64 protein-coding genes, 3 tRNA genes, 4 pseudogenes and 1 riboswitch (1 of these 72 only partly in view) are annotated in these 56,496 nt (G+C 42.0%); of the genes and pseudogenes, 41 read left to right on the plus strand and 30 right to left on the minus strand.

Annotation, left to right across the window (positions count from 1 at the left end):
• Positions 1-35: 35 nt before the first annotated feature.
• The 4 genes and pseudogenes from K6984_RS18730 to K6984_RS18740 form a co-directional block, all read right to left on the minus strand.
• On the minus strand, positions 36-368 hold the full coding sequence (locus K6984_RS18730; RefSeq protein WP_221895387.1) for a hypothetical protein: 333 nt from the start codon (positions 366-368) through the stop codon (positions 36-38).
• A 316-nt stretch (positions 369-684) separates the two neighbouring features.
• Positions 685-813 carry a hypothetical protein gene (locus tag K6984_RS34185; RefSeq protein WP_263458628.1) on the minus strand — a complete coding sequence of 43 codons (129 nt, stop codon included), beginning with the start codon at positions 811-813 and terminating at the stop codon, positions 685-687.
• 182 nt (positions 814-995) lie between these two features.
• A pseudogene (locus K6984_RS18735) lies at positions 996-1,133 on the minus strand (trypsin-like peptidase domain-containing protein); the annotation flags it as partial.
• Positions 1,096-1,266, minus strand: coding sequence for a hypothetical protein (locus K6984_RS18740; RefSeq protein ID WP_221895386.1), 171 nt, complete (start codon positions 1,264-1,266; stop codon positions 1,096-1,098). The pseudogene K6984_RS18735 and the gene K6984_RS18740, both read right to left, overlap by 38 nt.
• Positions 1,267-1,278: 12 nt before the next feature.
• Between K6984_RS18740 and K6984_RS31370 the strand changes: the two genes are divergently transcribed.
• The gene (locus K6984_RS31370) at positions 1,279-1,416 is read left to right on the plus strand and encodes a hypothetical protein (protein WP_230988003.1); all 138 of its coding nucleotides are present in this window, start codon (positions 1,279-1,281) and stop codon (positions 1,414-1,416) included.
• Between the two features lie 34 nt (positions 1,417-1,450).
• Here the strand turns inward: K6984_RS31370 and K6984_RS31375 are convergent.
• The 5 genes and pseudogenes from K6984_RS31375 to K6984_RS18760 all read right to left on the minus strand — a co-directional run.
• Positions 1,451-1,654 (minus strand): annotated as a pseudogene (locus K6984_RS31375) (S1C family serine protease); the annotation flags it as partial.
• Positions 1,655-1,691: 37 nt separating this feature from the next.
• Entirely contained in the window at positions 1,692-1,907 is a 216-nt protein-coding gene (locus K6984_RS31380; protein WP_230988002.1) for a hypothetical protein, read from the minus strand.
• A 137-nt stretch (positions 1,908-2,044) separates the two neighbouring features.
• Positions 2,045-2,329: a hypothetical protein gene (locus K6984_RS18750; RefSeq protein ID WP_221896902.1), complete on the minus strand. Its 285-nt coding sequence runs from the start codon at positions 2,327-2,329 to the stop codon at positions 2,045-2,047.
• On the minus strand, positions 2,310-2,672 hold the full coding sequence (locus tag K6984_RS18755) for a hypothetical protein (protein ID WP_221896973.1): 363 nt from the start codon (positions 2,670-2,672) through the stop codon (positions 2,310-2,312). The genes K6984_RS18750 and K6984_RS18755 overlap by 20 nt, the downstream gene beginning before the upstream one ends.
• A 25-nt stretch (positions 2,673-2,697) precedes the next feature.
• The gene (locus K6984_RS18760) at positions 2,698-3,363 is read right to left on the minus strand and encodes a transposase (protein WP_221896903.1); all 666 of its coding nucleotides are present in this window, start codon (positions 3,361-3,363) and stop codon (positions 2,698-2,700) included.
• A 647-nt stretch (positions 3,364-4,010) separates the two neighbouring features.
• Here K6984_RS18760 and K6984_RS18765 point away from each other — a divergent pair.
• The 4 genes from K6984_RS18765 to K6984_RS18780 all read left to right on the plus strand — a co-directional run bounded on the left by K6984_RS18765 (position 4,011) and on the right by K6984_RS18780 (position 7,069).
• Entirely contained in the window at positions 4,011-4,169 is a 159-nt protein-coding gene (locus tag K6984_RS18765; protein WP_221893723.1) for a hypothetical protein, read from the plus strand.
• A 39-nt stretch (positions 4,170-4,208) separates the two neighbouring features.
• Positions 4,209-5,300 carry a transposase gene (locus tag K6984_RS18770; protein WP_221896904.1) on the plus strand — a complete coding sequence of 364 codons (1,092 nt, stop codon included), beginning with the start codon at positions 4,209-4,211 and terminating at the stop codon, positions 5,298-5,300.
• 469 nt (positions 5,301-5,769) lie between these two features.
• A complete protein-coding gene (locus K6984_RS18775) occupies positions 5,770-6,330 on the plus strand; it encodes a hypothetical protein (protein ID WP_221896905.1) in 561 nt (186 codons plus the stop codon).
• A complete protein-coding gene (locus K6984_RS18780; RefSeq protein ID WP_221896906.1) occupies positions 6,212-7,069 on the plus strand; it encodes a transposase in 858 nt (285 codons plus the stop codon). Before K6984_RS18775 ends, K6984_RS18780 begins: the two co-directional genes overlap by 119 nt.
• Before the next feature lie 226 nt (positions 7,070-7,295).
• Here the strand turns inward: K6984_RS18780 and K6984_RS18785 are convergent, their stop codons facing one another.
• Positions 7,296-7,634, minus strand: coding sequence for a hypothetical protein (locus K6984_RS18785; RefSeq protein WP_221896907.1), 339 nt, complete (start codon positions 7,632-7,634; stop codon positions 7,296-7,298).
• On the opposite strand from K6984_RS18785, the gene K6984_RS18790 reads away from it, so the two are divergent.
• The 5 genes from K6984_RS18790 (at position 7,591) to clpX (ending at position 11,856) form a co-directional block, all read left to right on the plus strand.
• Positions 7,591-7,797, plus strand: coding sequence for a hypothetical protein (locus K6984_RS18790; protein ID WP_221896908.1), 207 nt, complete (start codon positions 7,591-7,593; stop codon positions 7,795-7,797). The two genes, K6984_RS18785 and K6984_RS18790, sit on opposite strands and share 44 nt — an antisense overlap.
• 577 nt (positions 7,798-8,374) lie before the next feature.
• Positions 8,375-8,459: transfer RNA gene (locus K6984_RS18795), tRNA-Leu, on the plus strand.
• Positions 8,460-8,572: 113 nt separating this feature from the next.
• A complete protein-coding gene (gene tig, locus K6984_RS18800; protein ID WP_221896909.1) occupies positions 8,573-9,871 on the plus strand; it encodes a trigger factor in 1,299 nt (432 codons plus the stop codon).
• 16 nt (positions 9,872-9,887) lie between these two features.
• Complete coding sequence (gene clpP, locus K6984_RS18805; RefSeq protein ID WP_221896910.1) at positions 9,888-10,532, plus strand: ATP-dependent Clp endopeptidase proteolytic subunit ClpP; 645 nt, start codon at positions 9,888-9,890, stop codon at positions 10,530-10,532.
• A 40-nt stretch (positions 10,533-10,572) separates the two neighbouring features.
• Positions 10,573-11,856: an ATP-dependent Clp protease ATP-binding subunit ClpX gene (gene clpX / locus K6984_RS18810; RefSeq protein WP_221896911.1), complete on the plus strand. Its 1,284-nt coding sequence runs from the start codon at positions 10,573-10,575 to the stop codon at positions 11,854-11,856.
• A gap of 320 nt (positions 11,857-12,176) precedes the next feature.
• Here clpX and K6984_RS18815 read toward each other — a convergent pair whose 3' ends face one another.
• The 3 genes from K6984_RS18815 to K6984_RS18825 are packed head-to-tail and all read right to left on the minus strand — an operon-like array spanning position 12,177 to position 13,370.
• Positions 12,177-13,010: a transposase gene (locus tag K6984_RS18815; RefSeq protein ID WP_221896912.1), complete on the minus strand. Its 834-nt coding sequence runs from the start codon at positions 13,008-13,010 to the stop codon at positions 12,177-12,179.
• Positions 13,007-13,219 (minus strand): hypothetical protein, encoded by a 213-nt coding sequence (locus tag K6984_RS18820; protein WP_221896913.1) that lies wholly within the window; start codon positions 13,217-13,219, stop codon positions 13,007-13,009. The genes K6984_RS18815 and K6984_RS18820 overlap by 4 nt, the downstream gene beginning before the upstream one ends.
• Before the next feature lie 10 nt (positions 13,220-13,229).
• Positions 13,230-13,370 (minus strand): hypothetical protein, encoded by a 141-nt coding sequence (locus tag K6984_RS18825; protein WP_221896726.1) that lies wholly within the window; start codon positions 13,368-13,370, stop codon positions 13,230-13,232.
• Between the two features lie 12 nt (positions 13,371-13,382).
• On the opposite strand from K6984_RS18825, the gene K6984_RS34190 reads away from it, so the two are divergent.
• Entirely contained in the window at positions 13,383-13,511 is a 129-nt protein-coding gene (locus K6984_RS34190; protein WP_263458805.1) for a hypothetical protein, read from the plus strand.
• Here the strand turns inward: K6984_RS34190 and K6984_RS18830 are convergent.
• Positions 13,450-13,746 (minus strand): hypothetical protein, encoded by a 297-nt coding sequence (locus K6984_RS18830; RefSeq protein ID WP_221896914.1) that lies wholly within the window; start codon positions 13,744-13,746, stop codon positions 13,450-13,452. The genes K6984_RS34190 and K6984_RS18830 overlap by 62 nt on opposite strands.
• Positions 13,747-14,081: 335 nt before the next feature.
• Here K6984_RS18830 and lon point away from each other — a divergent pair, with 335 nt between their 5' ends.
• The 5 genes from lon to K6984_RS18855 all read left to right on the plus strand — a co-directional run bounded on the left by lon (position 14,082) and on the right by K6984_RS18855 (position 19,413).
• Positions 14,082-16,502: an endopeptidase La gene (lon, locus tag K6984_RS18835; RefSeq protein WP_221896915.1), complete on the plus strand. Its 2,421-nt coding sequence runs from the start codon at positions 14,082-14,084 to the stop codon at positions 16,500-16,502.
• Between the two features lie 158 nt (positions 16,503-16,660).
• The gene (locus K6984_RS18840; protein WP_221896916.1) at positions 16,661-16,936 is read left to right on the plus strand and encodes an HU family DNA-binding protein; all 276 of its coding nucleotides are present in this window, start codon (positions 16,661-16,663) and stop codon (positions 16,934-16,936) included.
• 68 nt (positions 16,937-17,004) lie between these two features.
• Positions 17,005-17,080 (plus strand) — tRNA-Val (locus K6984_RS18845).
• 8 nt (positions 17,081-17,088) lie between these two features.
• A tRNA-Asp gene (locus K6984_RS18850) sits at positions 17,089-17,165 on the plus strand.
• 391 nt (positions 17,166-17,556) lie between these two features.
• A complete protein-coding gene (locus K6984_RS18855) occupies positions 17,557-19,413 on the plus strand; it encodes a SurA N-terminal domain-containing protein (RefSeq protein ID WP_221896917.1) in 1,857 nt (618 codons plus the stop codon).
• A 30-nt stretch (positions 19,414-19,443) separates the two neighbouring features.
• On the opposite strand, the gene K6984_RS18860 is transcribed toward K6984_RS18855, so the two are convergent.
• Genes K6984_RS18860 through htpX form a run of 3 tightly spaced genes read right to left on the minus strand, consistent with a single transcriptional unit; the run spans position 19,444 to position 20,761 of the window.
• Positions 19,444-19,722 carry a hypothetical protein gene (locus K6984_RS18860; protein ID WP_221896918.1) on the minus strand — a complete coding sequence of 93 codons (279 nt, stop codon included), beginning with the start codon at positions 19,720-19,722 and terminating at the stop codon, positions 19,444-19,446.
• A complete protein-coding gene (locus K6984_RS18865) occupies positions 19,685-19,846 on the minus strand; it encodes a hypothetical protein (protein ID WP_221896919.1) in 162 nt (53 codons plus the stop codon). Before K6984_RS18865 ends, K6984_RS18860 begins: the two co-directional genes overlap by 38 nt.
• A 39-nt stretch (positions 19,847-19,885) precedes the next feature.
• A complete protein-coding gene (htpX, locus tag K6984_RS18870) occupies positions 19,886-20,761 on the minus strand; it encodes a protease HtpX (protein ID WP_221896920.1) in 876 nt (291 codons plus the stop codon).
• 87 nt (positions 20,762-20,848) lie between these two features.
• Here htpX and K6984_RS18875 point away from each other — a divergent pair, with 87 nt between their 5' ends.
• The 5 genes from K6984_RS18875 to K6984_RS18895 all read left to right on the plus strand — a co-directional run bounded on the left by K6984_RS18875 (position 20,849) and on the right by K6984_RS18895 (position 24,650).
• A complete protein-coding gene (locus tag K6984_RS18875) occupies positions 20,849-21,445 on the plus strand; it encodes an NUDIX domain-containing protein (protein WP_221896921.1) in 597 nt (198 codons plus the stop codon).
• A 106-nt stretch (positions 21,446-21,551) separates the two neighbouring features.
• A complete protein-coding gene (locus tag K6984_RS18880; protein WP_221896974.1) occupies positions 21,552-22,913 on the plus strand; it encodes an MFS transporter in 1,362 nt (453 codons plus the stop codon).
• A gap of 246 nt (positions 22,914-23,159) precedes the next feature.
• Entirely contained in the window at positions 23,160-23,432 is a 273-nt protein-coding gene (locus tag K6984_RS18885) for a hypothetical protein (protein ID WP_221896922.1), read from the plus strand.
• A gap of 229 nt (positions 23,433-23,661) precedes the next feature.
• A complete protein-coding gene (locus tag K6984_RS18890; protein ID WP_221896923.1) occupies positions 23,662-23,847 on the plus strand; it encodes a peptidoglycan bridge formation glycyltransferase FemA/FemB family protein in 186 nt (61 codons plus the stop codon).
• A 344-nt stretch (positions 23,848-24,191) separates the two neighbouring features.
• Positions 24,192-24,650 (plus strand): formyltransferase family protein, encoded by a 459-nt coding sequence (locus K6984_RS18895; protein WP_221896975.1) that lies wholly within the window; start codon positions 24,192-24,194, stop codon positions 24,648-24,650.
• A gap of 113 nt (positions 24,651-24,763) precedes the next feature.
• Here the strand turns inward: K6984_RS18895 and K6984_RS18900 are convergent, their stop codons facing one another.
• Together K6984_RS18900 and K6984_RS18905 are read right to left on the minus strand one after the other, a co-directional pair.
• Complete coding sequence (locus K6984_RS18900) at positions 24,764-26,980, minus strand: primosomal protein N' (protein WP_221896924.1); 2,217 nt, start codon at positions 26,978-26,980, stop codon at positions 24,764-24,766.
• A 592-nt stretch (positions 26,981-27,572) separates the two neighbouring features.
• Positions 27,573-29,141, minus strand: coding sequence for an inorganic phosphate transporter (locus K6984_RS18905; RefSeq protein ID WP_221896925.1), 1,569 nt, complete (start codon positions 29,139-29,141; stop codon positions 27,573-27,575).
• Between the two features lie 315 nt (positions 29,142-29,456).
• A riboswitch (TPP riboswitch) is annotated at positions 29,457-29,555 on the plus strand.
• A gap of 55 nt (positions 29,556-29,610) precedes the next feature.
• On the opposite strand from K6984_RS18905, the gene thiC reads away from it, so the two are divergent.
• The 3 genes from thiC (at position 29,611) to mutS (ending at position 35,997) form a co-directional block, all read left to right on the plus strand.
• Positions 29,611-31,479, plus strand: a complete 1,869-nt coding sequence (gene thiC, locus K6984_RS18910) for a phosphomethylpyrimidine synthase ThiC (RefSeq protein WP_221896926.1) — start codon at positions 29,611-29,613, stop codon at positions 31,477-31,479.
• A gap of 260 nt (positions 31,480-31,739) precedes the next feature.
• Positions 31,740-32,912 (plus strand): hypothetical protein, encoded by a 1,173-nt coding sequence (locus K6984_RS18915; RefSeq protein WP_221896927.1) that lies wholly within the window; start codon positions 31,740-31,742, stop codon positions 32,910-32,912.
• Between the two features lie 508 nt (positions 32,913-33,420).
• Positions 33,421-35,997: a DNA mismatch repair protein MutS gene (gene mutS / locus K6984_RS18920; protein ID WP_230988178.1), complete on the plus strand. Its 2,577-nt coding sequence runs from the start codon at positions 33,421-33,423 to the stop codon at positions 35,995-35,997.
• Between the two features lie 76 nt (positions 35,998-36,073).
• Here mutS and K6984_RS18925 read toward each other — a convergent pair whose 3' ends face one another.
• From K6984_RS18925 to K6984_RS18935, 3 genes are all read right to left on the minus strand, one after another.
• Positions 36,074-36,904, minus strand: a complete 831-nt coding sequence (locus tag K6984_RS18925) for a CvfB family protein (RefSeq protein ID WP_221896928.1) — start codon at positions 36,902-36,904, stop codon at positions 36,074-36,076.
• A gap of 93 nt (positions 36,905-36,997) precedes the next feature.
• Positions 36,998-37,306, minus strand: coding sequence for a hypothetical protein (locus K6984_RS18930; RefSeq protein WP_221896929.1), 309 nt, complete (start codon positions 37,304-37,306; stop codon positions 36,998-37,000).
• A 79-nt stretch (positions 37,307-37,385) separates the two neighbouring features.
• Positions 37,386-37,601: a hypothetical protein gene (locus K6984_RS18935; protein ID WP_221896930.1), complete on the minus strand. Its 216-nt coding sequence runs from the start codon at positions 37,599-37,601 to the stop codon at positions 37,386-37,388.
• Between K6984_RS18935 and K6984_RS18940 the strand changes: the two genes are divergently transcribed.
• From K6984_RS18940 to K6984_RS31385, 4 genes and pseudogenes are all read left to right on the plus strand, one after another.
• Entirely contained in the window at positions 37,558-37,704 is a 147-nt protein-coding gene (locus tag K6984_RS18940) for a hypothetical protein (protein WP_221896931.1), read from the plus strand. The genes K6984_RS18935 and K6984_RS18940 overlap by 44 nt on opposite strands.
• Positions 37,705-38,715: 1,011 nt before the next feature.
• Complete coding sequence (locus K6984_RS36380) at positions 38,716-38,853, plus strand: IS3 family transposase (RefSeq protein ID WP_420831690.1); 138 nt, start codon at positions 38,716-38,718, stop codon at positions 38,851-38,853.
• 379 nt (positions 38,854-39,232) lie between these two features.
• On the plus strand, positions 39,233-39,478 hold the full coding sequence (locus K6984_RS18950) for a hypothetical protein (protein ID WP_221896933.1): 246 nt from the start codon (positions 39,233-39,235) through the stop codon (positions 39,476-39,478).
• Positions 39,445-40,020: pseudogene (locus tag K6984_RS31385) on the plus strand (IS3 family transposase); the annotation flags it as partial. The gene K6984_RS18950 and the pseudogene K6984_RS31385, both read left to right, overlap by 34 nt.
• A gap of 363 nt (positions 40,021-40,383) precedes the next feature.
• Here the strand turns inward: K6984_RS31385 and parE are convergent.
• Positions 40,384-42,273, minus strand: a complete 1,890-nt coding sequence (gene parE / locus K6984_RS18965) for a DNA topoisomerase IV subunit B (RefSeq protein ID WP_221896936.1) — start codon at positions 42,271-42,273, stop codon at positions 40,384-40,386.
• A 79-nt stretch (positions 42,274-42,352) separates the two neighbouring features.
• Between parE and K6984_RS18970 the strand changes: the two genes are divergently transcribed.
• From K6984_RS18970 to K6984_RS18995, 6 genes are all read left to right on the plus strand, one after another.
• On the plus strand, positions 42,353-42,586 hold the full coding sequence (locus K6984_RS18970; RefSeq protein ID WP_221896937.1) for an exodeoxyribonuclease VII small subunit: 234 nt from the start codon (positions 42,353-42,355) through the stop codon (positions 42,584-42,586).
• Positions 42,579-43,475 (plus strand): (2E,6E)-farnesyl diphosphate synthase, encoded by an 897-nt coding sequence (ispA, locus tag K6984_RS18975; RefSeq protein ID WP_221896938.1) that lies wholly within the window; start codon positions 42,579-42,581, stop codon positions 43,473-43,475. The genes K6984_RS18970 and ispA overlap by 8 nt, the downstream gene beginning before the upstream one ends.
• A 145-nt stretch (positions 43,476-43,620) precedes the next feature.
• Complete coding sequence (locus K6984_RS18980) at positions 43,621-43,836, plus strand: DUF1289 domain-containing protein (RefSeq protein ID WP_221896939.1); 216 nt, start codon at positions 43,621-43,623, stop codon at positions 43,834-43,836.
• A gap of 346 nt (positions 43,837-44,182) precedes the next feature.
• Positions 44,183-44,815: a dihydroxyacetone kinase subunit DhaL gene (gene dhaL / locus K6984_RS18985; RefSeq protein ID WP_221896940.1), complete on the plus strand. Its 633-nt coding sequence runs from the start codon at positions 44,183-44,185 to the stop codon at positions 44,813-44,815.
• Positions 44,816-45,702: 887 nt separating this feature from the next.
• A complete protein-coding gene (locus tag K6984_RS18990) occupies positions 45,703-46,386 on the plus strand; it encodes an IS6 family transposase (protein ID WP_221896941.1) in 684 nt (227 codons plus the stop codon).
• Positions 46,387-46,467: 81 nt separating this feature from the next.
• Complete coding sequence (locus K6984_RS18995; protein WP_221896942.1) at positions 46,468-49,356, plus strand: hypothetical protein; 2,889 nt, start codon at positions 46,468-46,470, stop codon at positions 49,354-49,356.
• On the opposite strand, the gene K6984_RS19000 is transcribed toward K6984_RS18995, so the two are convergent.
• Positions 49,353-49,595, minus strand: coding sequence for a hypothetical protein (locus K6984_RS19000; protein ID WP_221896943.1), 243 nt, complete (start codon positions 49,593-49,595; stop codon positions 49,353-49,355). The genes K6984_RS18995 and K6984_RS19000 overlap by 4 nt on opposite strands.
• Between K6984_RS19000 and K6984_RS19005 the strand changes: the two genes are divergently transcribed.
• The 3 genes from K6984_RS19005 (at position 49,552) to K6984_RS19015 (ending at position 51,023) form a co-directional block, all read left to right on the plus strand.
• Positions 49,552-49,707 (plus strand): hypothetical protein, encoded by a 156-nt coding sequence (locus K6984_RS19005; RefSeq protein WP_221896944.1) that lies wholly within the window; start codon positions 49,552-49,554, stop codon positions 49,705-49,707. The genes K6984_RS19000 and K6984_RS19005 overlap by 44 nt on opposite strands.
• A 104-nt stretch (positions 49,708-49,811) precedes the next feature.
• Positions 49,812-50,717: a DNA/RNA non-specific endonuclease gene (locus tag K6984_RS19010; RefSeq protein WP_221896945.1), complete on the plus strand. Its 906-nt coding sequence runs from the start codon at positions 49,812-49,814 to the stop codon at positions 50,715-50,717.
• Between the two features lie 72 nt (positions 50,718-50,789).
• Positions 50,790-51,023 (plus strand): hypothetical protein, encoded by a 234-nt coding sequence (locus tag K6984_RS19015; RefSeq protein WP_221896946.1) that lies wholly within the window; start codon positions 50,790-50,792, stop codon positions 51,021-51,023.
• A gap of 45 nt (positions 51,024-51,068) precedes the next feature.
• On the opposite strand, the gene K6984_RS19020 is transcribed toward K6984_RS19015, so the two are convergent.
• Complete coding sequence (locus K6984_RS19020) at positions 51,069-51,212, minus strand: hypothetical protein (protein WP_221896947.1); 144 nt, start codon at positions 51,210-51,212, stop codon at positions 51,069-51,071.
• A 12-nt stretch (positions 51,213-51,224) separates the two neighbouring features.
• Between K6984_RS19020 and K6984_RS19025 the strand changes: the two genes are divergently transcribed.
• Together K6984_RS19025 and K6984_RS19030 are read left to right on the plus strand one after the other, a co-directional pair.
• On the plus strand, positions 51,225-51,395 hold the full coding sequence (locus K6984_RS19025; RefSeq protein WP_221896948.1) for a hypothetical protein: 171 nt from the start codon (positions 51,225-51,227) through the stop codon (positions 51,393-51,395).
• 157 nt (positions 51,396-51,552) lie between these two features.
• Positions 51,553-51,807: a hypothetical protein gene (locus K6984_RS19030; RefSeq protein ID WP_221896949.1), complete on the plus strand. Its 255-nt coding sequence runs from the start codon at positions 51,553-51,555 to the stop codon at positions 51,805-51,807.
• 58 nt (positions 51,808-51,865) lie between these two features.
• On the opposite strand, the pseudogene K6984_RS19035 reads toward K6984_RS19030, so the two are convergent.
• The 5 genes and pseudogenes from K6984_RS19035 to dhaK form a co-directional block, all read right to left on the minus strand.
• A pseudogene (locus tag K6984_RS19035) lies at positions 51,866-52,600 on the minus strand (IS30 family transposase); the annotation flags it as partial.
• Positions 52,596-52,814 (minus strand): hypothetical protein, encoded by a 219-nt coding sequence (locus K6984_RS19040; RefSeq protein ID WP_221896950.1) that lies wholly within the window; start codon positions 52,812-52,814, stop codon positions 52,596-52,598. The gene K6984_RS19040 and the pseudogene K6984_RS19035, both read right to left, overlap by 5 nt.
• A gap of 20 nt (positions 52,815-52,834) precedes the next feature.
• The gene (locus tag K6984_RS19045) at positions 52,835-53,173 is read right to left on the minus strand and encodes a hypothetical protein (protein ID WP_221896951.1); all 339 of its coding nucleotides are present in this window, start codon (positions 53,171-53,173) and stop codon (positions 52,835-52,837) included.
• An 85-nt stretch (positions 53,174-53,258) separates the two neighbouring features.
• Positions 53,259-54,119, minus strand: coding sequence for a hypothetical protein (locus tag K6984_RS19050; protein WP_221896952.1), 861 nt, complete (start codon positions 54,117-54,119; stop codon positions 53,259-53,261).
• Positions 54,120-54,402: 283 nt separating this feature from the next.
• Positions 54,403-55,392, minus strand: coding sequence for a dihydroxyacetone kinase subunit DhaK (dhaK, locus tag K6984_RS19055; protein WP_221896953.1), 990 nt, complete (start codon positions 55,390-55,392; stop codon positions 54,403-54,405).
• Between the two features lie 210 nt (positions 55,393-55,602).
• Between dhaK and K6984_RS19060 the strand changes: the two genes are divergently transcribed.
• Both K6984_RS19060 and K6984_RS19065 read left to right on the plus strand, forming a co-directional pair.
• Complete coding sequence (locus K6984_RS19060; protein WP_221896954.1) at positions 55,603-56,124, plus strand: TRAP transporter small permease subunit; 522 nt, start codon at positions 55,603-55,605, stop codon at positions 56,122-56,124.
• Between the two features lie 3 nt (positions 56,125-56,127).
• A protein-coding gene (locus tag K6984_RS19065; RefSeq protein WP_221896955.1) for a TRAP transporter large permease crosses the window boundary here: on the plus strand, positions 56,128-56,496 show its beginning. The gene runs 1,008 nt beyond the window's last position; only the first 369 of its 1,377 coding nucleotides appear in the window; the start codon lies at positions 56,128-56,130; its stop codon lies off the right edge, out of view.

The raw sequence follows: 56,496 nt of genomic DNA on the forward strand, positions 1-56,496 counted from the left end.
CGTTCCTGCATAAATTCCCACGGAGACCGTGGGAACTATAAGATGGCTTTTTCAGTCAGGCAGGCATGATCAATAAAATGTCCATCCGCCGCTTCTATGGTGTATTCGTCAAGTTCTGGGAATGCTTTAAGATAATCAATGCCTTGCGATAGCAGTGTTTCAGCGTGAAGATGATAGCTCTGCTGTTCAAATGCCTCAAGCATACTTGTTCGTCTATGCGACTTCAGTGATTTAAAATACGTTGAGTGGGGAAGCAGCTGGCCATAAATCTGTTCACTGGTTTGGAGGAAATGGCGACCACTATCACTACACTGATACAGCGTAATAACCCAAGGCGAATAAAGTCGATATCCTTCAACTCTGGGCATGAACGAGCCCACAAAGGATGATGCTCTGCTAACAGGGCACGTTCCATACTTTCATTGCAGTGTTGGTGAATATGTTCAGAGAGTGGTAGGTCTTTAAGCATGGGTGATATCCGTTTATGAGGTGATTAAAACGGAAATTTTTAGAAAATTTTTTCGGCAATTGCAAGCGCTGAAAATCAGGGAAACGGAGCCTAAGCGAAGTGATGATTTTTAGTCCGCGATAGCCGTAGGGCCGTTATTTTGTCGGAGTCTGAGCGTTAGCGAAGGTGGAGACAAAATAAAAGGCCATCCGACACGGCGTCAAGTCATTTGGAGCCTATGTTCCGACCCCTTGTTGGGTCGGAACGAGGTGACGAGGACGAATCGGGGCCGCCGGAGGCATAAGTGGTCGCGTTAAGTTTTTGCTGCTTGCTTGGGCTGGGATGCCAAAAACAAGCTTTCGCAAAAATAGCGACTCCCCGACTTTATTTGAAATTATTTGTTGTTTTTTTACGGTGCCTACAGAGTGTCTATTTGCTGTTATAAGTGATTAAAATCAAAAATATGGAAATATTCGAGTGGTGCTACCTTCAGGTAGGTTATAGGCTGCTTTGTTTAGGTACTTCTTCTTTCAATGGGAACACTGATGGAATTAATACCAATTAAGCGACCACGTAGATCAATTAAAGCACCGCCTGAATTACCTGGGTTAATTGAAACATCCGTCTGAATGAAATTTTCATAGCCTTCAATGCCCAGGTCGGTACGACCCAGCGCGCTGACCATACGCTGTCAGCCCCGGACGGGCTGATAGTCTCCAGAAGGCGCAGGGAAATTTGCCAATCCGAAGTGCGCGATAGCGCGCGAGGGAGGCTAAAATTTTATCCCGAATAGCCGTAGAGCCATTTGTGGTAGCCATGACTGAGCTGCTTTGTGCTCAGTCTGTGGCGGACGCAGGGCGGCTGGAGCATCTCCTATTCGCTGCGTAGGTGAACGAATTACGGCGACAGGAGTCCCGGAATTTCGTGAGGTAGCATGGCGCGCCTGCCAGAAGTCACTGTATGGCTAAGCCCAAATGGATTGCCAATAGCGACGGCAAAATCACCTACCTGTAAATTATCTGAATCACCCAGGGGAATGCTGGTGAGGTCTTTTGCAGCGACCTGTAATACGGCAATATCCGTTTCAGCATCTGTGCCGATTAATGTCGCCTTTAATTTTTTCTTGTTGTGTAGCGTTACAAAAATAGTATCTGCGTGAGCAATCACATGATTATTGGTAATGATATACCCGTTTTCTGCATCCACAATAACGCCCGAACCTATGCCCTGAGTTTGTCGTTCTTTAGGCGCGCGGCGCAAAACGGCGAAAATAAGGGTTATTCATTTGTGGGTGTTGTTGTATGGCCACTATACCCTGAGTTGAAATATTCACCACACTGGGTAAGACATTTTTTAGCATGGGCGCCAGCGTTGGAACAGCCTGGCTGGGCGAAATCGGGGAGTCGCTATTTTTGCGAAAGCTTGCTTGGGCTGGGATGCCCAAAACAAGCTTTCGCAAAAATAGCGACTCCCCGCTCTATTGAACGGTCTAAGTGAAAGTGGAGTAAGAATACAGAACTATAGGTTGGTTTGAGCTTGTTACAATCTAAGCAGTAAACTGGGTTGTTGGACAAGCTTACAGGTTATAAATCTATCTTATACTCGCTTTATTAATTCACCTAACTCTTTCAGCTTATCACCAGGATCTGGAAACTTTAGCAATGACGTGATGAACTCAAGCAGTACATCCATTTGAGACTTGCGCTGTAAGCTTCCTACGGTATACGCAGGTAGTTTGCTTTCAATGCGGGCTATTTGCTCTGGGTGAAGGAGAAGGCAATGGTCAAACAAAAGACTCAGAATCAGGCCACGGCTTGATCCCTCTTCATCTAATTGTTTGGCCTCACGCCCCCATCCTTCATTAAAGCTTCCAGTCCTCAAAGAAAACCTCAATCAGCCATCTCAACGTATAGGCTTGAATAATATCTTGTGTGCGCCAAGTCAGGTCTGTCGCCACTAAATAGCGATAGTCGTTTTCACCGTCATATTTTAAGGCAATGACAAAGCGTTTTTTACTGTGAGAACTCACCTTTAATCGTGCACTGCTGACAGTCACTTTAATCTCTTTTCCGCCACGTACACGTATTATCTGATCAATGCCTTTGTTAATCGAATTAAAGTAGCTCTCGACTGACCTTATTCTACCTCTATATTCAATATTTTGGTTTTTACGTAATTGGCTAATCACCTGCGAGCCTCCAGATTCTTTAGCGGCTTCGTCCATAAAGGCTTTTTCACCATACAGCGCATCAAGCCAGTACGCCTTTAATTTTAATCAGGCTATGCGCAACTTTAAACTCTTTTAATAAGCCTAATGCAATCTCTGTTTTGGTCGGGTAGGCACTGTCACGTTCAGGCTTAATAGGCCGATCTTTTTTTGCTATACCGCTCTTTTTCAACCGTTTATCTTCTTTATCCCACTGCTTTAAGGCTGGATCCGGCATATAAAAGAAAAAACCGACAGGCACTGTAATGGATGAGGTAACTAGCAGCAATAATACTATCGTTTGTCCATTAACATACCCGACGGAGCCTTTGTGTTTCTGCTTGTAAACCTTATAAATACGTTTTGTAGACTTAGGTCGTGCTCGGTCTGATTCATCAAAGGCCAACACACCTTCAGTAATGCCATAACGTTTTAAAATTAAGACCACACTCACCCGTAGCAACCAGTCCCAGGGTATACTTGCTTTACGAAACACCCAGGATAATGCGGCTACTTTGCAATCTCCAAGGCTTGCTCGCTCAAACTTAGCCCAGCAAACAGAGTTCATTAGCAGTATGCACGTTAAACAAGTGCCCAACCAAGCGGCTTGAATCCGTGTCAAAGCGGCTCCGGGTTTTAGCTGATTGAGCGCATCATTTAAATCGTCAATATAGCTTTGGATAAAGGTGGCTGGGGCATTCATTAACATGGGATTACACCGATAAAATTACAACAACCTCAGAATACCTGATTTTACCTTCTCAATATCAAAAACTTGAACATCGAGTTATAGACAAATTATAAAAATACAAGGGTAGGCGAAGGCTCTATTGGTTTTTATTTTAAAGTACGCAAGTGTTTGAATTATAATAATTTGTTATGGAAAGTAGTAATTACTGACTAAAACACTCTGAAAATAGTTTGACAGGTTTTATTATTATAATATAATTAAGTTCTAATATGTATTGTATCAATACTATTATCAATTTGAGCATAGTGTACGAGGTACACAATCTCACCTCAATAAGGATATAACTCGATGTTCAAGTTTTTTAACTGATTGATTTTATTGATAATTCTACTGACAAAGAAAGCATCAACATCATTGTAAATCAATCACTTATAAAACAAAGCCGGAAAAATTTACTTTTCTTAGCCCAGTTATAGCTGAAAACTTGAACATCGAGTATAAGGAATACATCAGATATTTTAAATCTGAGTAGCGCTGCTTTGTTAAGCCGGGATGGTGTGTGCATAGCTATAGACTTTCAGAAAATTAATTTCCGAACAAACAAAAACGACAGAGGGGAAACTGGCTTATAATTTTCGTCCCAACACTAACGGAAACAGTCAAAAATGGTATCCCTCACTTTTTCAAAGTCAATTGTAGACCGACTAAAAAAAAATATGGCGACAGCTCTCAAGCTAAGTAATATTTGTTTATATCGATTAACTCAAGCTCTACTCTGGTTCAGTGAATGCATGGGAATCAAAGAAATAGCACGCCTAATGTGAGTCTGTGAAAAAACCATTATAAATTGGCTGAAAACATTCATGCATAAAGGTGTCGGTTGGTTAATAGGGCAACACTATCAAGGACGTGGTCGGAAGTCAAAGTTAACTAAAGACCAGAAAAATAAATTGGTTGAGTTGATAAAGAAAGGCCCAGAAGACAATGGATTTCATTGTGGAATATGGAATACTGCGATGATTGCCGAGCTTATTTGGTTAAAATTTGAAGTTCGTTATAACTTGAACTATTTATCAAGCCTAATGAAAAAACTGGGCTTCAGTTATCAAAAAGCTCGTTGTGTGACTGATCGCCAAGAAGAAGAAAAGTACGAGCTTGAAAGAAAAACGTGGCTGGAAGAAACATTGCCTGCCATTATGGAAAAGGCGGTAGAAGAAAAGAGTGTCGTTTTATTCGGTGATGAGGTGTCATTTGCTATGTGGGGTTCATTGGCACGAACCTGGGCTCCAATAGGAGAGCAACCCACAGTGAAAACATCAGGGATTCGAAAAGGGTTGAAAATGTTTGGTACGATCGAACTCGAAGGAGGGAGTTTTCAATACCGAGAATCATTGGCTTATGAGATAAAACCAAAGTCACTTAGACTTTTAAAAGAAGCTGGGCTGCCTCAAGAATTTTTAGCTATTCTTAAAAGCTTAAAAAATGAGAAATATCCAACACAGAAGCTTTTTATGGAAGCGATATATTCTATTGCCGACAACGTCTTAATCGAGAGTTATAAGCCAATGATATTACAACACGCTGAAACATCTGGGCGTTTTAATGGTGAAAGCTATGTTGAGTTTTTAACACAATTGCTGGCTTATTATAAAGGCAAGATTATTCTAATTGAAGATGGTGCCCCGTATCATGGAAGCGGTGTTATTAAGGAATTTAAGTTAGCTAATGTAGATCGTTTGACAGTAGAATGTCTCCCTGCGTTCTCGCCGGATTTTAATCCGATTGAGAAATTATGGAAAAATACGAAACGCGATTCGACTCATATGAAGTATTTTAAAACTTTTGAAGATCTTCATGATTCAGTTGTGCAAACTTTTAACACTTATATGCATGATGCCAGTAAAGTGATTTGTGTTATGCAAAAATTGCGGGAAGATTTCGTTGTTACCGCCTAAGTTTAAGCGCTCCAAATTTGGAAATTATTTATCTGAGAAACTATAGCGTAATAAAAAATTACTTGTTATAAACTGAGGAAGAAGATGATGAGACTAAAATTACTTATCTGAAGTTTCCCAATAATTATTTATGGTAAAATTGAAACTATGCTACAACTATATGAAAAAAATAGTCTTTTCATTCGTTTCAAATGTTATTGCCTAAGGGGAATTAAGTAGGGGTTTGCTATAAACATCATCAGTGTTCCCATTGAAAGAAGAAGTACCTAAACAAAGCAGCCTATAACCTACCTGAATGTAGCACCACTCGAATATTTCCATCTTTTTGATTTTAATCACTTATAACAGCAAATAGACACTCTGTAGGCACCGTAAAAAAACAACAAATAATTTCAAATAAAGCTTGCATTTGCCGAAAAAATTTTTCTAAAAATTTCCGTTTTAATCACCTCATAAACGGATATCACCCATGCTTAAAGACCTACCACTCTCTGAACATATTCACCAACACTGCAATGAAAGTATGGAACGTGCCCTGTTAGCAGAGCGTCATCCTTTGTGGGTTCGTTCATGCCCAGAGTTGAAGGATATCGACTTTATTCGCCTTGGGTTATTACGCTGTATCAGTGTAGTCGATAGTGGTCGCCATTTCCTCCAAACCAATGAACAGATTTATGGCCAGCTGCTTCCCCACTCAACGTATTTTAAATCACTGAAGTCGCATAGACGAACAAGTATGCTTGAGGCATTTGAACAGCAGAGCTATCATCTTCACGCTGAAACACTGCTATCGCAAGGCATTGATTATCTTAAAGCATTCCCGGAACTTGACGAATACACCATAGAAGCAGCGGATGGACATTTTATTGATCATGCCTGCCATACTGAAAAAAACAGCAAGGGGAAAGTTTATGCGGCCGGGGGGGATTTACGCGTTGAATCTCAGAAGTGGGTTGCTCAGATTTCTTTGTCTGGTAACAAACGGAACTCAGAGACATCAAGAAATACCTGTGTTACGAGATCATATTGAAAAGCAAAACAAGGGAAATATCAGCTCTCAGAAACATCTCTATGTCTACGATAAAGCCATCACCGACTTTGTCTGGTGGGATCGGCAGAAACGACATGCTAATTACATGATTTCAATGCTAAAAGAAAATTCAATTGCGACTCTGGTTGAGTCTATCCCTTTTGACTCCCAGCATGAGATCAATATAGGAGTTGAAGCATACAGCGTGTACGAAAACAAGGGCATCAAATTTAACGTGGTGGATTACCGTGATCCAGAAACCGGAAAACTTCACCGGTTTGTGACAACCTTGCCAATGACTATTAACCCTGGAACCATTGCCATGCTGTATTTCAAGCGATGGACGATTGAAAAGACATTCAATAACACTAAAAGTAATTTCAAGGAAACTAAAGCTTGGTCTTCCAATACCCGCTCACTTGAAAATCAAATGCGCCTGACTGCAATGAGCTATAATTTAATGCGCGTGTTTGAAGAGATTTCAAAAAGACAACAGCCAGAATTGATTCATCCATCGGATAAAAAATATAGCGAGGCTCTGGAGATTAGGCAGCAACAGGCTCAAAAACGAGATCGTTTTGTGAATCCATTATTTTTCCAGGCAAGAATATCTCGTATCAGCTCGTATACCATTCGGGCAGTTCAAAACGCAATAATAACAGGAATGTCTTTACAGTGCTTTATGAGCTCTCTTGTGGCGAGGTTAGTTTCACGGCCTCAATTGATAGGGGAACACTGATGATAAACATGGCAAAACCACCTAAAATAAACCTCGATACACCAGCATTGTGTATTTCAGCTACTCAATAATTGGGAAACTTCAGTTTTGGGTGGACTTGTCCACTATAATAATGGACATCAGACGTAACAGGTTTGCGAACAAAATAGAGCTTGAAAGTATTTAATGTTGGCTGAGGTTGAGGTATGAAATGGTTTAATAAAACAGGACACGTCTAAAGACTGATTTATAATGTCATTAGAGAAGCAATATGGATAAAGTACCAACTGGAGATAATGGAGCAAATGCTCTCTGAACGATGTACCGAGTTTGAATCGACTGAGGATAATGAAAACCGGGAGATCCCCTTTTGGCGTTCAATTATTGTGAAAATTAAGAAAAAGGGAGAGGTGATTTTTAGTCCCTGATAGGCGACAGGGCAATTCGCTGATTCGACGTGTGCTAGCAGCACGCGAGAGGAGCAAGAATTGCATTCCGAATAGCCGTCCAGCCAGTGAGGTAGTAATGACGAAGCGGCTTTTGTGCGTAGTCGTTGCGGACGCAGGGCGTTCAGGGCATCTCCCATCCGCTGCGTAGGTGAACGAATTATGGCGACAGGAGTCCCGGAATTTCGTGAGGTAGCATGGCGCGCCTGTACGAATCACATTGGTAAAGCGAAGCGCAGTTTGTACTGGTTTTTTCTGCAACAGATTATCGTCAACAATCAGCTGCTTTCCTTCCTTCTCTGATGATTTTTTAATTGTATTTCTGCAATAACATGGCTTTCAGTCATTTGAAGGCTGCCGCCATTTAGATTACCTAAATGCTTTTTTACATTCATTACACTCTGCGGACATTAAATATTACGGTTTATAGTACTATTTTACACTTTCTAAAGCCCTATTAATAATATTGCCCTACTTATTTAAGGGTTATTGTAAATTCATTTTGTCATAACATAGGAGCTATTACTCCAATCCTCTCATCTTCTGCTTCTGTGCATTAAAAAGAGGTAGTACCTAAATCCTGCAAGCCCGTATTTGAAGTATGCCTATCTGATTATCACAGGTTTGCATGATTACACGGAGTTATCTGCAAGTGTTAAGGTTTTAGGATTATAGAAATTGCTTTTCAGAAAAAATGTATTTAGCGGTTAAAGTAGGGAGTAGCAAGAAAGTGTTTTTTATGCGAATTTATGTACTGGGTTGATTAACAAGACTTAATTTCCACAAAACCTGTAAGATTCAAAGCTGTTATGCTCTTTGTGTGAAATTATATTTGTAATTAGCGAAATAGCTGTTTATAATGCGCCTTCAATTTAAGTATGCGAGCGTGGCGGAATTGGTAGACGCGCTGGTTTTAGGTACCAGTATCTTATGATGTGAGAGTTCAAGTCTCTCCGCTCGCACCACTTATTTATGCTAAATGAAATTAACGATAATCATCGTTAACTCTCCTGAAATTCATTCCCAGCACGGGAATTCATAGTCAACCCTTAGTCACAACAATTTTTGAGGTAAATCAATGGAAGTTTCTGTCGAAAAGACATCGGAATTAAGCAGAAAAATGATCGTTAATATTGCTGAAGATGTTGTTCAGAGCAAAGTCAATGAACGCTTAAAGTCTTTGGCCCGTGAAGTAAAGATAGATGGTTTCCGTCCAGGAAAAGTTCCACAAAAAGTTGTACAAAAGATGTATGGCGCGCGCGTAAGAGAAGAGATCACGGGTGATTTGATCCAGGAAAATTATGTTCAGGCCTTACAGGATAATGATTTGCGGCCTGCAGGTATGCCGCATATTGAGCCCGTTGAGAGTGATGAGGGCTTTACTTTTTCCGCTGTTTTTGAAGTTTATCCAGACTTTTCGTTAGATGCGGTAGAAACAGTCGAGGTCAATAAGCCTGTCTCCAGTGTTGAGGCGAGTGATGTCGACGCTATGATTGCCAAGTTAGTTGAGCAAAATAAAAGCTGGCAGCCATCAGGACAGGATTCGCAGACTGGTGACCAGGTGACGATCACTTTTTCAGGAGCCTGTGAAGGTGAAAACTTTACTGACGGTAGCGTCGAGGATTTTCAGGTTGAACTGGGTTCAAAGAACATGGTTCCAGGATTTGAAGATCAGCTCACCGGGCTTGCCGTGGGCGCTAAAAAGACTTTTGAAGTGACTTTTCCAGCAGACTATGGCAATGAGAAGCTTGCCGGTAAGCCAGCTGAGTTTGAGATTGAAGTGCTGAAAATTGAAAACCCGGTTTTGCCTGAGGTCGATGCAGAGTTTATTAAAGCCTATGGTATAGAAAGTGGTGATTTGGCTGAGTTTCGTGCTGATGTGGAAAATAATATGCAGCGTGAACTGGCGCAAGGGCTTAAAGTTAAACTTAAAAATTCAGTGATGGATGCACTGTATGAGAATATATCGGTCGCATTGCCTAAAGTTATGGTTGATCAGGAAGTCGAAAGCCTGATGAAGCCCTATTATGAAAATGCAAAAAAACGCAATGTTGATGTCAATGAGATTAAGCCGGCGACGGCTGATTTTGAAGAGCAGGCTAAGCGCCGTGTTGCTCTGGGATTGATTTTGGCAGAAATTATTCAGCAAAATAATATTAAGGTAGAAGAGGATAAAGTCCGCACTTTGATTGAGGATATGGCGCAAAGCTATGACGAGTCACTGCAGGTTATTAACTGGTATTATGGCGATAAAGAGCGTATGGCAGAGGTAGAGCAGATGGTGCTGGAAGATGCAACAGTTGCATGGGTGCTAGATAAAATAAAAGTGACTGATGAACCTGTTTCATTTAAAGAGGTAATGGAACCAGCTACATAACAATAAGGATCTGAAAATGACTAATAGCGGCAATGGAATAGGTAATATTATTTCGCCAGAGGCAGCCGGCGGCTTAGTGCCAATGGTTATCGAGCAAACGGCTCGTGGTGAGCGCTCCTACGATATCTATTCGCGCTTATTAAAAGAGCGGGTTATTTTTCTGGTTGGCCAGGTTGAAGATTACATGGCTAATCTAGTGGTCGCGCAACTATTGTTTTTAGAATCTGAAAACCCGGATAAAGATATACATTTGTATATTAATTCCCCAGGTGGTTCGGTGACAGCGGGCATGGCGATTTATGATACCATGCAATTTGTTAAACCGGATGTTAGTACCATGTGTATTGGCCAGGCAGCAAGTATGGGTTCATTATTGTTAGCCGGTGGTGCAGCTGGTAAAAGATACTGTTTACCTCATTCTCGGGTAATGATTCATCAGCCTTTGGGTGGTTTCCAGGGGCAGGCGTCTGACTTTGATATTCATGCGCGTGAGATATTAACCATACGCGAAAAGTTGAATAAAATTCTGGCACGCCATACGGGGCAGACGATGAAGAAAATTCAGGCGGATACCGATAGAGATAATTTCCTGAGTGCGGATGAGTCAGTTGAGTATGGGCTGATTGATAAGGTGTTATCTAATAGAACCTCCGAAATTTGATAAGAGCAAAGATTTATTAATCAATTATGCAGGCTGAGCGATGAGTAAAGGTAGCAAAGGAAGTAAAGGCGATAAAATTTTATATTGTTCATTTTGCGGTAAAAGTCAGAGTGAAGTAAGAAAACTTATTGCCGGGCCATCCGTCTATGTTTGTGATGAGTGCGTTGATCTTTGTAATGATATTATCAAGGAAGAACTGGCGGCTGATGAGCCCGGTGGCGATGAAGAAGGTCAGCAACGATTACCTAAGCCTAAGGAAATCAAGGCTGCATTAGATGAATACGTGATCGGCCAGGAACAGGCTAAAAAAATCTTGTCAGTCGCTGTTTATAATCACTATAAGCGTTTGCAAAATCATAGCAACAAAGATGATGGCGTGGAGCTAGGTAAAAGCAATATCTTGCTGATTGGCCCAACCGGCTCGGGTAAGACATTACTTGCGGAAACATTGGCAAAGGTTCTGGATGTGCCCTTTAGTATTGCTGATGCGACTACGTTAACTGAAGCCGGTTATGTCGGTGAGGATGTAGAGAATGTCATTCAGAAGATCCTGCAGAAATGTGATTTTGATGTAGAGAAGGCGGAATCGGGCATTATTTATATCGACGAAATTGACAAGATTTCGCGTAAGTCAGAAAATCCGTCTATTACCCGTGATGTTTCGGGCGAGGGTGTACAGCAGGCATTATTGAAATTAATTGAAGGCACGATTGCTTCGGTAGCGCCACAGGGTGGGCGTAAAAATCCGCAGCAAGAGTTTGTGCAGGTTAATACGGCTAATATTTTGTTTATTGTCGGTGGCGCATTTGCTGGTCTGGATAAAGTTATCAAGCAACGCTCCGAGAAGGGTGGTATCGGTTTTTCTGCGGAAGTAACGACTAAAGAGGATGCTAAAAATGTGGGTGAAATATTTGCCGAAGTAGAAGCTGAAGACCTGATTCTCTATGGGTTGATTCCTGAATTTATCGGTCGACTACCCGTCGTTGCGACCCTTGAAGAGCTGAGTGAAGAAGCACTGATTCAGGTGCTGACTGAGCCTAAAAATGCGCTGACTAAGCAGTATAAAAAGCTGTTTGAGATGGAAGGCACCGAGCTAGAGTTTCGTGACGATTCACTCTCTGCCATTGCGCAAAAATCTATGCAGCGTAAAACCGGTGCAAGAGGTTTAAGAACCATAGTAGAAAATGTATTGCTCGATACCATGTATGAAATTCCATCTGCCGAGAATGTTAGTAAGGTAGTGATCGACAAGCTTGTGATAGAAGGTGAAAACGATCCTTATTTTGTGTATGAGAATCCGCAAAAAATTGCAGCATCTGAATAGCTAAGGAACGAGCACGAAAAAAGTAAGCAACTAAAATCGGAAGAGGGGTCTTCATGCACATTCCTAAGCGAGCAGTTTTATAGTTTTTTAAAAGCGGGAGTTTTTCAATACTGAAGTTTCCCAATTATTGAGTAGCTGAAATACACAATGCTGGTGTATCGAGGTTTATTTTAGGTGGTTTTGTCATGTTTATAGCAAACCCCTACTTAATTCCCCTTAGGCAATAGCATTTGAAACGAATGAAAAGACTATTTTTTTCATATAGTTGTAGCATAGTTTCAATTTTACCGTAAATAATTATTGGGAAACTTCAGTTTCCATCAGTGTTCCCCTATCAATTGAGGCCGTGAAACTAACCTCGGCACAAGAGAGCTCATAAAGCACTGTAAAGACATTCCTGTTATTATTGCGTTTTGAACTGCCCGAATGGTATACGAGCTGATACGAGATATTCTTGCCTGGAAAAATAATGGATTCACAAAACGATCTCGTTTTTGAGCCTGTTGCTGCCTAATCTCCAGAGCCTCGCTATATTTTTTATCCGATGGATGAATCAATTCTGGCTGTTGTGTTTTTGAAATCTCTTCAAACACGCGCATTAAATTATAGCTCATTGCAGTCAGGCGCATTTGATTTTCAAGTGAGCGGGTATTGGAAGACCAAGCTTTAGTTTCCTTGAAATTACTTTTAGTGTTATTGAATGTCTTTTCAATCGTCCATCGCTTGAAATACAGCATGGCAATGGTTCCAGGGTTAATAGTCATTGGCAAGGTTGTCACAAACCGGTGAAGTTTTCCGGTTTCTGGATCACGGTAATCCACCACGTTAAATTTGATGCCCTTGTTTTCGTACACGCTGTATGCTTCAACTCCTATATTGATCTCATGCTGGGAGTCAAAAGGGATAGACTCAACCAGAGTCGCAATTGAATTTTCTTTTAGCATTGAAATCATGTAATTAGCATGTCGTTTCTGCCGATCCCACCAGACAAAGTCGGTGATGGCTTTATCGTAGACATAGAGATGTTTCTGAGAGCTGATATTTCCCTTGTTTTGCTTTTCAATATGATCTCGTAACACAGGTATTTCTTGATGTCTCTGAGTTCCGTTTGTTACCAGACAAAGAAATCTGAGCAACCCACTTCTGAGATTCAACGCGTACCACCCCCCTCCCCCCCCCCGGCCGCATAAACTTCCCCCTTGCTGTTTTTCTCAGTATGGCAGGCATGATCAATAAAATGTCCATCCGCTGCTTCTATGGTGTATTCGTCAAGTTCTGGGAATGCTTTAAGATAGTCAATGCCTTGCGATAGCAGTGTTTCAGCGTGGAGATGATAGCTCTGCTGTTCGAATGCCTCAAGCATACTTGTTCGTCTATGCGACCGCTGTCAGCCCCGGACGGGCTGATAGTCTCCAGAAGGCGCAGGGAAATTTGCCAATCCGAAGTGCGCGATAGCGCGCGAGGGAGGCTAAAATTTTATCCCGAATAGCCGTAGAGCCATTTGTGGTAGCCATGACTGAGCTGCTTTGTGCTCAGTCTGTGGCGGACGCAGGGCGGCTGGAGCATCTCCTATTCGCTGCGTAGGTGAACGAATTACGGCGACAGGAGTCCCGGAATTTCGTGAGGTAGCATGGCGCGCCTGTTCAGTGATTTAAAATACGTTGAGTGGGGAAGCAGCTGGCCATAAATCTGTTCATTGGTTTGGAGGAAATGGCGACCACTATCGACTACACTGATACAGCGTAATAACCCAAGGCGAATAAAGTCGATATCCTTCAACTCTGGGCATGAACGAACCCACAAAGGATGACGCTCTGCTAACAGGGCACGTTCCATACTTTCATTGCAGTGTTGGTGAATATGTTCAGAGAGTGGTAGGTCTTTAAGCATGGGTGATATCCGTTTATGAGGTGATTAAAACGGAAATTTTTAGAAAAATTTTTTCGGCAAATGCAAGCTTTATTTGAAATTATTTGTTGTTTTTTTACGGTGCCTACAGAGTGTCTATTTGCTGTTATAAGTGATTAAAATCAAAAAGATGGAAATATTCGAGTGGTGCTACATTCAGGTAGGTTATAGGCTGCTTTGTTTAGGTACTTCTTCTTTCAATGGGAACACTGATGTCAGTTTCAGTAAACTCCCGCTTTTTTTGCTTATTACCTTGTTAAATAGCTATTCATCCTTATATTATTAAGCATTGTATTTAGAATTAAAAAGGCTCCTTAATGGAAACGAATGAAATATTAGACGTAACGGTTGACGATAATTTAACGCCGGTTTTGCCACTTAGGGAGGTCGTTGTTTATCCGCATATGGTTATACCCTTATTCGTAGGGCGGGAAAAATCCATTGAAGCACTGGATAAAGCCATGGAGGAAAATCAGCAGATTTTGATGGTTTCGCAAAAAGAAGCGGACCTCGATGACCCCAGTTTCGATGAGTTATACAAGGTTGGAACCCTGGCAAATATATTGCAGTTGTTAAAGCTCCCGGATGGGACGGTCAAGGTTTTAGTCGAGGGTGAGCAGCGTAGTCAGGTGCTTAGTTATCATGATCGGGATGGGTGTGTATTTGCGCAAATTAGCAACATCGATGAGATCATTACTCTTGCTGATAAAGAGCTGGATGTTCTGGTTCGTACAGCAGTTGATTCTTTTTCCAGGTATGTCAAATTAAACAGCAAGATCCCCCCTGAAGTTTTAAATGCCTTGTCGGGTATCGAAGAGCCAGGGCGATTAGCCGATACCATGGCGGCGCATATGAGTCTGAAATTGGCTGAAAAGCAGGAATTGCTGGAAATGGCTGATATCGTGCAGCGCCTTGAAAAGCTGATGTTGCTGATGGAAAGTGAGGCTGATTTATTTGCGTTGGAAAGAAATATCCGGGTGCGGGTCAAGCAGCAAATGGAAAAAAATCAGCGCGAATATTATTTGAATGAGCAAATGAAAGCGATTCAAAAAGAGCTGGGTGAAATGGATGATGCGGTTAGCGAAACCGAAGAGCTGGAGAAGAAAATTGCCAGGGCAGGCATGTTCAAAGAAGCAAAGGAAAAGGCAGAAGTTGAATTAAATAAACTGAAAATGATGTCGCCTATGTCGGCAGAAGCCTCAGTGGTACGTAATTATATAGACTGGATGCTCAGTGTTCCCTGGAAAAAGAAAACCAAAGTGCGTAATGATTTAAAGCTGGCAGAAGAAATTCTGGATGTTGATCACTATGGCCTGGAAAAGGTCAAAGAGCGCATATTAGAATACCTGGCAGTACAGCAGCGGGTGAAGTCACTGAATGGGCCTATCCTATGTCTGGTTGGGCCTCCAGGTGTCGGTAAAACCTCTTTAGGTGAGTCCATTGCCCGTGCGACCAATAGAAAATATGTCAGAATGGCACTAGGTGGCGTGCGTGACGAAGCAGAAATACGCGGACATAGACGTACCTATATTGGCTCTATGCCAGGAAAGATTTTGCAAAGCCTGTCCAAGATTAAGGTGCGTAACCCTTTGTTTCTGCTCGATGAGATCGATAAAATGTCAGGTGATTTTCGTGGTGACCCTGCATCGGCACTACTGGAAGTATTAGACCCCGAACAAAATAAAGCCTTTGCCGATCATTATCTGGAAGTAGATTTTGATTTATCCGATGTTATGTTTGTAGCGACGGCAAACACCATGAATATCCCGGGGCCTTTGCTGGATAGAATGGAAGTGATTCGCCTGGCGGGCTACACCGAAGATGAAAAAATAAATATTGCCATGCGTTATTTATTGCCTAAGCAATTAAAGAATAATGGTTTAAAAGATTCGGAAGTAAAAATTGACGAAGAAGTTATTCAAGATATTGTGCGCTATTACACACGTGAGGCAGGAGTGCGTAGCCTAGAGCGTGAGATCTCTAAAATTTGTCGTAAGGTTGTTAAGGAGTTATTGCTTAAAGAGAAGTCGGGGCATGTCAGGGTGACGTCTGCTGTGCTGGCTGATTACCTAGGCGTACGACGCTTTAGCTACGGCCTGGCAGAAGAACAGGATCAGGTTGGTCAGGTAACGGGGCTCGCCTGGACAGAAGTGGGTGGTGAATTACTGACTATCGAGGCTGTGGTTATTCCGGGTAAAGGTAAGCAGTCTACCACTGGAAAACTGGGCGATGTCATGAAGGAGTCAATAGAGGCCGCGATTACTGTTGTGCGTGCACGCGCTGATTCTTTGGGTATTAAAGAAGAGGCCTTCCAGCAACAGGATTTACATATTCATGTGCCCGAAGGCGCAACCCCCAAAGATGGGCCTAGTGCAGGAATAGGCATGTGTACCGCAGTGATTTCAGCGCTGACAGGGGTTCCTGTCCGGGCCGAAGTCGCGATGACTGGGGAAATTACTTTGCGCGGAGAAGTGCTGCCTATAGGCGGGCTTAAAGAGAAGTTGCTTGCCGCGCATCGCGGCGCTATCAAGACAGTGATTATTCCGCAAGAGAATGAAAAAGACCTGATCGAAATTCCTGATAATGTTAAACAAAATCTGACTATTAAGCCAGTGCGCTGGATAGATCAGGTGCTGGAAATTGCATTGCAGTATCAACCTGAGCCATTAAAAAAACAAGATAAAGCAACGGATAAAAATGTTCTGCAAACAGATGAAAAAACAATTCGAGCACATTAATTTACAAGTAGGGATAATTAATTTGCTCACAAAGACCTGTATCGCTTGACATAACTAAGATAGAGTTGCTATAAATACACTCGCTTCCATAGTTTAATAACACTTTTGGCTGGTCGGCATAAACGTGTGCTGTGTATATTTCTTAAGGAGAATAATAAATGAATAAATCAGAACTTATCGATGCAATGGCGGGTGCTTCGGAATTAACAAAGGCGGATGCTGGTCGTGCGCTTGACGCTTTTATGTCTTCCGTTACCGATGCATTGAAGTCAGGTGATTCTGTAGCATTAGTAGGCTTTGGTACTTTTGCGGTAAAAGACAGAGCAGAACGTAAAGGTCGTAACCCACAAACGGGTGCGGAAATAACCATTAAAGCAGCAAAAATTCCATCATTCAAAGTCGGCAAAGGCTTAAAAGACAGTGTTAATGTTTAATCTAGTGGAATTTATAAAATTTAGCTTGCAAGATTTATAAAAGCTATTATAATAGAAACTCTTTAGTCGGGTGCTTAGCTCAGCTGGGAGAGCATCGCCCTTACAAGGCGAGGGTCGGGGGTTCGAACCCCTCAGCACCCACCACAGACTTAGGAGCGGTAGTTCAGCTGGTTAGAATGCTGGCCTGTCACGCCGGAGGTCGCGGGTTCGAATCCCGTCCGCTCCGCCATTTTAAAAAAACCTCGTCCTTTTGGTGCGGGGTTTTTTTTTGTTTAAAATTTTGTATATTGTTATTTTAATAGACTAAGGCAGTTTGACGGAATAAAGTTACCACGATTGCGAAGAAATTTTGGGTCTGGCCAAACTATCTCAAGAGGAGCATAGTCATTCTACGTAACGATTGAGATCGTTTGCTCAGGAGCAAAAAGAGACAAGTAAGGGTGGTAGTTTTTGTTCGTTAGACCGCCTAAAAAACAAGTATGTGAAGTTTAACATCGTGATTCTATTTATACAGATACATTGCTATAATCATGAGTTAATCGTGTGAATACTATGATCCTATGAGTGAAGTTAATAATAAATCTTCGCTCTGATTTATTTAAATCGAGTAAGGCTAACTAATGCTGACAAAAATAAGAGAAAAAACTCAAGGTACTTTTGCCTGGATAATCTTGATATTAATTTGTGTACCCTTTGCATTGTGGGGGTTGCAAAACTATACCGATGGTGGGCAGGAACGTGCAGTCGTCATAGTGGGGGACAAGGAGTTTGTGCTGCGCGATGTAAGTCAGGCTTATGCGCAATTTAAGCAGCAGTATGCTGATGTACAAATACCTGAAGAAATTTTGCAGCAACAGGCGCTGGAAAAGCTTATTCGTGACGAACTGCTATTACAGCACGTGACTGATGAAAATCTCACAGTTACCGATGCAACGATACGTGAATTTATAGCTTCACTGCAGTATTTTCAGCGTGATGGCAGGTTTGATAAAAAGCAGTATGAAACCATGTTAGGGCAGCAGGGAATGACATCTGCCCAGTTTGTGAACCGTATCGGCAAAGCCTTATTGATGGAGCAATTCCAGAAGGCGATTACACAGACTAGCTTTGTCTCTGACGCGAGTATCGACCGTTTTTTCAAGATTCAAAACCAGACACGAGATATTGAGTACTTAACTGTTAAGTTACAGGCTGTGACGGCAGTGCCTACGGCTGAAGAAATTAATGCCTATTACCAACAGCATGCAAATGACTTTCAGACCACTGAACAAGTATCGGTGGAGTATGTAGAGCTATCGTTAGACCAGCTAATGGCTGAGGTGATGCCGACTGAAGAGCAGATACAGGCTTATTATGAAGATAATATCACCGCATATTCTACTAAAGAGCGGCGCAAAATTAGTCATATTTTATTTGCTAAAACCAGTACAACAACTGCAGAGCAGGCGCTGGCTAATGCACAGGCGGCAAAATTACGCCTGGCTGAGGAATCCTTTGCTGATCTGGCGGCTGAACTTTCGGATGATACCTTGACTGCTAAAACAGGAGGGGATCTGGGCTTGTTTGAAACTGGTGTGATGGAGCCAGATTTTGAAAAGGCTGCAACGCAGTTACAGTTAGGCGAAGTGTCCGAGCCAGTAGCATCAGATTTTGGTTATCACCTTATTACGGTCACCGAATTGGTGCCTGAAGAAGTCAAAACTCTGGCAGAAGTTAAGGCTGAAGTGATTGAGGCGGTAAAAAGAGCAGAAGCTGAAACCACTTTCTATGAAATGGGGGAAGTGCTGACCGAAGTGAGCTTTGAAAATTCTGATAATTTACAGGTAGTGACCGATGAATTAGGTCTGGAAATCAAACAGCTGGAGTTTTTTACGCGTGATTCGGGTGATGGCATTGCCAGCGAGCAGGCGATAAGAAATATGGCTTTTTCCGAAGCGGTTCTGCAAGGGAATAATAGTGAGTCTGTAGAATTAGGCGATGATAAGTTAGTCGTCTTGCGCATAAAAGAACATCTGCTGGCTAAAATTAAGCTTCTGGTCGAAGTGCAGGATATTATTATTGCCGCGATTCAAACTCAGCAAGCTAAAGAGCAAGCAAAGCAGCAGGCGGAGAGTATTAAGCAGCAATTGCAATCAGGGGAGAGCTTTGCAGAAATTGCCCGGGCGCAGGATTTGAGTATTGAAAAAGTAAGCGGCTTAAAGCGTGATAGCACGGATATTTCCGCTCAGCTTAATCAGGCAGTGTTTAAGGCTGCAAAACCGCTAGCAGGACAGTCGACTGTTGTTGTGGTTGATACGCCTGTAGGGGATCAAGTTGTAGTTAATTTACTGGCGGTTACAGACGGTGTTAAAACAGCAGAAGATGCTGAGAAGGCGAAACTGGCCGTTGCCAATATTGCCAGGGCACTGGGTCAGGCTGATTATGCAGCTGTTATCGATGGACTGCGTAACTCAGTTAGAGTTTCGATTAGAGAATAAGCGGGCTGACATCAAGTATTAAAAAAGGGGCTATTTCAGCCCCCGCTGCCAGCCATGGAGAGCGAAAGCGAGGGCTGGTAGTCCCCAGAAGGCGTAGGGCCGTTGTTTTGTCGGAATCGTAGCGCTAGCGTAGGTGTAGACAAAATAAAAGGCATTCCGAAACGCCGTCCAGTCATTCGCTGTCAGCCCCGGACGGGCTGATAGTCTCCAGAAGGCGCAGGGAAATTTGCCAATCCGAAGTGCGCGATAGCGCGCGAGGGAGGCTAAAATTTTATCCCGAATAGCCGTAGAGCCATTTGTGGTAGCCATGACTGAGCTGCTTTGTGCTCAGTCTGTGGCGGACGCAGGGCGGCTGGGGCGCCGAAGGCATTAGTGGTCCCGTTAAGTTTTTGCCGCTTGCTTGGGCTGGGATGCCCAAAACAAGCTTTCGCAAAAATAGCGACTCCCCACTTTTTTATGCTCGAAGAAAAGATTAACGTCGCTTCTGCAATGCAGCAATGCGCTCTTCCAGGGGGGGGTGGCTCATAAATAACTTCTTTACACCGCCGGCATTAATAGCAAATGCAGCAAATTGTTCAGGTAGCTCTTGTGGCTCATGTGCGCGTTGTAAGGCGCGTAGCGCACCGATCATTTTTTCTTTGCCGGCTAATTTGGCACCACCTGCGTCGGCCTTGAATTCACGGTAGCGTGAAAACCACATTACCAGCATTGATGCCAAAAATGATAAGGCAATTTGAGCAATGATCTGCACTACATAATAGCCTATGCCATGACCTTGTTCTGTTTTAAAGATAACCCGGTCAACCACATGTCCAATCACGCTGGCGAAGAAATACACAAAGGTATTTACTACCCCCTGCATTAATGCCATCGTGACCATGTCGCCATTGGCAACATGCGACATTTCATGTCCGACGACAGCTTCTACTTCATCAGGTGACATGGACTGCAATAACCCGGTGCTTACCGCAACCAGTGAGCTGTTTTTAGTCATTCCCGTGGCAAATGCATTGGCGTCAGCCGTCTGGAATATGCCCACTTCTGGCATATCAACGCCTACCCTGTGTGCCTGGCGTGCAACCACATCAACCAGCCACTTTTCAGTCTGATTTTGTGGCTGCTCGATAACATGAACACCCATACCACGCTTTGCCGACCATTTTGACATGGCCAAAGAAATAAATGAGCCGGACATGCCGATAACCGCTGACAAGACCAATAGGGCATTTAAGTTTAAATCAACGCCATTGGCATCCAATGTACCGCTTAAGCCTAAAAGACTAAATACAATACTAATAACTACCATAATGGCAATATTAGTGGCTAAAAAAAGAAAAATTCGCATCATGATTTTTATACTCCCAAAGAATTAAAAAGATGTTTACACTATAGTGGTGATATTAATATGAAATTGCAATCATAAAAAGAGAAGTCTATGAAAAAACAATTTAAAGTGCTTAAGCAGGAGACTATGTATCAGGGTTTTTTTAGCTTAAACCGTTACCAGGTACAGCATAGCTTGTTTGCTGGTGGAAATAGCGAAATATTAACGCGGGAATTATTTCAGCGTGGTTCCTGTGTCGCGGTGTTACTGTATGACCCCGATGCCGATAAAGTGGTTATTATTGAGCAATTTCGTATGGGCCCGGTTGGACAGCCTGAGCGGCATGAACAGGCTTGGCTACTGGAAATTGTTGCCGGTGCAATAGAGGACGGTGAAACTGCCGAGCAGGTCGCTTACCGGGAAGCTGAAGAAGAAGCCGGGTGCGTGGTTAAAGAAATGCGCCTGATTAACGAATTTTATACATCACCCGGGGGAATCTCAGAGCGAATTTCCTTATTTTACGGGCGTGTGAATGCCGATGATGTAGGAGGTATTCACGGGCTGGATCATGAACATGAGGATATTCTAGTTTCTACAGTCAGTTTTGCAGAGGCCTACGCGATGATTGAAGATGGCAGAATAGAGTCGGCTATCCCGATTATTGCTATTCAGTGGCTTGCGCTGAATAAACACAAATTACGTGATTAAAGCTGTTAAAATGATATGTTTACCTACAAGCCGCGAAAGAAGTCGCCGCATATTTTAACCTAAGGAGTTTACAGCTTTGACACACGTTCAGGATATAACAAGCTCTATGTCGTCAATGGAGCGACGTGCCACTCTATCATTATCCAGTATTTATGTATTACGTATGCTGGGCTTATTTATGATACTCCCCGTGTTATCTTTATTTGCTGAATCACTGGAAGGTGCAACGCCTTTATTAATTGGCCTGGCAATTAGTGTTTATGGGTTGACCCAGGCCTTGTTGCAAATCCCGTTTGGTTTAATGTCGGATCATTTTGAGCGCAAAAAAATTATTATCATCGGCTTGTTGCTGTTTATCGCTGGAAGTGTGGTGGCCGCATTATCGACCACAATTTATGGTGTATTAATCGGTCGTGCCCTACAGGGTAGCGGTGCAATTGCTGCGACGATTATGGCAATGGTTGCTGATTTAACCCAGGAAGTGCATCGTACTAAGGCGATGGCAATGATCGGTGCAAGTATAGGTATTTCATTTGGTGTCGCGATGACGTTGGGGCCTATTATTGCTGGGTTTTCCGGTATTCAGGGCATCTTCTGGTTAACTGCCGTGTTATCATTTTTAGCCATTTTTGTAGTGCTATTTGTGGTGCCTAATCCCGAGCATAGCAAAGTACATCGTGATGCTGAACTGGTGCCGTCACAATTCAGTAACGTTTTAAAGAATAAAGACTTATTGCGTCTGGATTATGGCATTTTTATTCTGCATTTAGTGTTAACTGCCAGCTTTATTATTGTGCCTTTATTATTGCGTGATGCGGGCTTAATTGCCAAAGATCACTGGATGGTGTATTTGCCAGTACTCATTACGTCTATGGCGGTTATTATTCCATTTGTGATTATTGCCGAGAAAAAACGCAAGATGAAAGTGGTATTTATCGGAGCAGTGGCGACTGTGTTTATCGCCCATATAGGGCTGTACCTGTTTAACTCCACCCTGGTTACTTTGATCGCAGGCTTATGGGTGTTTTTTTGTGGTTTTAATTTGCTCGAAGCAACGCTGCCTTCGCTGGTATCAAAAGTAGCTCCAGGTGACTTAAAAGGCACCGCGATGGGCGCGTATTCCAGCTCGCAATTTATGGGTGCTTTTATTGGTGGAACAACCGGTGGCTGGGTCTATGGTGAGTGGGGTGCGCAATATGTGTTTTTATTCTGTGCCGGTGCTGCAGCGACCTGGTTACTGGTTGCTCTGTTTATGAATTCCCCACAGTATTTTGCCAATTTATTGGTGTCTACCGAAGATATTGCGCAGCATAATCTTGATGCATTTATAGCAGATATCATCAGTGTTAAAGGAGTTGAAAATGCGACTTTACAGGCTAGCGAACAAGTTGTGTACTTAAAAGTAGATAATACAGTTTTAGATAAAGATAAGTTTCAGTATGTGTTGGGGCAATGGAGTGGTGCTTAGCACTATCAATGGTTAGTTGCCAGAAAAGCTTATTCATACTGCTGCTTAACCACTATATACTGGAATAACCCACCTTACTCGAGGAAGCAAAAAATGCGAGGCAACTCCCTGCACAGTAAGCAAATTACCCCGGTAGGGTATTTTCATCCACTTTATGCCGCTTCACTCGGAGAGTTTGGTACTTCATTGGAACTTAAAGAGAGTGGCGGCTGGCTTCTTTGTCGATCTATAACGGACAGTAGCAGGGTGGATGCGATGGGCTGTTACCCGATGTTTTCCTGCAATGACTGGACGCAATTGCCTGCGGATTTAGATACTATTTCTTCAGACCTGGTTTCTGTCACCCTGGTGAGTGACCCCTTTGGCAATTACGACAAAGGTTTGCTGCTATCTTGTTTTGATCGTGTTGTGCCATTAAAAGAACACTATGTGGTAGATCTTGACCTGCCGCTTGAGAGTTATGCTTCAGCAACTGACATATTAAATTTGCACGTAAAGCACAAGGCAAGATGGATATAGAGGTCTGTACTGACCCTGTTGCTCATCTGGACGACTGGTGTCGGCTTTACGGAGAGCTGGTGATGCGAAAAAATATTACGGGTATCTGCGCCTTTTCCCGTAGTGCCTTTGAGCAGCAGTTAGTCATACCGGGTACCGTGCTATTTCGAGCATCGGAGGGTGAGCAGACTATCGCCCTGGATTGGTGGTACGTGCAGGGGGAGGGGTTGCACAGGGGCATTTAGTTGCCATGAATTCACGGGCTTATGAACTACATGCAGGTTACGCGTTAAAGCTGGCTATTATGCAGTATTTCAAGGGGCGATTGCGCTGGTTAAACCTGGGTGGCATTCCTGGCTCTGACCATGGTAATCAGGCTGGAGCAGGGCTGGCCGCATTCAAGCGTGGCTGGACGAATGATGTGCGTACCGCCTAGTTGTGTGGACGGATCTGTAACCAGGATGCTTATGCGGCTCTCAGCTTGAAACAGCAGAATGTTACGGACAATTATTTTCCAGCTTATAGACAAGGGGAATTTGCTTGAGTGCTGAACAGCGCTTGTTACGTTGTGTTATTGTTGTGTCCACAGGCGGTTCGGTGATGGATGTCTGTCTGGGCAACAATTTTTTTCGCTCACTGATTCACTCAGTGGTATGTGATCAGCCTTGCGCAGCGGCAAAAAAAAGCGGAAGGGCATGGGCTACCGGTAGTTATCCATACAGAGCCTGACAGCGATGAAAGTTTTGCTTATGGCTAGATGAATATCTTGCCCGGCAGCAGATTGATTATGTATTTTCCTTCCGCACCTCGTTTTACTCGGTAGCTTTTCGCAAGGCTTACGCAGACCGGATTATTAATTTACATCCTTCATTACTCCCTGCTTTTAAAGGCAATGATGGGTGGATATATGTAAGAGCATATGGCGTACGTTTTGTGGGTAGCACGGTGGAATTTATCTACGAGAGGATGGACGAAGGCAAGATTATTCTGCAAACCATTTGTCCCTGGGATGCTAATCAGCCGGCAGATTTTACGCGACACCGTTTGTTCGTGCAGCAGTGCCAGTCACTTTTGCAGGTTGCACGCTGGCTGTATGAGCAAAGAATAAGTGTTGATGGCCACCGGGTTATGATTCAAAATGCCTGCTATGACAGCCAGGAATTTTCACCTGCACTAGACTACCTAGAGGCGGTGCAATATAGCCACCCATATTCGGTATTTAAAAACGATACGACTTAAATTTTATTGCTGAAGCAATAGTATCAGCCTCGCTGATCCATTGTTAAACTTAGAAAATCAGCTGTTCACTATAAAGAAGCGATCAAGCGGTAAAGATAACTGCCCGGACTGGGTTAATACAAATCAATCGGATCAATATCTAAAGACCAGCGAACTTTGCGTGCCTGTTTGAGTTTTTCGATTTTTGGCATTAAGTCGTTGAGTAATAAGTGCAATTGCTTGCGCTGTGTATGTTGCAGTAATAGCTGGTAACGAAACTGGCCGGATTTTTTTGCCATGGGGGCAGGGACTGGGCCTAATACCAGGGCTTGATCGTTGTGCTGATTAATTAACTCAGTTACGGCCAGTAAAAACTCCAGCGGTAGTTGCTGCTCATGCGCGTTTGCACGTAGCAGAGCTTGATAACTATAGGGGGGTAATTCAGCCTGTTTGCGTTCCGCTAATGCAGTTTTAGCAAATGCCTGATAACCTTGGTGTGTCAAGGTATTTAGCAAGGGGTGCTCCGGCTGCCGGGTTTGCATAATTACGCGGCCTTTTTTTGTTGCGCGGCCAGAGCGGCCAGCGACCTGAATAATGAGTTGTGCCAACCTTTCAGGTGCATGAAAATCAATACTGAACAAGCCGCTATCCACATCTAATAAAACCACCAAGGTTACATTTGGGAAATGGTGGCCTTTAGCCAGCATCTGCGTGCCTAGAATTATATCCACCTTTCCCTGGTTGATCGCATCTAAATGCAGCTGTAACGCACCTTTTCGCTGAGTGCTGTCCCGATCCAGGCGTACGCTTTTATGCTCGGGGAAGAGTTGGTGTAATGCCTGTTCCACGCGTTCTGTGCCTAGCCCCAGAGGTTTTAATTCTGCAGACTTACAGGCGAGACATTGCTGCGTTAATGCCTGTTCACTGGCACAGTGATGGCAGCGCAGTTTTTGCTGTTTATAATGCACGACTAAATTTGCATCGCAGCGCGAGCATTGTGCTACCCAGCCGCAACTATGGCAAATTAATGTAGGTGCATAGCCGCGACGGTTTAAAAATATTAATACCTGTTCATTTTTAGCCAGTGTTCTGTTGATCTCTCTGATCAGTGGCGGCGAGAAGCCTTGCTGTAAAACCTGATTTCTGATATCCAGTAATGACAGACTGGGAGGCGTGGCATTTCCAGCACGGTGTGGTAAGCGTAACAGCTGATATCGCTTTTTATCAACATTGTATAGGCTTTCCAGGGACGGCGTAGCAGAGCCTAATATAATGGGGATATTCAGCATTTTAGCGCGTACGATAGCGATATCTCTGGCAGAAAAGCGAAAGCCTTCTTGTTGTTTGAACGAGGCATCATGCTCTTCATCCAGGATGATTAGCCCGGGTCTGGGTAAGGGCGTGAATAAGGCAGATCGGGTGCCGAGTAAGATGGCGCTACGACCTTTCTGCTGTTTGATCCACGCAGTATGACGCTGGTTTTCACTGTGCTGTGAATGATAGGTTTCTATGAGCACCGAAAAGCGCTGCTTAAAGCGGGCTTCTAATTGCGGTGTCAGGGTGATTTCGGGGAGTAATACCAGCACTTGTAAATTGCGTGCCAGTACCTGTTCAATCACTTGTAAATACACCTCGGTTTTCCCGCTACCTGTTACTCCTTCCAGTAAGTACACCGCAAATTGTTCTAATTGTGCCGATATGCTATTAATAGCCGCCTGTTGCTGAGGGTTGGCAGTCAGTGGGGATTGCAGGGTAATCTGCTTATGGCTGGATTGAGAATTGCGGCTATCGCTAGTGCATACGTAACCTTTAGTGATCAGAGCTTTTAATGGCGCGCGCCAGAGTTTGAAAGAGCTCGCAATTTCCTGACTGCTTAAGGCATTCCTTTGTGATTGTAATAGCTTTAATAATGCGAGTTGCTTAGGCGCATTCTTTAATAATGACTCGTCTACAGTAGACCCTGTTGCAGTAACTAGGTGATAGGCAGTGGACTTGAGTTCACTGGTTTTGCCTTTACGTAAAGCGGTTGGAAACGCGCTGATAAAAACATCACCAACAGGGTGGTGGTAATAATGTTTTGCCCAGTTTAATAATTGTATGTCCTGATGCGACAATAAAGGCTCGGTATCTAAAATGGCATCTACCTGTTTCAGCTTGCTTACATCACAGGCGACATCGTTTTTCACCTCAATCAGTACGGCTATTTTTGTCTGCTTGCCAAACGGGACTTTAACTCGAATACCCGGCTTTAGTTGTTGCAGGTCATAATTATCTGGAGGGAGGTAATCAAATAAGCGATTCAGGGGAATAGGAACAGCAATGCTTAATATTATATTTTTTGAGCTGTTCACTTTAGGCCTTTGGAGTGAGAGAAAATCGATATTAAAGCGCTAAGTCCTTATCGGTAATTATAAAAATTAAGTTATGCACAAAAGCTGTGGATAACTCTGTGTGTAAAACTTGAGTAAGTACTTGCATAGCTTGAATTTATTAGCTGTATGTTAAATTGTATAAAATTGTAACAATACAGTAAGTATGTTAAAAATCAATTGCTTGCGTAAGCCAATTGCTGGTTTTTACTTGCTTGATCTGATAGATATTTTTTACTCTAAGCGAGTAATTAATAGATGTGTGTAAAGCGAGTTTAAAAGTACTGTTTAGTGTAATAATTAAGCCTAAATGCGCTTAACCTCCAAAACATGTAGTGTTGCCTGGAATGGGGTAATCTAGCGGCGTAGTTTATAGCTAGGTTTAAGGGCGATGGAGACACACATCATCCGAAACTGCTGGTCTTCTTGTCCATCTTCTGCGTTGTAGTAACTTTACGTAGTCTGCTATGCGCCTGTTACTATGCCTTGAATACGAACAAAAATCCTGTCCAACATTGGCCAATTATTTGTTTCCAGCTCCCTAAAGCTAAAAACTACGCTTTTAAATGCAAGGTTAGGGAATTAACATGCCGCGAATCGTAAAGTATAGAAATGCAGCTATAAATGCTGACGTGGGGACTGTGACTACCCAGGCGATCGCAATTTTATAAACATGTGAACGCTTGACTAATTCCTGTTTATACACTTTTTTAAGTGATCTTCTTTCTTTTTTAGTAAAGTCGCTCAGGTCTTTTTGAGCTTTTAGCTCTTTTAGCATTTTTGACTTAGTCGCAATAGATGCTTTGTTAAATTTATCTAAAAAGGCTTCTGTTACTTCCGGGTCCTGGTGTTCATGATGTTCCCGTATTTCATCAATACGTTTTGCATCGGTGCGCTTTAAATATTCACGCAAGAAACCGACACCAAAAATAGCTCCGACGGCAATATGAGTTGAACTGACCGGTAAGCCAAGCTGACTGGCGATAATCACGGTAATTGCAGCCGCCATGGAAATACAGAAAGCACGCATTTTATCCAGTTCAGTGATTTCACTACCCACAGTCCGAATCAGTTTAGCGCCATATAAGGCGAGTCCCAGGGATAGGCCTACTGCGCCAATAAGCATTACCCACAGCGGGATTGCGGCTTTTTTAGCAATGCCGCCGCTATTAATAGCGTCATTAATAGCTGCTAACGGGCCGACTGCATTAGCCACATCATTCGCGCCATGAGCAAAGCTAAGGAAGGCTGAGGCAAAAATAAGTGGAATGGTAAACAGGGCGTTAACGCTGGTTTTTGAGTTAACTAATTGAGTGGCCGCTTTGCTAATCAGCGGGCGAACCGCAAAATAAATTGTTAAGGCAATTGCAAAAGCAAAAGAGCCCGCCATGACAAAGTCTACTTTCCATATTTTTTTCAGGCCCTTTAAAATTAAATAAGTAGAAAAGGCCCAGGCCATTAATGCAATTAAGATAGGCACAATTTTTTTTGCCGCCTGCAGCATATCTTCCTGATAGGTAATTGTGCGCTTAATTAAATACAGAAAAATAGCTGCAATAAGACCGCCAAGTACTGGGGATATAACCCAGCTAGCCGTGATCTTGCCAAACACTGTCCAGTTGGCAATACCAAACCCACCGGCTGCGATACCCGCGCCTAAAACGCCACCAACAATTGAATGGGTGGTCGATACCGGCGCATTAAAAAAGGTCGCAATATTCAGCCAGATAGCAGCCGCTAATAAAGCGGCAAGCATCAGCCAGATAAAAGTATCAGTGTCATTAATCAGGGCAGGGTCAATAATTCCTTTTTTAATGGTACTGACAACTTCGCCACCCGCAATCAGTGCGCCTGCAGATTCAAATACCATCGCAATGCAGATTGCACCGATTAAGGAAATAGCGCCAGATCCTACGGCAGGACCTACATTATTGGCAACATCATTAGCACCGATATTAAGTGCCATGTAACCGCCAATAATTGCAGACACAATAAGGAAGGTATGGTTAGGAACATGCCCCATGGTCTTGCTAATAAACAGTCCAACAGCGACCAGGAACAGTATTGCTCCTGTAAGTTTGAATAAATCCAGGCGCATATTTGCACCGCGTTCTTCTAGGGAATTTAATTTAGTAATGTCCATACAATCTCTCTTGAGGCCTTTGTTATAATTATAAGCGCAGTTAATAATAGCAAAAATTAGACATTATACGGAAGTAATATGACAATATTATGTCAGCGGCTATTTTAATGCCGGACATGTAGTATGCGCACTGGCATCACTTATTTTCACAGGAAAAATATGGACAATAAACCCTGAATACACTAGGGACGTATGGCCGGTATTTGCTGTTAAACTCAAATAATCAACGGCTTGAAGAAAATACACCTGTGTTTTTTAAAGATAAGAGCGATATAGTTGCAAAGTACGACAATTTCCTTTATGTTGTAGTATTTTCTAAAAGGCTAGGGGTGCTACTTATTAGTGTAGCTGAGACCACACCCTTCGAACCTGAGACCAGCTAATACTGGCGTAGGAAAGCCCTAAGTAACGTTCTGCGTTGCTTTTAAAGACTTACCTGCGCCTTGTTCTATTGAAATTGGAGAGATACATGAGCGCAGTTCCCAAAGATATTTCCGCGACCGCAAAGAGTAGTGTAAAAATTGACTCTTATCCCGCATCAGAAAAAATTTATATTCAGGGGAGTCGTCCCGATATACGCGTGCCCATGCGTAAAATTACCCTCTCTGATACACCTGTGCATTTTGGTGCAGAAAAAAATCCACCTTTATATGTCTATGATACTTCCGGCATCTACACAGATCCCAATGTAGAAGTTGATTTACAGCAGGGTCTGGAAGGGATTCGTGATGCCTGGATTGCCGAACGTAATGATACCGAAGCTTTGTTCGGCCCTAGTTCGGACTTTGGTCAGGAACGCTTGCATGATCCCGCAACTGCTGATTTGCGCTTTGCACACATACGTAAGCCACGTCGGGCGAAAGCAGGAAAAAACGTTTCGCAAATGCATTATGCCAGACAAGGCATAATTACTCCTGAGATGGAATATATCGCTATCCGTGAAAACCAGAATATGCAGGAAATGCGGAGTTTGTATAAAGGCCAGCATAAAGGTCAGTCATTTGGTGCATCTATACCTGATGAGATTACGCCTGCGTTTGTGCGTGATGAGGTTGCTCGAGGGCGTGCGATAATCCCTTGTAATATCAATCATCCAGAATTAGAGCCAATGATTATTGGGCGTAATTTCCTGGTGAAAATCAATGGTAATCTAGGCAACTCAGCGGTTACATCTTCGATAGAAGAAGAAGTGGAGAAAATGCTCTGGGGCATCCGCTGGGGTGGCGATACCATTATGGATTTATCCACGGGTAAGAATATCTATGAAACCCGGGAGTGGATTTTACGCAACTCACCGGTGCCTATTGGTACTGTACCTATTTATCAGGCATTGGAAAAGGTGGATGGTAAAGCTGAAGATCTCACATGGGAAATTTTCCGCGATACGCTGATTGAACAAGCGGAGCAGGGCGTGGATTATTTTACGATCCATGCTGGCGTACGCTTGCATCATGTGCCCATGACAGCTAAACGCATGACAGGTATCGTTTCGCGTGGAGGGTCTATTATGGCGAAATGGTGTCTGGCACACCATGCCGAAAGCTTCTTATATACACATTTTGAAGATATTTGTGAGATCATGAAAGCCTATGATGTGTCATTTTCATTAGGTGATGGTTTACGCCCAGGTTCAATCTACGATGCTAATGATGAAGCGCAATTTGCTGAACTGGAAACCCTGGGTGAGCTGACAAAAATTGCCTGGAAGCATGATATTCAGACTATGATTGAAGGTCCGGGCCATGTGCCACTGCACATGATTGAAGTAAATATGACCAAGCAGCTAGAAGATTGTGATGAGGCACCATTTTACACATTAGGGCCACTCACCACAGATATTGCTCCAGGGTATGATCATATTACTTCAGTGATCGGCGCAGCAAATATCGGCTGGTATGGATGTGCGATGCTTTGTTATGTAACGCAAAAAGAGCATTTGGGCTTGCCTAACAAAGAAGATGTGCGTGAAGGGATTGTGACTTATAAAATTGCGGCACATGCTGCTGATTTAGCCAAGGGTCATCCTGGCGCGCAGGCGCGTGATAATGCTATGTCTAAAGCGCGCTTTGAATTTCGTTGGGAAGATCAGTTTAATATCGCTCTGGATCCGGAAAAAGCGCGTTCTTTTCATGATGAAACACTACCCAAAGACTCTGCAAAAATTGCCCATTTCTGTTCTATGTGTGGACCCCATTTCTGCTCTATGAAAATCTCGCAAGATGTACGCGAGTATGCAAAAGAAAAAGGCATAAAAGAAGAAGACGCGCTACAAAAAGGCATGGATGAGAAATCTCAGCAGTTCCTGGATGAGGGCGCAGAAGTCTATCATAAAGTATAAGCAAGCCATCTAGGGTGTAGCTTCACAGCCTGTCGAATTTTACATAAAGCTGAAAAAGTCCTTTGCCTGATAAACAAAGGGCTTTTTTATATGCATAAGACTGCGAAGCACTGATACACAACAGTGATTTTAATGCTGTCATATTTTGTCATTTTCTATTAATATAGAAGGTGAAATATTAAAAAGCTACTTTTCTGAATAATATGAAACAACGACTATTAGTAATTTCCATATTGGCGGCTCTAGCCTCCACAAGCGTATTGGCAGTAAATAAAGTCTCAGATGAGGTTTCACTCAATATAGCAATTGACGCTGCGAATGCAGATAGCCGTATCAACAAAATCGTTTTCGCAAAAAATGCCCGGATCAGCCTCAGTAGCCCGGTTATCTATACGGGAAGTCAGAATTTAGTGTTGCTGGGAAACGGCGCGATAATTGATGGCGCAAATGCTGGAAAATTTACGCTTAATGAGCACTTATTGGCGAGTACTGAAGATGGTACTCTTATTTTTAATAGCGCTGCTGATTTAACAATTCATCAGCTAAGTATTGTTAATAGTGCAACAAAAGGGTTAGTCATTAATATTCCTTTAGATACACAAGGTGAGGATATTCAGGTCACGCTGGATAAGGTGGAAATCAGTGGTTCCGCTTTACATGGGTTACATATAGATGATAATGCCGATGAATTTGATGGTGGCGAGCTCGGTTCTTCAATAGGCCTAGACATCCATATAGAGCATTCAAGCTTTATCCGGAATGGCATTGGAGCCATCGACTTTGATGGTATTCGTATTGATGAGAGAGGACTAGGTGATATACATCTGTTCATTATTGATAGTCATATTGATGGTAATGGCGGAGATGGTATGGAATTAGATGAAGCAGGGGCGGGAAATGTTGAAGCGACGGTAAAGCATGTAACATTTAATGATAATGGCTTTTATAATGAAGCTGACCTGGAGGATGGCTTTGATATAGATGAGAGTGGGGAGGGTAATATCGAGGTTTCATTGTTTAAAGTGCTGGCGAATAGAAATAAAGATGAAGGCATGGATTTTGATGAAGAAGGTGCAGGTGATGTAAAGGTAAAAATGCGTCACATAACCGTAATTGAGACTACAGGCGAAGGTATTAAAATTGATGAACACGGCCAGGGTAATGTGGAAGCGCACTTATCCAGAGTCATGGTTATGGATGGTGGTGATGATGGTATTCAAATTACTGAGCAAGGCCAGGGTCGTATTGAATCGGGGCTAAAAAAGGTCACTGCAACGGATAACAAAAAATATGGCGTAATATTAGAGCAATGGGCTATTAAAGGAGAGGACGTATCAACAGAGCAAGCCGGGGAACTTAAAATAAAAAAACTCACGTTGAGTGGAAATGGCAAGGGTGATGAACTTGGGTTACATAATGTAATTGGTGATTAAATTAGAAACTGAAGTTTCCCAATAATTATTTATGGTAAAATTGAAACTATGCTACAACTATATGAAAAAAACAGCCTTTTCATTCGTTTCAAATGCTATTGCCTAAGGGGAATTAAGTAGGGGTTTGCTATAAACATGGCAAAACCACCTAAAATAAACCTCGATACACCAGCATTGTGTATTTCAGCTACTCAATAATTGGGAAACTTCAGATTAGAATTAGGGAGCTGGAAATAAATAATTGTCCAATATTGGGTAGTATTTTTGGATTATTATTTATTTCCATCTCCCTTATCGTTCGCCATTTTTAAATTTTTTTATCAAGTGAATATAGTCTCGTTTTACAGGCTAGTGAATCGGGGCTGGTTTTTCATGGGGATATGTAATCGGCATAACCTTTTCCGACAACCACCTTATTTGTGAGATGCCATGAGTTTTTATGAAGCGTAATGAGGATACGTGGTGGAAGAGCTAAAAGTCTGTAAAACCTATATACAATGAGTCCTAGATGGTTGTTAAGGAAATGAATTCAAGTGGTACAAAACAGGTGCATACACCGATGATGCAGCAATTTTTACGCATCAAGGCTGATTATCAAGACATATTGCTGTTTTATCGGATGGGGGATTTTTATGAGCTATTTTTTGATGATGCGAAAAAGGCAGCTGAGCTTTTAAGTATTACTCTGACAGCTCGTGGTCATTCGGCAGGTGAACCTATTCCTATGTGTGGTTTACCGTATCATGCGGCGGAAGGTTATATTGCTAAACTGATGAAAATAGGGGAGTCAGTTGCGATTTGTGAGCAAATAGGCGATCCAGCAACCTCAAAGGGGCCCGTTGAGCGTCAGGTTGTACGTGTCGTGACTCCTGGCACCGTAACCGAAGAGGCCTTACTGGAAGAGCGTCAGGATAATTTACTGGTCGCTATTTATTATGCACAGGTTTATGGCATTGCTAGTCTGGATGTAAGCAGTGGTCGATTTGTCTTGCAGCAGCTTAATTCAGTCGATGAATTACTGAGTGAAATTGAGCGGCTCAATCCTGCGGAGCTTTTATTTAGTGAAGACTGGAGTTTGCTTGCGTCACTAAAAGAACGCAAGGGTTTAACGCGACGTGCACCCTGGCATTTTGAGGAAGTTAGTGCCAGAAAATTAATCCTCAAGCAATTTAACACGCATGATCTTAAAGGTTTTGGTTGTGAGCATTTAACAGCAGCTATTTCGGCGGCAGGTGGGCTATTGCAATATATCAAAGACACCCAGCAAAGCACCTTACCGCATATACAAGGGGTTAGTGTCGAGAGCAGTGATGATAGTATTTTACTGGATGCCTCTAGTCGACGGAATTTAGAACTGGATTATCATCCTTCCGGGAAGTTGAATTTTACGCTTTTGGGGGGCCTGGATAAGACGGCCACTGCAATGGGAAGTCGTTGCCTACGCCGCTGGCTGAATCGTCCCTTGCGTGATCAGGCACTGTTAAATAGCCGATATGATTGTATTGATGCACTATTAAATAATAATCTGTATGCGGATGTGCGAGAAAGTATGCGCTCGGTCGGGGATATAGAGCGAATTAGTTCACGAGTTGCATTAAAGTCAGCTCGCCCGCGTGACTTACTGGTGTTACGTGATACGTTTGCAATTTTACCTGCGCTACAGGCACAGATAACCGGGACCGGTTGTTTGGGAATTGAACAATTATCGGGAAAAATTGGCGATCAGCCTGATTTTTTAGCCTTATTGCAACGAGCTATAATTGATAATCCACCGGTATTAATTCGTGATGGTGGCGTGATTGCCGCTGGTTATAATCAGCAGCTAGATGAATTACGTGACCTCAGCCAAAATGCCAATCAGTACCTGATTGATATGGAAAACCGTGAAAAGGAAAGTACGGGTATCGCCACTTTAAGAATTAAATATAATCGGGTGCACGGCTATTATATCGAGATTCCGCGTTCACAATCCGACGATGTGCCCGATACTTATACTCGCAAGCAGACGCTTAAAAATGCGGAGCGTTTTTTTACTAATGAATTAAAAGACTTTGAGGATACCGTGCTCAATGCTCGGGAGCAAGCTTTAGCTTGTGAAAAAAAGCTTTATGATGAATTGCTGGATGCGATTTTGACTATTTTAATTCCTATTCAAACCTGTGCCCTAGCTTTGGCCGAACTGGATGTGCTGGCGAACTTCGCCGAGCGTAGTATTAGTTTAAATTTATCACGCCCGGTGTTACAGGAGCAGCGTGGAATTAATATAGCTGGGGGGCGGCATCTGGTCGTTGAACAGGTATCCGATATTCCCTTTGTTGCCAATGATCTGGACTTTAGTGACATACGGCAAATGCTCATTATAACCGGACCCAATATGGGCGGTAAATCTACCTATATGCGTCAGACCGCTTTGATCGTGCTAATTGCGCATATAGGCTGTTTTGCTCCGGCGAACAGTGTGCAATGTGGGCCGATTGATAAAATATTTACCCGGATCGGAGCTTCGGATGACTTGACCAGTGGCCGATCGACGTTTATGGTGGAGATGTCTGAAACAGCTAATATTTTGCATAATGCTACAGAAAATAGCTTGATTTTGATGGATGAAATAGGCCGTGGTACAAGCACCTTTGATGGCTTGTCGCTAGCCTGGGCTTGTGCTGATTATTTGGCTAAAGAGATACATGCTTTCACCTTGTTCGCGACTCACTACTTCGAATTAACCAGTCTGCCAGAAGAGCAAAGTACGATTCATAATGTGCATCTGGATGCCATAGAACATGGCGATAAAATTGTTTTTTTACATGCGCTAAAAGAAGGTGCGGCAAGTCAGAGTTACGGTTTGCAGGTGGCATCCCTGGCAGGTATACCAAGTTCTGTGATTGAGCAGGCGCGGCACAAATTAAGGCATTTAGAGGATAGCGCTTATAAGGAACAGCAGGCTGAAATTGGCAATAATCAGTTAGACTTATTTGCGATTAATGAGCCCCATCCGGCAGTAGAATTAATTGAACAGCTATCTCCGGATGAGTTAAGCCCGCGCGAGGCACTGGATTTTCTTTATACATTAAAGCAAACCCTGTAGGGCGGACTATAGTCTGCTACTTGTATAAAAGATAGAGAGGGTAGGGAATTAGCGGACTGAAGTCCGCTCTACGACCCTATTCATTCAATGATATACTGGTTTTGCTTAAAGTGATTCGGCGCTGTTTATAGAGCGTACCTATCGCATGTTTAAATACTTTTTTACTAACTCCAAATGCCGCATTAATGGCTTCAGGAGAACTCTTATCAGATAGCTCTAAAAAGCCATCATTGTCTTTAAGGCGCTGAATAATCAGTTCTGTAACAGGTGCTACATGGGTATGGCCAGTCTTGTTAAGGCTTAAATCAATCTTTTTATCTTCGCGGATTTTTTTAATATAGCCGGTTAGCTTTTGTCCTTCTCTTAGTGGTTGAAAAACTTCATTGTGATACAAAGCGCCCCAGAAGTTATCATCCACTACGGCTTTAAAACCTAAATCAGTTTTACCGGAAATAATCAACTCAACCTCATCACCCTCTTGTAGATAGTGTGCTTCATCTGAAATATAGTGATTGAGATAGGTAGATGCCGCGATACGGTTTTGATCGTCAAGATAGACTTTCACTAAACAATAACGATTTTCTTCTAGCTCATAATCTTGCTCGGAAAAAGGGACTAATAGATCTTTGCCCAGTCCCCAGTCTAGAAATGCACCTGCTCGGCCTATAGATATTACCTTTAGCCAGGCTACGCCATCCATTGCTACATAAGGTTTTTTCTGGGTTGCCAGTAGTTCACCATCTGCTCCGGTATAAATAAAAACAGTGAGTAGCTCGCCTGTCTTTGCTTGTTTTGGGTTTTTTTTATCAGTTAACAGAATATCTCCATGGCTACCACCATCAAGGTACAACTGCATGCCAGTGTCTTTTGTTATGTTTAAAGTGTTGAACTGACCAATTTTAATCATAGTCTGTAATGTATTTATTCGTTTCAATTGAGGAGTGCAAGTGTTTTAGCTGTAGCTGATGCTAGTGAAGTAGTTAATTTTGTATAAATGGCATCAGTGTTCCCCTATCAATTGAGGCCGTGAAACTAACCTCGCCACAAGAGAGCTCATAAAGTACTGTAAAGACATTCCTGTTATTATTGCGTTTTGAACTGCCCGAATGGTATACGAGCTGATACGAGATATTCTTGCCTGGAAAAATAATGGATTCACAAAACGATCTCGTTTTTGGGCCTGTTGCTGCCTTATCTCCAGAGCCTCGCTATATTTTTTATCCGATGGATGAATCAATTCTGGCTGTTGTGTTTTTGAAATCTCTTCAAACACGCGCATTAAATTATAGCTCATTGCAGTCAGGCGCATTTGATTTTTAAGTGAGCGGGTATTGGAAGACCAAGCTTTAGTTTCCTTGAAATTACTTTTAGTGTTATTGAATGTCTTTTCAATCGCTGAAAATCATGGAAACGGAGCTTAGCGAAGTGGTGATTTTTAGTCCCTGATAGGCGACAGGGCAATTCGCTGATTCGACGTGTGCTAGCAGCACGCGAGAGGAGCAAGAATTGCATTCCGAATAGCCGCCCAGCCAGTGAGGTAGTAATGACGAAGCGGCTTTTGTGCGTAGTCGTTGCGGACACAGGGCGTTCAGGGCATCTCCCATCCGCTGCGTAGGTGAACGAATTATGGCGACAGGAGTCCCGGAATTTCGTGAGGTAGCATGGCGCGCCTGCAACTCTGGGCATGAACGAGCCCACAAAGGATGACGCTCTGCTAACAGGGCACGTTCCATACTTTCATTGCAGTGTTGGTGAATATGTTCAGAGAGTGGTATGTCTTTAAGCATGGGTGATATCCGTTTATGAAGTGATTAAAACGGAAATTTTTAGAAAAATTTTTTCGGCAAATGCAATCTTTATTTGAAATTATTTGTTGTTTTTTTACGGTGCCTACAGAGTGTCTATTTGCTGTTATAAGTAATTAAAATCAAAAAGATGGAAATATTCGAGTGGTGCTACCTTCAGGTAGGTTATAGGCTGCTTTGTTTAGGTACTTCTTCTTTCAATGGGAACACTATAATGATCCCCAAAAACTAGACCAGCATTTAAGATACTGAAGTTTCCCAATTATTGAGTAGCTGAAATACACAATGCTGGTGTATCGAGGTTTATTTTAGGTGGTTTTGCCATGTTTATAGCAAACCCCTACTTAATTCCCCTTAGGCAATAGCATTTGAACCGAATGAAAAGACTATTTTTTTCATATAGTTGTAGCATAGTTTCAATTTTACCATAAATAATTATTGGGAAACTTCAGTTAAGATAGAATCTTGCCCTCAAAACTGAGGATTAAGAAATGACCATAAATCGGAAGAAGCATAGTACGCAAACCAAAGTAAAAGTGGTATTAGACGTACTAAAAGGGGGAAAAGACAAGAGCTGAAATTACCGCGAAATATGGTATTCATGCAACACAAATCAACAATTGGAAAAAAGCTGTATTAGAGGTTATTCCTGAAGCATTCTCGACTAAAAGGAAACAACAGGATAATGACCAGCAGGCTTTAGTTGACGATCTGTACAAGCAGATAGGGCAACTGAAAGTAGAGAATGATTTTCTAAAAAAAATCTATGACTCTTCCACTTGCGACTCGAAAAATGTGGATAGAGCCAGGTCATTCAGAGTTAAGTATCAGAAAGCAGTGTTGCTTGTTGAGCATCAACAGGTCAAGTTTATATTACCGACCCGTTGGCATAGATGACTATACCCTGATGCTGATGCATGAATTGGATAAACAATATACCGAAACACCCTTTTACGGTGTCTTGAAAATGACGGAGCATTTGAGATCTCAAGGGCACCATGTCAATCCGAAGCGAGTGAGACGGTTACTAACCCATCTTCGTCACTATTGATGATGTAGTTGTTATAAATCAATTGGTTGAAATTTTAAAAAGTAGCCAGTTGGCACTACAGATTTTGTGTTTTTGTATAAAACGTTGGATTTTTTAGAGTATTTTTGTCGCATGTAAATTACACTCAAATAATGATGATTTTTTTGACAAAAGTCAATGAATTTATCGACAAAAATAATATAAATGGCACTACAAAACTTTCAAAAAAAACACCATTGATTTTAAAGAGAATTTTTCGACAAAAAATCGCTTAAACCGATGAATCAATGGCTTAGAAAGATGAAAGTGACGAAGATGGGCTAAGGCAGATCAGGCGCGCCATGCTACCTCACGAAATTCCGGGACTCCTGTCGCCATAATTCGTTCACCTACGCAGCGGATGGGAGATGCCCTGAACGCCCTGCGTCCGCAACGACTACGCACAAAAGCCGCTTCGTCATTACTACCTCACTGGCTGGACGGCTATTCGGAATGCAATTCTTGCTCCTCTCGCGTGCTGCTAGCACACGTCGAATCAGCGAATTGCCCTGTCGCCTATCAGGGACTAAAAATCACCACTTCGCTAAGCTACGTTTCCATGATTTTCAGCGGGGGCTGGAAGCGGTATATCCAAAGCCAAGACTAAGTCAGGGCAACTCAGAGCATAAGATCTATCCTTATTTACTGAGAAACCTGCAGATCGAGCGATGCAATCAGGTCTGGAGTACGGATATTACCTACATCCGCATGAAGCATGGTTTTGTCTATCTGATGGCCATTATTGACTGGCATAGCCAATATGTACTTAATTGGGCGTTAAGTACGACAATGGACGCAGACTTTTGCATAGCAGCCCTTAATGAAACACTAAGTTCATCACAGTGTGAAATCTTTAATACGGACCAGGGAAGTCAATTCACAACGAATCGATTTACAGGGTCCTTATTGGAGAAATGAATCCGTGTTAGCATGGATGGCAGAGGCCGCGCATTGGATAATATTTTTGTTGAACGATTGTGGCGATCAGTCAAGTATGAAAAGGTCTATCTGAATGACTTTCAGGCAGTGAATGAAGCATATTTAGGGCTGAAAGACTATTTTGAATTTTACAATCACAGGCGAATTCATCAGTCCTTGGACTATCGAACACCAGCGGAGGTTTATTATAAAAAAACGGTCTATACGTGAGAGTCCCTGCAGGCGGACTCCATGTGGACAAAGCGTGAACTTCCTACGGAACGTGTGGATAAGCTGATGGAAAACGATAAAGCCGTTTCCCACGAACTTACCCACACTAATTCACCCTTTGACCACATTTCACCGCAGTCGGCAAAGAGTAGTATCAAAACGCCTGCGGCGCAATAATAACAAATTATTAATATAAAAAGGGAAGGGCTATCTTAACTATTTAATAAATTGGTCTGGACAATGGGGAGTATTATACACTGATGATAAATGGATAAATAAATCCACTTGTAATGCTTGATTCGCCACCAAAAAACATCCTTTTATTCTAAGGAAAAAAGCTAAAGCTTTTTTCTCCTGACGAGCTTAAACTTCCGCTAAATTACCTTTAGATTCCAGCCAGTATTTTCGGTCTTGCGCGCGTTTTTTAGCCAACAACAAATCCATTTGTTCATTTGTGTTATCACCTTCTTCAATGGTGAGTTGTACCAGACGGCGAGTATCAGGGTTCATGGTGGTAACCCGTAATTGCGAAGGGTTCATTTCACCCAAACCTTTAAAACGCTGGACATTAATTTTATCCTTTAGTTTTTCAGCCTTTATGCGATCTAAAACGCCTAAGCGCTCATGTTCATCTAGAGCATAGAATATTTGCTTGCCGACATCAATGCGGTATAGAGGCGGCATGGCAACAAACACATGACCTGCTTTAACCAGGCTGGGGAAGTGCTTGAAAAATAACGCACAAATCAGGGTCGCGATATGCAAGCCATCCGAGTCGGCATCGGCAAGTATACAAATTTTACCGTAACGCAGTCCTTGCAAGTCATCTGAACCTGGCTCTATACCTAATGCAACTGCTATATCATGAACTTCATTAGATGCCATGACTTGTGCAGAGTCTACTTCCCAGGTATTGAGAATTTTACCTCGTAGCGGCATGATAGCCTGGAACTCACGCTCGCGTGCCTGCTTTGCAGAGCCACCGGCAGAATCTCCTTCGACCAGAAACAGCTCGCTGCGACTGATATCTTGCAAAGCGCAATCAGCAAGCTTGCCGGGGAGTTGTGGGCCTGCGGAAATTTTTTTACGAATAGCTTTTTTACTGGATTTTAAGCGCTTTTGAGCACTCAAAATGATGACTTCGGCAATTTTTTCACCTGCGGCAGGATGTTGATTAAGCCATAAACTAAACCCATCTTTGGCAACGCCAGAGATAAAAGTAACACACTCACGTGAACTTAAGCGCTCTTTGGTTTGTCCTGAAAATTGCGGGTCTTCCAGTTTTACCGACAGAATATAGTGACATAGCTCCCAGACATCTTCAGGCGTAATTTTAACGCCTCGAGGTAATAGGCTGCGAATTTCGCAGAACTCGCGCATCGCCTCGGTTAAGCCCGCGCGCAAGCCGTTTACATGAGTACCACCCTGAGCGGTAGGCACCAGATTGACATAGCTTTCGTTGATATTTTCGGCTAAGGACTCAACAGTCCAGACGATGCCCCATTCTACCGCCTCATGATCGGCAGACATCTTGCCCATAAAAGGCTCGTTAGGGTAAAATTCCGCATTGCCCACTCTATCTAAAAGATATTCCTCCAGTCCATTTTGATACAGCCATTGCCAAGACTCTTCTGTTTGTTCTATTGATAAGCTGATTTTTAGGCCAGGGCACAACACTGCTTTTGCTCTTAAGACATGCTTAAGTTTAAGCACGGAAATTTTACTGGAATCAAAATAGCTGGCATCAGGTAAAAAATGCACCATCGTGCCGGTATTGTGTTTTCCGACTATGCCTGTTTCGCTAAGTTCGGTTTGTTTATGGCCATTGGCAAATTGCATCTGGTACACTTTGCCATCGCGCTTAATCTCAATATCCAATTGCGTGGATAGGGCATTAACAACTGAAACGCCGACACCATGCAGACCGCCAGAGAACTGATAATTTTTATTAGAAAATTTTCCTCCGGCATGTAATTGCGTCAAAATCACTTCTACACCTGGCATATTTTGTTCTGGGTGCATATCGACAGGCATGCCGCGACCGTCATCTTGAACTTTAACGCTACCGGCTTTAAATAATACGACTTGTATGCTTGAAGCATGTCCCGCGACGGCTTCATCGACACTATTATCAACCACTTCCTGAACCAGGTGGTTGGGACGAGTGGTGTCGGTATACATGCCTGGGCGTTTGCGCACCGGATCTAAACCACTTAAAACTTCGATAGCTGCTGCGTTATAGGTATTACTCATTTTCTAGTTAATTACTCGGGTGTTTTTCATATATAATGCTTAGTCGAATGTATCCTATCATTAAATTATTTTTATCGACATGCCTAGAAAGAAAAGTGCCACCTTATTTGAAGATTCTCTTAAAGGACTGGAGGAGATTGTCGAGCAATTAGAACAGGGTGATATTTCTCTGGAAGAGTCATTAAAGTCATTTGAGAAGGGTGTGAATTTAACGCGCATTTGCCAGAAAGCCCTGCAAGAGGCCGAACAAAAAGTGCAAATACTATTAGAAAAAAACGGTCAGCAAGCTTTGGAGTCATTTAACGATGAGTAACGCCCTAAAAGATTATTTAGTCACCAGCCAGCAACGTGTAGAAAAGGCGCTGGAATTACGCTTGCCAACCAGTACAATTTTACCCCAAAGGCTCCATGATGCCATGCGTTATAGTACACTCGATGGTGGCAAACGCATGCGCCCGATGTTAACCTATAGTGCAGGTATGGCACTGGGTATTGCACCGGAAGTTTTAGACGGGCCAGCCTGTGCAATAGAAATGATTCATGTCTATTCTCTTATTCATGATGATCTGCCTGCGATGGATGATGATGACTTGCGTCGTGGCAAAGCAACTTCACATGTGGCTTATGATGAAGCAACCGCTATTTTAGCCGGAGATGCCTTACAAACTCTGGCATTCCAGATTCTGGCGCAGGATAGCAGCATCAATGCCAGCGCGGAAACACGAATTAAAATGATTACTGCACTGGCAAAAGCAAGCGGTTCACAAGGTATGGTTGGCGGGCAGGCAATTGATCTTGAATCGGTAGGCAAAAAGCTGACGTTGCCGGAACTGGAAGATATGCATATTCATAAAACAGGCGCCTTAATCCGGCTTGCTGTGCAGCTTGCGACTTTATCCAGGCCTGATTTAGATCCTGCTATTGCAAGCAAACTGGATCACTATGCGAAATGTATCGGCCTGTCATTTCAGGTAAAAGACGATATTCTCGATGAAGAAAGTGATACTGCTACTTTGGGTAAAACACAGGGTAAAGATCAGGATAATGATAAGCCTACTTATCCGGCTTTACTGGGTTTGGCCGGAGCAAAGCAAAAAGCACAGGATTTACATGATCAAGCGGTTGAAAGTCTCTCAGGATTCGGGGTAGAAGCGGATTTGTTACGTGATTTATCTTTGTATATAATCCAGCGAGATCATTAATCTAAGCAGCAATTGTTGCGGCAGATATTGTATTAAAATCTTTACGGGTGAAATTTTATAAAGCCGGGAATGGGTGAATCTGATATTAAAATAGAGTATAGTATTCATGTTGTTAAAAGGTGAATATTGTACAGGACGGTGAGAAATGAAATTTATTCCATGTAAAAGAAGTGCATTTTGTACAGAAACAGGTACTCATTGTGAAGGGTGTGGACGCTCTCATGTAGAAATTGCGGAAACCCAAAAACTGGTAAACAGTCTGGTTGAGTTTGTGCAAAAACAGGATTATGACAATCCCGAAGACTTTGCCCAGTTTATTAGTGCATCTTTGGTAAAAAAATGCATGAAACTTGGTGTCTGATAAAGCGCCAGACGAGCTGGATAAAAAACGCACTATTTACAAAACGAATTGTTTTAGATAACTGAAGTTTCCCAATTATTGAGTAGCTGAAATACACAATGCTGGTGTATCGAGGTTTATTTTAGGTGGTTTTGCCATGTTTATAGCAAACCCCTACTTAATTCCCCTTAGGCAATAGCATTTGAAACGAATGAAAAGACTATTTTTTCATATAGTTGTAGCATAGTTTCAATTTTACCATAAATAATTATTGGGAAACTTCAGTTAGATAATATTTTATGGCTAAAGTCCTCAGAAAGTACCATGAGGATGAGCTACATTTATAATATAAAGAGGATAAAAGATAATGCAAGTAACTTCAGATATGTTAGCTGAGTTTATTAAAGCCGCGAGTGATACTATTGCAGAGCATGAAGCAGAAGTAACCGAACTGGATAAAACTCTGGGTGACGGTGATCATGTTATTAATATTCGTCGTGGACTGGGTTTTCTAGTTGAGCAAAGTGATGAAATAAGCAAGCTAGACTGGGCTGATGCATGGAAGAAAATGGGTATGACCTGCATGAGTAAAATCGGCGGTGCTTCAGGCTCTTTAATAGGTACTTTTTTTGTTGCCATGGGTAAAGAGGCGGCTGGGAAAACTGTTGATCCTGTTGTTTTTGCTCAGGCCTTTAACGCGGCAGTAGAAGCGATGAAAGCGCGCGGCAAATCAGATGCTGGTGAAAAAACCATGTTAGACACATTGATTCCGGTCGCTAACTATTTCAATGAAAACTGTGGCAAGCTTGAATATCCGGCTTTATTAGCAGGGCTTAAAGAAACTGCGATCAAAGGCAAGGCTTCTACTAAAGAGATGCAGGCTACAAGAGGCCGCTCTTCATTTTTAGGTGAGCGTAGTATTGGACATATTGATGCCGGTGCAAGAAGTACTCAGTTGATGATTTGTGCGATTGCAGAAGCGATAGAAGCTAAACTATAAGTTAAAGAATAACTTTAAAAGTTTTCTGAAATTGTTGTAAAAAGGTGGGCATTGCCCGCCTTTTTTGTTTGTACGAGCTTGATAACTTTCCTGGCCTCGCTGAAACCAACCAAGACACAAGAAAAATGAAAACTATCCATAATATATTTATATTTTTAATGTTTTTGGGTTTGTTCTTTATCCTGGCTTCAACCTTTTTTGTGTCTAAAGGGGGGGGCTTTTTGAGCAATGGGAGTGGGTGATTTATGCTTGTACTTTTGTCGTTTTTGTTAGCAGTGTTTTTATTGTACTGAAGTTTCCCAATTATTGAGTAGCTGAAATACACAATGCTGGTGTATCGAGGTTTATTTTAGGTGGTTTTGCCATGTTTATAGCAAACCCCTACTTAATTCCCCTTAGGCAATAGCATTTGAAACGAATGAAAAGACTATTTTTTTTCATATAGTTGTAGCATAGTTTCAATTTTACCATAAATAATTATTGGGAAACTTCAGTTTATTGTATTCTTTGCTCGGAAAAGTAGTGAGAGACTGAAGCTCGATTGCCGTGAAAGAGAAATAGACGAAGCGGAGGAAACATTACAGCAAGCGCAAAAAGAATACGCAGCAAGATTTGCATTATTGATGAAACGGGAAAAAGAGGTCAAACAGAAGTTATTGCAATACCAGAAATATATTGAATTTCCTGATGAACAGCAATGGCATAATTAGGAAAACAATGATGATTTCGATGCTGAGGTTGCGCAACTGTTACATGATAAAGCAAAGGTTATTTTCGATAATATAGCCAATAAACAATATATCGAAAATAATGGTTCTGTCGCATAAATATCCCTTCCCAACGTTATCTGCTATCATAGTTCTAAATTTCAATAAAAGGTGGATCACATGCTCAGCTTCAAAGGCACTCACTTTCCAAAAGATGTCATTCTTTATGCTGTTTTCTTTTATGTCAGGTATGGCTTTTCGTATCGCGACCTTGAAGAAATTATGGAAGAAAGAGGTGTTGAAGTGGATCATGCTACGCTCAATCGTTGGGTTATCCGTTATTCTCCTGCCATTGCTGTAACAGCTAAATCTGAGAAACGAGAAACCAACAAATCGTGGCGCATGGATGAAACGTATATCAAAGTGAAGGGGCAGTGGACCTATTTATACCGAGCTGTTGATAGTCACGGGGATACGCTTGATTTCATGCTTTCTGAGCACCGTGATGAAGAGGCTGCAACCGCATTTTTCAAACAAACGATTAACAATAATGGCTTTCCTGATAAGGTCGTTATGGATAAAAGTGGCGCTAACTATGTAGGATTAGCCAATATTAACCTCTTGTTAATCCTCGCTGGGTTTGCCACTATGATCGACATATTACAGGTTAAATATTTGAATAACATCATCGAACAGGATCATCGCTTTATCAAAAAAATAACAAAACCGATGATGGGCTTTAAAGCGTTTCACTCCGCTCAAGCAACCATTGATGGAATTGAAACAGCACATATGATCCGAAAGGGACAATTGTCTGAGGAAAATATTCCTGCTTATAAGCAGTTTATGGCTTTAGCAAGATAGTTATGCATGAAGACCAGGAGGTCTGCGCTTTTGATAATTATTGCGACAGAACCTATTTATGCGACAGAACCGGAAATATCAATGACTACCATACAAAAAATACCACTTTTAATAATATTCATAGCTAGTCTTCCACTACAAGCTGAATCATTACATGGGCATAGGGTTAAGGTAAAATATAATCGCGATGATGTGTCTGTCTTAACCAAGACTATCACAGCAAGTGACGATGTAAACCCTGATATATCTGATTTCAGAGTATTCGATTTTCTCGATATGAGATACTCAATAGATTTTAAGGAAAATGTTGTATCGATAATATACACAGGTATTCATGACTACTATCACTTGCAGGTTGGCAAAGATGATAGGTTTATATTCAGAGACGTTGACGATACTTTGAACGATATTACTTGGGTCGAATTAATATGGAATAATTCTATGCTAGCAGGCATTCGTCGATCTGATATTACAGTCCTCAATAAGAATGAATTTATGATTGAAGTGGGAATGGCTGTATGTAGTGCCACATTCGCCTCTTTTCAAGATTGGCTTTTTCATGCGGACACGGAATGCCATGATGACGATAGCTCTACTGGTTATTTGAATCAGATTAAGGTAAAAGTACACTTCTCTAATGAGAACACTACCAATGCTGAAGCGAGAGCTGCAGCAGAAAGAGCTGAAGACAGAAAAAGAGCTGATGAAGAAAGAGCTGAAAGGGTAGCTGAGTTAAGAAAAATATCTGATCCTGATTTCTCTATGGATGGACATACTATAGAAACCCGCTGGAAAGAATCAGCCATAAGTACATCCAATCATAGAGTAGTTGTTACAGCCAGTGATCATGTGAATCCTGATATTGATGATTTCTCTACATTGCCTAATTCAGAAAAACCTGATTCTTATTTTTGGGATATAGATTTTCATGAACAGAATATTGTAATGTCATTTAGTGGCGTTGATGATTATTATATCAATGATTCTTCAGGATTTAATTTTTACGGAAACATTGTCACTATGCCTGAGATTATAGGTGTAGAAGTTATTGACACAGGTTCCTTGCCAGATGGCTTTGATCCAAATTTAGTTACTGTTGATGAGTATAATAATGTCTATGTGGATCTCAAAGGGGCAAGCATTGGTTATAACGATATTGTTAAAATAAGACTATTTTTTGCTAAAACACCAGAACTGCCAAATACTGATGAAGATAATAGCAACATTAATGGATTTAATAATGTTGGTCTAATCACCCAGTCTTTTGATACGCATAAGATAAAAGTTAAATCTTGGGAGGTTAAAGCGGGTGATACTAAAGAATTTTTAAATGAGGAAACTGTTAACGCTAGTGATGAAGTTAAATTTGATGTTGAAAATTTCACTATTTATACAGAAGAAAGTTCGCCTACCGTTAATTGGAGTATAAACTTTCATGAAGATGTAATTGCATTAACGAACACATCAAACAATTATATGCATACAACATCGGCTGGGTTTTATTTTGAAGATGTAGACGATACTATGCCTGATATTCTAGGTGTAATAGCGTTTCATAATTACTATGCTCCGACAGGATTTGACCCTAGTCTAATTACATTTGATGCAAACCATATTTATGTGGATTTAAAAGGCTCAAACTGCTCTTTATTATGTCATTTTGAAGAAAGTCCAACTAGGTATAAAAACCGTATTATTTTAAAAGTCATTTTTGCAGTTGATTACCCTAGAGTTGATACCTTACTAAACGCTATAGAATTAGTGAACTCTGTTAATTTCCCTGGTCATAAAGAGTCATATATACATCGCTGGGGAACATCCTATAAACGTTACTACCCTATCTCTAATAACTATCTTAAAGTTGAGAATAACACAGTATACATGGAAGGTGATGATTACGAAGGTTTAGTAAATGCTGGTACATTAGATACATTGTATGAAACTTATAATGTACCTGAAACAGTAGATACTCTTCAATCATTTTATGGGCATAATATATACGTAAACTATGCGTTTAATCATCTTTCTGAAGATGACCCTAAAAGAATTAAAGGAGAAAAAACTGTTACAGTGAATTCTAAGATAAATCCTGACATTCGACTCTTCAAACCTTATCCTGAGCATGATTTTATTAATTGGGGTATAAATTTCAAAGAGGACACCTTAGAGCTAATCTATAGGACTAATATATCAACCACTTTCTCTAGTGGTGATAAAAAAATTGGATTTAACTTTGTTGATGTTGACAACACTATGCCAGATATACTTAACGTATCAATGGCAGACTCTAACTACACTATGCCGGGGTTTGATCCCTCACTTATTGTATTTGATAAAGACAGTATTTTCGTTGATCTAAGCGGCGTATATTGTACTGAGTGGGTTGATGAGACACATAATTATTGTCCAAACTCTGATAGCCCAACAGGTAGAAATAACATCATCAGTCTGAAAGTAGAATTTGATATTCCTCTAGAACAGAAAAGAACAAAGGTTGATACTAAACGTGTTGACGCACTATTTGATACTTTAGAAACGGAATATCCTCAATATTTTCCTGATCATAAAGAATCCTATTTCTTAGAAGATAGTACGGATTATGTTCGTTACTATGCTAGTACTGATTTTTTTCTAAAAGTAAAAGATAATAAGCTATATTTTGAAGGTGGTGAGTTCGATAGTGAAAGTGATAGAGGAACTCTAGATTCTATGTACTTACTGTATGATATTCCTGACTTTTCAAGAATTGACTTATTATTTTATGCTGTAGAATTGAAGTACCCAAGCTATTTTCCCTCACACCCAGAGTCTAGTGTTTTTGATAGCGGTTACTATGGACGATACTACCCAACAACTAAAAATTATATGGGAATTAAAGATAAAGGAGGGTACGTATGGGGTGATAGTTTTGGTGGAGTAGTTTATACAGGTACTTTAGATAGCTTATATACAGAATATAATATTCCCTAGGAACCGGAGTCCAGACGGTTCTGTCGCACGCTGAAAATCATGGAAACGTAGCTTAGCGAAGTGGTGATTTTTAGTCCCTGATAGGCGACAGGGCAATTCGCTGATTCGACGTGTGCTAGCAGCACGCGAGAGGAGCAAGAATTGGATTCCGAATAGCCGTCCAGCCAGTGAGGTAGTAATGACGAAGCGGCTTTTGTGCGTAGTCGTTGCGGACGCGGGGCGTTCAGGGCATCTCCCATCCGCTGCGTAGGTGAACGAATTATGGCGACAGGAGTCCCGGAATTTCGTGAGGTAGCATGGCGCGCCTGGTATTACTTATTAACAATCGTTTTTAGCAAAAATTCCGGTTAAAGGCGTTTTTAATGATAATGTACTTTTAAAAAAAGCTTGAATCTCATTACAAGAATAAGACTTACAATACCCCCCCCCTGCTAATACTTTTTAAAGGCGAATACATGTTATCTAAGCGACTTTTATATACATTACTGCTAACACTTCCCGTTAGCTCCTATTCGCATACTGGAGGCCTAAATAAAGAAGGCTGTCACACCAACAAAAAGACCGCTACTTATCACTGTCATCAGCAAAAGAAATCAACGAAACGTTCTGAACCAAATAAACCAACACAATCCGCATTAAGCAAAAGTGAACTGTCCTCCCCTGCATTAATTGAGCAAGTTGACGATCATAGGCAGGATTTAATGAAGTTGGATTATGAAGGCTTTACAATTTGGTTAGATTGTCAAAAACGCGGGGCAGTGAAATTTAGATACAACGCGCAGCGGGATACTGGAAACTTTAAACGCAGCAGTCGTTTTTACCTAGACCCGAATGTTCCTAAAGAATGTCAGCAATATTCAGCTAAAACCTACAAAGCAAAAGATCAAAGATATGACCGGGGTCACCTAGTCCCGGCTAATCACCTAGACTACTCAAAGTCAGCGATTAAAGGCTCTAACACGATGACTAATATTCTGCCACAAGCGGCTAATATGAATCGGGGTGCTTGGCTCATGACGGAAGAAATTACCGAATGCTATCGTGATATAGCTGATTTATTGATTATTGGTGGTGTGATCTGGGGCAATAATCCGGATGATGATTATTTTGTTAAATCACATGGCGTAAAAACACCGAGTGCATTCTGGAAGGTAATTATTCGAGGTACTGGATCAAATGAACGCGCGATTGCCTGGATTGTGCCTAACTCTCAAGAAGCAACACGTAAAAAATCCGATGCTTACATTGTTTCGATTAAAGAGATTGAACGAGTCACTGGCGAAATGGTTCCCGTAGCTGATTTTACTAAGTATGATAAATCTAACCCTTGGGTCATTCCTAGAGGATGTAATAAAGGATAATACTTTGGTAAAAATCCTAAATTGAATTCTGTTACAATAAATCAACTTGATTAAGTGTAACAAAATTCAATAATGACAACATCGAACTGGGGCGGTAAACGCGAAGGAGCAGGACGTAAACAAGCTCAAGAAACTAATAAGACGCGTGTTGTGCGTGTTGATGAGGCATTAATACCGTTAATTAATGATTTAAAAGACCAATATAAGAAAGGTTGTGGATTAAATGACTTGACTATAGTTACAAGTAATGTAACTACCCAGCGTGTTCTTTTTACTTTAAAATCAAATGGATATATTTTAATTTAACCTGACTTTAGTCATTTTCACCTTTAAAAAGGGGTGAAAATCGGACTAAAATTCAGACGCTGTCAGCCCCGGACGGGCTGATAGTCTCCAGAAGGCGCAGGGAAATTTGCCAATCCGAAGTGCGCGATAGCGCGCGAGGGAGGCTAAAATTTTATCCCGAATAGCCGTAGAGCCATTTGTGGTAGCCATGACTGAGCTGCTTTGTGCTCAGTCTGTGGCGGACGGAGGGCGGCTGAAGCATCTCCTGTTCGCTGCGTAGGTGAACGAATTACGGCGACAGGAGTCCCGGAATTTCGTGAGGTAGCATGGCGCGCCTGGAGATACATTAATTATTATTTTAAATCAATCTGTTATGAGTTTAAATTACGCTGAGTAGTTACCAAGTAATCAAGATGCAAAACAACAAACGACCTTATACAATGATCCTGCTTCCGTCAGCATTGTTACTGATTTACAAGAAAAAATATTACGATTAGAAGCTGAAAAGCAACTTATTGAAGCTAAGCTAATAGAAAGAGAGTCTATTAGCTTGAATTTTGTTCATGAGCTAGATAAAGAACATTTAAAAGCTGTGCATGCAGATAGTAAAGTAGAAAGCTTAAAGTCGAGTTACCGGTATTTAAAGCGTACTTATGATGAATTATTACATCGAGAATATGATTGTATGGCCATTAAAACTAATGGAGATAGATGCAGTAAACCAGCTAAGGTAGATTCTATTCAAAATGGGTTAATGATTCGGGTTTGTTTGCAGCATAAGAAGTTAGCAGAAGAAAGAAAATGAAGGCATTTTCTTTTTGGTTTTTAATAATTATTTAAAATAAAAACTAAGTTACCTGAATTCAAGTCATAAGTACATAACCCAATAAATTTTTCATATCTATCCCAGTCAGCTCTTCAAATACCTCATAAGGTGTTTTGTAATTGAGACACTTTTTAGGGCGACTATTTAGCTTATCAACGGCTATAAAAACCTCTTTTATCGTAACATCAATCAACTCCATTACTTTAGGGAAATACTGTCTTAATAAGCCATTAGCATTCTCATTTTGCCCTCTTTCCCAAGAGCTGTATGGAGTCGAAAAATACGTATCACAACCTAGTGCTTCTGCTATTTTTTCATGCAGGGTAAACTCTTTCCCGTTATCAAAAGTAATTGTTTTAACAAAGCTTTTTATAGGATCAAGCATTAAAATAGTTGCGTCTAATACATATTGAGCCTTTTTCCCCGCTAAAGGGAAGGCCAACCGTAATTTAGAGACTCGCTCATCCAACGTTACAATCGCCCCTTTGTGATTTTTCCCAATGATTGTATCTGCCTCCCAATCACCTATACGCTCACGGTTGTTGACCTCTTCAGGACGCTCATCTATATCGACTCTATTAGGGATTCCTGTCCTATTATGGGCTGACCCATACCGCTTGCGATAGGTTTTGTTCTGATGCCGAAGATGCTTGTATAGTTCACCCCCTGCCTTTTTGTCCGCCAGAATATGCTGGTAGATTGTTTCATGATGAAGACTAATTATACCCTCTTGTTTTAACCGCCCTGCAATCTGCTCAGGACTCCAGTCATCCTCCGCTGAAAATCATGGAAACGGAGCTTAGCGAAGTGGTGATTTTTAGTCCCTGATAGGCGACAGGGCAATTCGCTGATTCGACGTGTTCTAGCAGCACGCGAGAGGAGCAAGAATTGCATTCCGAATAGCCGTCCAGCCAGTGAGGTAGTAATGACGAAGCGGCTTTTGTGCGTAGTCGTTGCGGACGCAGGGCGTTCAGGGCATCTCCCATCCGCTGCGTAGGTGAACGAATTATGGCGACAGGAGTCCCGGAATTTCGTGAGGTAGCATGGCGCGCCTGGCTTTAGTTTCCTTGAAATTACTTTTAGTGTTATTGAATGTCTTTTCAATCGTCCATCGTTTGAAATATAGCATGGCAATGGCTCCAGGGTTAATAGTCATTGGCAAGGTTGTCACAAACCGGTGAAGTTTTCCGGTTTCTGGATCACGGTAATCCACCACGTTAAATTTGATGCCCTTGTTTTCGTACGCACTGTATGCTTCAACCCCTGTATTGATCTCATGCCGGGAGTCAAAAGGGATAGACTCAACCAGAGTCGCAATTGAATTTTCTTTTAGCATTGAAATCATGTAATTAGCATGTCGTTTCTGCCGATCCCACCAGACAAAGTCGGTGACGGCTTTATCGTAGACATAGAGATGTTTCTGAGAGCTGTTATTTCCCTTCGCTGAAAATCATGGAAACGGAGCTTAGCGAAGTGGTGATTTTTAGTCCCTGATAGGCGACAGGGCGATTCGCTGATTCGACGTGTGCTAGCAGCACGCGAGAGGAGCAAGAATTGCATTCCGAATAGCCGTCCAGCCAGTGAGGTAGTAATGACGAAGCGGCTTTTGTGCGTAGTCGTTGCGGACGCAGGGCGTTCAGGGCATCTCCCGTCCGCTGCGTAGGTGAACGAATTATGGCGACAGGAGTCCCGGAATTTCGTGAGGTAGCATGGCGCGCCTGGTTTTTCTTTTCAATATGATCTCGTAACACAGGTATTTCTTGATGTCTCTGAGTTCCGTTTGTCACCAGACAAAGAAATCTGAGCAACCCACTTCTGAGATTCAACGCGTAAATCCCCACGGCCGCATAAACTTTCCCCTTGCTGTTTTTTTCAGTATGGCAGGCATGATCAATAAAATGTCCATCCGCTGCTTCTATGGTGTATTCGTCAAGTTCCGGGAATGCTTCAAGATAATCAATGCCTTGCGATAACAGTGTTTCAGCGTGAAGATGATAGCTCTGCTGTTCAAATGCCTCAAGCATACTTGTTCGTCTATGCGACTTCAGTGATTTAAAATACGTTGAGTGGGGAAGCAGCTGGCCATAAATCTGTTCATTGGTTTGGAGGAAATGGCGACCACTATCGACTACACTGATACAGCGTAATAACCCAAGCCGAATAAAGTCGATATCCTTCAACTCTGGGCATGAACGAGCCCACAAAGGATGACGCTCTGCTAACAGGGCACGTTCCATACTTTCATTGCAGTGTTGGTGAATATGTTCAGAGAGTGGTAGGTCTTTAAGCATGGGTGATATCCGTTTATGAGGTGATTAAAACGGAAATTTTTAGAAAAATTTTTTCGGCAAATGCAAGCTTTATTTGAAATTATTTGTTGTTTTTTACGGTGCCTACAGAGTGTCTATTTGCTGTTATAAGTGATTAAAATCAAAAAGATGGAAATATTCGAGTGGTGCTACCTTCAGGTAGGTTATAGGCTGCTTTGTTTAGGTGCTTCTTCTTTCAATGGGAACACTGATGAAATATTAAGGAAGCGGGGCCAATAGCCCCGTTTCCAGTTTAGATTATTACTTAACAGCCCCAGCGCAAGTTAGCAGTATGTACCGGTGCATCCCATAATTCAATGAGTTCATCATCTAATAAAGTCACTGTAATCGAGATACCTGCCATATCTAGTGCGGTAGTGTAGTCACCGACTAATGAGCGCTCAACAATAACGCCGCGCTCTTCCCAATATTGACATGCTTCATCAAAGATTAGGTATTGTTCCATTGGTGGCGTCGCGCCTAAGCCATTAACATGGAGTAAAATTCTCTGACCTTTTTGTGGCTTTAAGTCATCTTCAATTTTTTTGCAGATGATGGCAGTAATTTCTTTTGCGGTACCCATTTTCATAGTTTCTATACCACGTTCACCGTGTATACCAACACCCATTTCCATTTCATCTTCTGCTAATGAAAAAGTTGGCTCGCCCAGAGCAGGGATAGTGCAGCTAGTTAGAGCGACACCCATAGACGCAGTGGTGCCTGCAACACGGTCACCGATAGCTTTACAAGTTGCCATATCCGCACCATTCTCTGCAGCGGCACCGATCATTTTTTCAACAATTAATGTTCCAGCAACACCGCGACGGCCAATCGTGTGATCTTTAGGTAGGGAAACATCATCAGCAACAATAACAGAGGCGGATTCGCATTCAGCCATTTCTGCACCGATTTCAAAGTTCATCACATCGCCAGCATAGTTTTTAACAACAAACAAAACACCAGCGCCGTTGTTGACTTCTTCAGCAGCCATCATCATTTGGTCTGGCGTAGGTGAAGTAAATGTTTGTCCTGGGCATGCAGCATCTAGCATACCTTTACCCACAAAACCTGCATGTAGTGGTTCATGCCCAGCACCGCCACCTGAAATAATAGCAACTTTATTTGCCGCTACAGGCGCAGTACGAGTGATAAAACAAGGATCAGGATTTAGCTTTAAAATATCACTGTGGGCTTTAGCAACCCCTTTTATACTTTCGTTAAACAGGTTTTCGATGGTGTTATAAAATTTTTTCATTATTGGTTTCCTGAAATTAGTATTGATTTCCTGAGATAAATTTTGCTACTCGTGTGTGATTATACTGCACTGATAGAAAATGTGCTTATGAAATACAGAGCAGAAAAACCCGCTTATCATGCTTTTAGAGTTGCGCACTGAAGTCCGCTTTACAAGGTTATGAAGTATAATAGGAAGCAAGCAATTATTTATCAGTTTACAAAAATATTTATGACCTTTTTGTTGTCTTTTTTTCAAAGTAGTGTGCGCGTAATCGACGTTTTAAATGAGCGCGTCGGGCGCTTTGTTTCCTGGCTGACCCTGGCGATGGTGTTAATCACATTTTGCATCGTGGTATTACGTTATGTGTTTGATCTTAGCTGGGTGATGATGCAGGAATCGGTTATTTATTTGCACGGGCTAGTGTTTATGCTGGGAGCAGCGTATACGCTAAAACATGATGGGCATGTGCGGGTGGATATCATTTACCAGCGCTGTACGCCAAAGATTAAAGCATGGATTGATTTATTGGGTACTGTATTTTTATTACTTCCTGTAGCAGGCTTTATTCTCTGGAGCAGTTGGGATTATGTGCTGGATTCCTGGGATATATTAGAGGGCTCGCGTAATTCAGGTGGCCTGCCTTTTGTCTATTTACTTAAGACCTGTTTGTTGCTGATATCCGGATTATTGATTTTACAAGGCTTATCTTTATTTATGAGTAAGTTCGTTTACCTTTTTCGCCAGGAATAAAGCATGGATAGTTATATGGCGCTGTGGATGTTTCTGGCGGTTTTTATCGTGTTGTTATCAGGCTATCCAGTGGCCTTTGTGCTTAGTGGTACAGCATTGATGTTTGCCCTGCTGGGATTACAGTTGTATACTTTTGATGCTGACTTTTTATCCGCACTACCGAATCGCATGTTTGGCATCATGAATAATGAGACTTTGATAGCCGTGCCCATGTTTGTTTTTATGGGGGTGATGCTGGAACGAGCGAGGATTGCCGAGTCTTTACTCGAAGCTATGTCTGAGTTATTTGGTTCATTACATGGTGGCTTAGGGCTGGCGGTAACCATAGTGGGCATGCTGATGGCGGCCAGCACCGGAGTCGTAGGCGCTACG

This window comes from Bathymodiolus japonicus methanotrophic gill symbiont, assembly GCF_019721995.1.
GTDB lineage: Bacteria > Pseudomonadota > Gammaproteobacteria > Methylococcales > Methylomonadaceae > Methyloprofundus.

Bases quoted from the DNA above. Each gene is read 5' to 3' on its own strand.
- K6984_RS18730 (WP_221895387.1), bottom strand. From the start codon at position 368: ATGCCCAGAGTTGAAGGATATCGACTTTATTCGCCTTGGGTTATTACG.
- K6984_RS18740 (WP_221895386.1), bottom strand. From the start codon at position 1,266: ATGGCTACCACAAATGGCTCTACGGCTATTCGGGATAAAATTTTAGCC.
- K6984_RS18755 (WP_221896973.1), bottom strand. From the start codon at position 2,672: ATGGACGAAGCCGCTAAAGAATCTGGAGGCTCGCAGGTGATTAGCCAA.
- K6984_RS18760 (WP_221896903.1), bottom strand. From the start codon at position 3,363: ATGTTAATGAATGCCCCAGCCACCTTTATCCAAAGCTATATTGACGAT.
- K6984_RS18765 (WP_221893723.1), top strand. From the start codon at position 4,011: ATGGTATCCCTCACTTTTTCAAAGTCAATTGTAGACCGACTAAAAAAA.
- K6984_RS18770 (WP_221896904.1), top strand. From the start codon at position 4,209: ATGCATAAAGGTGTCGGTTGGTTAATAGGGCAACACTATCAAGGACGT.
- K6984_RS18775 (WP_221896905.1), top strand. From the start codon at position 5,770: ATGCTTAAAGACCTACCACTCTCTGAACATATTCACCAACACTGCAAT.
- K6984_RS18780 (WP_221896906.1), top strand. From the start codon at position 6,212: ATGCGGCCGGGGGGGATTTACGCGTTGAATCTCAGAAGTGGGTTGCTC.
- K6984_RS18785 (WP_221896907.1), bottom strand. From the start codon at position 7,634: ATGGGAGATGCCCTGAACGCCCTGCGTCCGCAACGACTACGCACAAAA.
- tig (WP_221896909.1), top strand. From the start codon at position 8,573: ATGGAAGTTTCTGTCGAAAAGACATCGGAATTAAGCAGAAAAATGATC.
- clpP (WP_221896910.1), top strand. From the start codon at position 9,888: ATGACTAATAGCGGCAATGGAATAGGTAATATTATTTCGCCAGAGGCA.
- clpX (WP_221896911.1), top strand. From the start codon at position 10,573: ATGAGTAAAGGTAGCAAAGGAAGTAAAGGCGATAAAATTTTATATTGT.
- K6984_RS18820 (WP_221896913.1), bottom strand. From the start codon at position 13,219: ATGCTTGAGGCATTCGAACAGCAGAGCTATCATCTCCACGCTGAAACA.
- K6984_RS18825 (WP_221896726.1), bottom strand. From the start codon at position 13,370: ATGGCTACCACAAATGGCTCTACGGCTATTCGGGATAAAATTTTAGCC.
- K6984_RS18830 (WP_221896914.1), bottom strand. From the start codon at position 13,746: ATGCTTAAAGACCTACCACTCTCTGAACATATTCACCAACACTGCAAT.
- lon (WP_221896915.1), top strand. From the start codon at position 14,082: ATGGAAACGAATGAAATATTAGACGTAACGGTTGACGATAATTTAACG.
- K6984_RS18840 (WP_221896916.1), top strand. From the start codon at position 16,661: ATGAATAAATCAGAACTTATCGATGCAATGGCGGGTGCTTCGGAATTA.
- K6984_RS18855 (WP_221896917.1), top strand. From the start codon at position 17,557: ATGCTGACAAAAATAAGAGAAAAAACTCAAGGTACTTTTGCCTGGATA.
- K6984_RS18860 (WP_221896918.1), bottom strand. From the start codon at position 19,722: ATGGCTACCACAAATGGCTCTACGGCTATTCGGGATAAAATTTTAGCC.
- htpX (WP_221896920.1), bottom strand. From the start codon at position 20,761: ATGATGCGAATTTTTCTTTTTTTAGCCACTAATATTGCCATTATGGTA.
- K6984_RS18875 (WP_221896921.1), top strand. From the start codon at position 20,849: ATGAAAAAACAATTTAAAGTGCTTAAGCAGGAGACTATGTATCAGGGT.
- K6984_RS18880 (WP_221896974.1), top strand. From the start codon at position 21,552: ATGTCGTCAATGGAGCGACGTGCCACTCTATCATTATCCAGTATTTAT.
- K6984_RS18890 (WP_221896923.1), top strand. From the start codon at position 23,662: ATGAATTCACGGGCTTATGAACTACATGCAGGTTACGCGTTAAAGCTG.
- K6984_RS18905 (WP_221896925.1), bottom strand. From the start codon at position 29,141: ATGGACATTACTAAATTAAATTCCCTAGAAGAACGCGGTGCAAATATG.
- thiC (WP_221896926.1), top strand. From the start codon at position 29,611: ATGAGCGCAGTTCCCAAAGATATTTCCGCGACCGCAAAGAGTAGTGTA.
- mutS (WP_230988178.1), top strand. From the start codon at position 33,421: ATGGTTGTTAAGGAAATGAATTCAAGTGGTACAAAACAGGTGCATACA.
- K6984_RS18925 (WP_221896928.1), bottom strand. From the start codon at position 36,904: ATGATTAAAATTGGTCAGTTCAACACTTTAAACATAACAAAAGACACT.
- K6984_RS18930 (WP_221896929.1), bottom strand. From the start codon at position 37,306: ATGCGCCTGACTGCAATGAGCTATAATTTAATGCGCGTGTTTGAAGAG.
- K6984_RS18935 (WP_221896930.1), bottom strand. From the start codon at position 37,601: ATGGGAGATGCCCTGAACGCCCTGTGTCCGCAACGACTACGCACAAAA.
- K6984_RS36380 (WP_420831690.1), top strand. From the start codon at position 38,716: ATGCATGAATTGGATAAACAATATACCGAAACACCCTTTTACGGTGTC.
- K6984_RS18950 (WP_221896933.1), top strand. From the start codon at position 39,233: ATGGGAGATGCCCTGAACGCCCTGCGTCCGCAACGACTACGCACAAAA.
- parE (WP_221896936.1), bottom strand. From the start codon at position 42,273: ATGAGTAATACCTATAACGCAGCAGCTATCGAAGTTTTAAGTGGTTTA.
- K6984_RS18970 (WP_221896937.1), top strand. From the start codon at position 42,353: ATGCCTAGAAAGAAAAGTGCCACCTTATTTGAAGATTCTCTTAAAGGA.
- ispA (WP_221896938.1), top strand. From the start codon at position 42,579: ATGAGTAACGCCCTAAAAGATTATTTAGTCACCAGCCAGCAACGTGTA.
- K6984_RS18980 (WP_221896939.1), top strand. From the start codon at position 43,621: ATGAAATTTATTCCATGTAAAAGAAGTGCATTTTGTACAGAAACAGGT.
- dhaL (WP_221896940.1), top strand. From the start codon at position 44,183: ATGCAAGTAACTTCAGATATGTTAGCTGAGTTTATTAAAGCCGCGAGT.
- K6984_RS18990 (WP_221896941.1), top strand. From the start codon at position 45,703: ATGCTCAGCTTCAAAGGCACTCACTTTCCAAAAGATGTCATTCTTTAT.
- K6984_RS18995 (WP_221896942.1), top strand. From the start codon at position 46,468: ATGACTACCATACAAAAAATACCACTTTTAATAATATTCATAGCTAGT.
- K6984_RS19000 (WP_221896943.1), bottom strand. From the start codon at position 49,595: ATGGGAGATGCCCTGAACGCCCCGCGTCCGCAACGACTACGCACAAAA.
- K6984_RS19010 (WP_221896945.1), top strand. From the start codon at position 49,812: ATGTTATCTAAGCGACTTTTATATACATTACTGCTAACACTTCCCGTT.
- K6984_RS19015 (WP_221896946.1), top strand. From the start codon at position 50,790: ATGACAACATCGAACTGGGGCGGTAAACGCGAAGGAGCAGGACGTAAA.
- K6984_RS19020 (WP_221896947.1), bottom strand. From the start codon at position 51,212: ATGGCTACCACAAATGGCTCTACGGCTATTCGGGATAAAATTTTAGCC.
- K6984_RS19040 (WP_221896950.1), bottom strand. From the start codon at position 52,814: ATGGGAGATGCCCTGAACGCCCTGCGTCCGCAACGACTACGCACAAAA.
- K6984_RS19045 (WP_221896951.1), bottom strand. From the start codon at position 53,173: ATGATTTCAATGCTAAAAGAAAATTCAATTGCGACTCTGGTTGAGTCT.
- K6984_RS19050 (WP_221896952.1), bottom strand. From the start codon at position 54,119: ATGCTTAAAGACCTACCACTCTCTGAACATATTCACCAACACTGCAAT.
- dhaK (WP_221896953.1), bottom strand. From the start codon at position 55,392: ATGAAAAAATTTTATAACACCATCGAAAACCTGTTTAACGAAAGTATA.
- K6984_RS19060 (WP_221896954.1), top strand. From the start codon at position 55,603: ATGACCTTTTTGTTGTCTTTTTTTCAAAGTAGTGTGCGCGTAATCGAC.